The organism is Acinetobacter sp. 742879 (assembly GCF_000588535.1).
Classification (GTDB): domain Bacteria; phylum Pseudomonadota; class Gammaproteobacteria; order Pseudomonadales; family Moraxellaceae; genus Acinetobacter; species Acinetobacter pittii.
This window is the reverse complement of record NZ_JFYC01000008.1, coordinates 1-57,671: the sequence shown is the minus strand read 5'-3', so window position 1 is coordinate 57,671 and position 57,671 is coordinate 1. Positions and strand designations below refer to the sequence as shown.

The 57,671-nt window shown below is 38.6% G+C and carries 55 protein-coding genes, 1 pseudogene and 1 riboswitch (1 of these 57 running past the window's edge); of the genes and pseudogenes, 35 read left to right on the top strand and 21 right to left on the bottom strand.

Annotated features, from left to right (window positions below; translation table 11 throughout):
• The 3 genes in view from J690_RS15480 to J690_RS15470 are tightly spaced (at most 39 nt apart) and all read right to left on the bottom strand, a layout consistent with a single transcriptional unit that may run on beyond the window.
• Positions 1–1,031: the 5' portion of an HlyD family secretion protein gene (locus J690_RS15480; RefSeq protein WP_032036798.1), read on the bottom strand. Its footprint begins 88 nt before the window's first position; 1,031 of the gene's 1,119 nt are visible here — the first part of the coding sequence; its start codon is at positions 1,029–1,031; its stop codon lies beyond the left edge, outside the window.
• 39 nt (positions 1,032–1,070) lie between these two features.
• Positions 1,071–2,714, bottom strand: coding sequence for an MFS transporter (locus J690_RS15475; RefSeq protein WP_032036795.1), 1,644 nt, complete (start codon positions 2,712–2,714; stop codon positions 1,071–1,073).
• Positions 2,711–3,280 (bottom strand): TetR/AcrR family transcriptional regulator, encoded by a 570-nt coding sequence (locus J690_RS15470; RefSeq protein WP_032036792.1) that lies wholly within the window; start codon positions 3,278–3,280, stop codon positions 2,711–2,713. Before J690_RS15470 ends, J690_RS15475 begins: the two co-directional genes overlap by 4 nt.
• Before the next feature lie 179 nt (positions 3,281–3,459).
• Between J690_RS15470 and J690_RS15465 the strand changes: the two genes are divergently transcribed.
• The 3 genes from J690_RS15465 (at position 3,460) to J690_RS15460 (ending at position 4,750) form a co-directional block, all read left to right on the top strand.
• Positions 3,460–4,083: a LysE family translocator gene (locus J690_RS15465; RefSeq protein ID WP_032036789.1), complete on the top strand. Its 624-nt coding sequence runs from the start codon at positions 3,460–3,462 to the stop codon at positions 4,081–4,083.
• 162 nt (positions 4,084–4,245) lie between these two features.
• Positions 4,246–4,434, top strand: coding sequence for an NF038215 family lipoprotein (locus J690_RS0104525; RefSeq protein ID WP_032004289.1), 189 nt, complete (start codon positions 4,246–4,248; stop codon positions 4,432–4,434).
• Complete coding sequence (locus J690_RS15460; RefSeq protein ID WP_032004288.1) at positions 4,415–4,750, top strand: EF-hand domain-containing protein; 336 nt, start codon at positions 4,415–4,417, stop codon at positions 4,748–4,750. The genes J690_RS0104525 and J690_RS15460 overlap by 20 nt, the downstream gene beginning before the upstream one ends.
• An 82-nt stretch (positions 4,751–4,832) precedes the next feature.
• Here J690_RS15460 and metG read toward each other — a convergent pair whose 3' ends face one another.
• A complete protein-coding gene (gene metG, locus J690_RS15455) occupies positions 4,833–6,899 on the bottom strand; it encodes a methionine--tRNA ligase (RefSeq protein ID WP_032036786.1) in 2,067 nt (688 codons plus the stop codon).
• A 284-nt stretch (positions 6,900–7,183) separates the two neighbouring features.
• Between metG and J690_RS15450 the strand changes: the two genes are divergently transcribed.
• The 3 genes from J690_RS15450 (at position 7,184) to J690_RS15440 (ending at position 10,076) form a co-directional block, all read left to right on the top strand.
• On the top strand, positions 7,184–7,684 hold the full coding sequence (locus J690_RS15450; protein ID WP_032036785.1) for a hypothetical protein: 501 nt from the start codon (positions 7,184–7,186) through the stop codon (positions 7,682–7,684).
• A 145-nt stretch (positions 7,685–7,829) separates the two neighbouring features.
• A complete protein-coding gene (gene apbC, locus J690_RS15445; RefSeq protein WP_032036783.1) occupies positions 7,830–9,059 on the top strand; it encodes an iron-sulfur cluster carrier protein ApbC in 1,230 nt (409 codons plus the stop codon).
• Positions 9,060–9,203: 144 nt separating this feature from the next.
• The gene (locus J690_RS15440; protein WP_005803256.1) at positions 9,204–10,076 is read left to right on the top strand and encodes a 5'-methylthioadenosine/S-adenosylhomocysteine nucleosidase; all 873 of its coding nucleotides are present in this window, start codon (positions 9,204–9,206) and stop codon (positions 10,074–10,076) included.
• Between the two features lie 32 nt (positions 10,077–10,108).
• On the opposite strand, the gene J690_RS15435 is transcribed toward J690_RS15440, so the two are convergent.
• A complete protein-coding gene (locus J690_RS15435; RefSeq protein ID WP_016802582.1) occupies positions 10,109–10,675 on the bottom strand; it encodes a DUF2062 domain-containing protein in 567 nt (188 codons plus the stop codon).
• Between the two features lie 364 nt (positions 10,676–11,039).
• On the opposite strand from J690_RS15435, the gene J690_RS15430 reads away from it, so the two are divergent.
• The 7 genes from J690_RS15430 (at position 11,040) to J690_RS15400 (ending at position 20,590) form a co-directional block, all read left to right on the top strand.
• Positions 11,040–11,633 (top strand): LysE family translocator, encoded by a 594-nt coding sequence (locus J690_RS15430; protein WP_005071033.1) that lies wholly within the window; start codon positions 11,040–11,042, stop codon positions 11,631–11,633.
• Between the two features lie 114 nt (positions 11,634–11,747).
• On the top strand, positions 11,748–12,317 hold the full coding sequence (gene dcd, locus J690_RS15425) for a dCTP deaminase (RefSeq protein WP_002120290.1): 570 nt from the start codon (positions 11,748–11,750) through the stop codon (positions 12,315–12,317).
• 301 nt (positions 12,318–12,618) lie between these two features.
• The gene (locus J690_RS15420; protein ID WP_017387217.1) at positions 12,619–13,968 is read left to right on the top strand and encodes a hypothetical protein; all 1,350 of its coding nucleotides are present in this window, start codon (positions 12,619–12,621) and stop codon (positions 13,966–13,968) included.
• 228 nt (positions 13,969–14,196) lie between these two features.
• Positions 14,197–16,290 carry a hypothetical protein gene (locus J690_RS15415; RefSeq protein ID WP_032036781.1) on the top strand — a complete coding sequence of 698 codons (2,094 nt, stop codon included), beginning with the start codon at positions 14,197–14,199 and terminating at the stop codon, positions 16,288–16,290.
• A gap of 15 nt (positions 16,291–16,305) precedes the next feature.
• Complete coding sequence (locus J690_RS15410) at positions 16,306–17,031, top strand: DUF6160 family protein (protein WP_032036779.1); 726 nt, start codon at positions 16,306–16,308, stop codon at positions 17,029–17,031.
• Between the two features lie 32 nt (positions 17,032–17,063).
• Positions 17,064–19,475, top strand: coding sequence for a DUF6160 family protein (locus tag J690_RS15405; RefSeq protein ID WP_019767931.1), 2,412 nt, complete (start codon positions 17,064–17,066; stop codon positions 19,473–19,475).
• Positions 19,476–19,636: 161 nt separating this feature from the next.
• Positions 19,637–20,590 (top strand): DUF6160 family protein, encoded by a 954-nt coding sequence (locus J690_RS15400; RefSeq protein ID WP_032036777.1) that lies wholly within the window; start codon positions 19,637–19,639, stop codon positions 20,588–20,590.
• A gap of 83 nt (positions 20,591–20,673) precedes the next feature.
• Here J690_RS15400 and J690_RS15395 read toward each other — a convergent pair whose 3' ends face one another.
• Positions 20,674–21,618, bottom strand: coding sequence for a tRNA dihydrouridine synthase (locus tag J690_RS15395; protein WP_025464116.1), 945 nt, complete (start codon positions 21,616–21,618; stop codon positions 20,674–20,676).
• 84 nt (positions 21,619–21,702) lie between these two features.
• Complete coding sequence (locus J690_RS15390; RefSeq protein ID WP_002120294.1) at positions 21,703–22,512, bottom strand: cytochrome C assembly family protein; 810 nt, start codon at positions 22,510–22,512, stop codon at positions 21,703–21,705.
• 140 nt (positions 22,513–22,652) lie between these two features.
• Here J690_RS15390 and ffh point away from each other — a divergent pair, with 140 nt between their 5' ends.
• The gene (ffh, locus tag J690_RS15385) at positions 22,653–24,065 is read left to right on the top strand and encodes a signal recognition particle protein (RefSeq protein ID WP_002120334.1); all 1,413 of its coding nucleotides are present in this window, start codon (positions 22,653–22,655) and stop codon (positions 24,063–24,065) included.
• A gap of 49 nt (positions 24,066–24,114) precedes the next feature.
• On the opposite strand, the gene J690_RS15380 is transcribed toward ffh, so the two are convergent.
• Positions 24,115–24,849 carry a pantothenate kinase gene (locus J690_RS15380; protein WP_005803245.1) on the bottom strand — a complete coding sequence of 245 codons (735 nt, stop codon included), beginning with the start codon at positions 24,847–24,849 and terminating at the stop codon, positions 24,115–24,117.
• A 15-nt stretch (positions 24,850–24,864) separates the two neighbouring features.
• Positions 24,865–25,617, bottom strand: coding sequence for a biotin--[acetyl-CoA-carboxylase] ligase (locus tag J690_RS15375; RefSeq protein ID WP_019767930.1), 753 nt, complete (start codon positions 25,615–25,617; stop codon positions 24,865–24,867).
• Positions 25,618–25,647: 30 nt separating this feature from the next.
• On the opposite strand from J690_RS15375, the gene J690_RS15370 reads away from it, so the two are divergent.
• The 7 genes from J690_RS15370 (at position 25,648) to J690_RS15340 (ending at position 36,244) form a co-directional block, all read left to right on the top strand.
• Positions 25,648–26,451 (top strand): sulfite exporter TauE/SafE family protein, encoded by an 804-nt coding sequence (locus J690_RS15370; protein ID WP_014205929.1) that lies wholly within the window; start codon positions 25,648–25,650, stop codon positions 26,449–26,451.
• Between the two features lie 256 nt (positions 26,452–26,707).
• The gene (locus J690_RS15365; RefSeq protein WP_002120391.1) at positions 26,708–27,403 is read left to right on the top strand and encodes a GntR family transcriptional regulator; all 696 of its coding nucleotides are present in this window, start codon (positions 26,708–26,710) and stop codon (positions 27,401–27,403) included.
• Between the two features lie 10 nt (positions 27,404–27,413).
• Entirely contained in the window at positions 27,414–30,863 is a 3,450-nt protein-coding gene (gene smc, locus J690_RS15360; RefSeq protein WP_032036776.1) for a chromosome segregation protein SMC, read from the top strand.
• 1 nt (position 30,864) lies between these two features.
• Entirely contained in the window at positions 30,865–31,911 is a 1,047-nt protein-coding gene (locus J690_RS15355) for a cell division protein ZipA C-terminal FtsZ-binding domain-containing protein (RefSeq protein ID WP_032036775.1), read from the top strand.
• A gap of 94 nt (positions 31,912–32,005) precedes the next feature.
• Positions 32,006–34,045: an NAD-dependent DNA ligase LigA gene (ligA, locus tag J690_RS15350; RefSeq protein WP_032036774.1), complete on the top strand. Its 2,040-nt coding sequence runs from the start codon at positions 32,006–32,008 to the stop codon at positions 34,043–34,045.
• Positions 34,046–34,297: 252 nt separating this feature from the next.
• Positions 34,298–34,762 (top strand): heteropolymeric bacterioferritin subunit Ftn, encoded by a 465-nt coding sequence (gene ftn, locus J690_RS15345; protein ID WP_001214863.1) that lies wholly within the window; start codon positions 34,298–34,300, stop codon positions 34,760–34,762.
• Positions 34,763–35,050: 288 nt separating this feature from the next.
• Positions 35,051–36,244 (top strand): MFS transporter, encoded by a 1,194-nt coding sequence (locus J690_RS15340; RefSeq protein WP_081405194.1) that lies wholly within the window; start codon positions 35,051–35,053, stop codon positions 36,242–36,244.
• A 69-nt stretch (positions 36,245–36,313) separates the two neighbouring features.
• Here the strand turns inward: J690_RS15340 and J690_RS15335 are convergent, their stop codons facing one another.
• Positions 36,314–37,747, bottom strand: coding sequence for an alpha,alpha-trehalose-phosphate synthase (UDP-forming) (locus tag J690_RS15335; RefSeq protein WP_032036770.1), 1,434 nt, complete (start codon positions 37,745–37,747; stop codon positions 36,314–36,316).
• Positions 37,735–38,586 (bottom strand): trehalose-phosphatase, encoded by an 852-nt coding sequence (gene otsB, locus J690_RS15330; RefSeq protein ID WP_032036767.1) that lies wholly within the window; start codon positions 38,584–38,586, stop codon positions 37,735–37,737. The genes J690_RS15335 and otsB overlap by 13 nt, the downstream gene beginning before the upstream one ends.
• A 356-nt stretch (positions 38,587–38,942) precedes the next feature.
• On the opposite strand from otsB, the gene J690_RS15325 reads away from it, so the two are divergent.
• The 5 genes from J690_RS15325 to bioD all read left to right on the top strand — a co-directional run bounded on the left by J690_RS15325 (position 38,943) and on the right by bioD (position 43,598).
• Entirely contained in the window at positions 38,943–39,674 is a 732-nt protein-coding gene (locus J690_RS15325; protein ID WP_032036765.1) for an alpha/beta fold hydrolase, read from the top strand.
• Positions 39,675–39,767: 93 nt separating this feature from the next.
• Positions 39,768–41,048, top strand: coding sequence for an adenosylmethionine--8-amino-7-oxononanoate transaminase (gene bioA / locus J690_RS15320; protein ID WP_032036763.1), 1,281 nt, complete (start codon positions 39,768–39,770; stop codon positions 41,046–41,048).
• A 1-nt stretch (position 41,049) separates the two neighbouring features.
• On the top strand, positions 41,050–42,207 hold the full coding sequence (locus J690_RS15315) for an 8-amino-7-oxononanoate synthase (protein ID WP_032036762.1): 1,158 nt from the start codon (positions 41,050–41,052) through the stop codon (positions 42,205–42,207).
• Positions 42,204–42,953 carry a malonyl-ACP O-methyltransferase BioC gene (bioC, locus tag J690_RS15310; protein ID WP_032036761.1) on the top strand — a complete coding sequence of 250 codons (750 nt, stop codon included), beginning with the start codon at positions 42,204–42,206 and terminating at the stop codon, positions 42,951–42,953. Before J690_RS15315 ends, bioC begins: the two co-directional genes overlap by 4 nt.
• Positions 42,954–43,598, top strand: coding sequence for a dethiobiotin synthase (gene bioD / locus J690_RS15305; protein ID WP_032004264.1), 645 nt, complete (start codon positions 42,954–42,956; stop codon positions 43,596–43,598).
• Between the two features lie 60 nt (positions 43,599–43,658).
• Here bioD and rluB read toward each other — a convergent pair whose 3' ends face one another.
• From rluB to J690_RS15280, 5 genes are all read right to left on the bottom strand, one after another.
• Positions 43,659–44,582, bottom strand: coding sequence for a 23S rRNA pseudouridine(2605) synthase RluB (rluB, locus tag J690_RS15300; RefSeq protein WP_032036759.1), 924 nt, complete (start codon positions 44,580–44,582; stop codon positions 43,659–43,661).
• Positions 44,583–44,623: 41 nt separating this feature from the next.
• Complete coding sequence (gene scpB, locus J690_RS15295; protein WP_032036758.1) at positions 44,624–45,220, bottom strand: SMC-Scp complex subunit ScpB; 597 nt, start codon at positions 45,218–45,220, stop codon at positions 44,624–44,626.
• Complete coding sequence (locus tag J690_RS15290) at positions 45,217–46,008, bottom strand: segregation and condensation protein A (RefSeq protein ID WP_032036757.1); 792 nt, start codon at positions 46,006–46,008, stop codon at positions 45,217–45,219. The genes scpB and J690_RS15290 overlap by 4 nt, the downstream gene beginning before the upstream one ends.
• 223 nt (positions 46,009–46,231) lie before the next feature.
• Positions 46,232–46,849 carry an L-threonylcarbamoyladenylate synthase gene (locus tag J690_RS15285; RefSeq protein ID WP_002120255.1) on the bottom strand — a complete coding sequence of 206 codons (618 nt, stop codon included), beginning with the start codon at positions 46,847–46,849 and terminating at the stop codon, positions 46,232–46,234.
• A 90-nt stretch (positions 46,850–46,939) separates the two neighbouring features.
• Positions 46,940–47,602 carry an elongation factor P hydroxylase gene (locus J690_RS15280; RefSeq protein ID WP_032036756.1) on the bottom strand — a complete coding sequence of 221 codons (663 nt, stop codon included), beginning with the start codon at positions 47,600–47,602 and terminating at the stop codon, positions 46,940–46,942.
• A gap of 96 nt (positions 47,603–47,698) precedes the next feature.
• On the opposite strand from J690_RS15280, the gene J690_RS15275 reads away from it, so the two are divergent.
• From J690_RS15275 to lysM, 6 genes are all read left to right on the top strand, one after another.
• A complete protein-coding gene (locus tag J690_RS15275; protein ID WP_002120393.1) occupies positions 47,699–48,259 on the top strand; it encodes a YceD family protein in 561 nt (186 codons plus the stop codon).
• Between the two features lie 74 nt (positions 48,260–48,333).
• Complete coding sequence (gene rpmF, locus J690_RS15270) at positions 48,334–48,519, top strand: 50S ribosomal protein L32 (protein WP_000290730.1); 186 nt, start codon at positions 48,334–48,336, stop codon at positions 48,517–48,519.
• Between the two features lie 151 nt (positions 48,520–48,670).
• Positions 48,671–49,657: an ACP S-malonyltransferase gene (fabD, locus tag J690_RS15265; protein ID WP_032036755.1), complete on the top strand. Its 987-nt coding sequence runs from the start codon at positions 48,671–48,673 to the stop codon at positions 49,655–49,657.
• Positions 49,654–50,388, top strand: coding sequence for a 3-oxoacyl-ACP reductase FabG (gene fabG / locus J690_RS15260; protein WP_002120395.1), 735 nt, complete (start codon positions 49,654–49,656; stop codon positions 50,386–50,388). Before fabD ends, fabG begins: the two co-directional genes overlap by 4 nt.
• An 84-nt stretch (positions 50,389–50,472) precedes the next feature.
• Positions 50,473–50,709, top strand: coding sequence for an acyl carrier protein (gene acpP, locus J690_RS15255; RefSeq protein WP_001279871.1), 237 nt, complete (start codon positions 50,473–50,475; stop codon positions 50,707–50,709).
• Between the two features lie 186 nt (positions 50,710–50,895).
• Positions 50,896–51,369 carry a peptidoglycan-binding protein LysM gene (lysM, locus tag J690_RS15250; RefSeq protein WP_002120434.1) on the top strand — a complete coding sequence of 158 codons (474 nt, stop codon included), beginning with the start codon at positions 50,896–50,898 and terminating at the stop codon, positions 51,367–51,369.
• A gap of 45 nt (positions 51,370–51,414) precedes the next feature.
• Here the strand turns inward: lysM and J690_RS15245 are convergent, their stop codons facing one another.
• Positions 51,415–52,182, bottom strand: coding sequence for a hydroxymethylpyrimidine/phosphomethylpyrimidine kinase (locus J690_RS15245; RefSeq protein WP_004794208.1), 768 nt, complete (start codon positions 52,180–52,182; stop codon positions 51,415–51,417).
• Positions 52,183–52,279: 97 nt separating this feature from the next.
• Between J690_RS15245 and J690_RS15240 the strand changes: the two genes are divergently transcribed.
• Positions 52,280–52,954, top strand: a complete 675-nt coding sequence (locus tag J690_RS15240) for an HAD-IA family hydrolase (protein WP_002120346.1) — start codon at positions 52,280–52,282, stop codon at positions 52,952–52,954.
• Between the two features lie 58 nt (positions 52,955–53,012).
• Here the strand turns inward: J690_RS15240 and ribB are convergent, their stop codons facing one another.
• Positions 53,013–53,672, bottom strand: coding sequence for a 3,4-dihydroxy-2-butanone-4-phosphate synthase (ribB, locus tag J690_RS15235; RefSeq protein WP_005070969.1), 660 nt, complete (start codon positions 53,670–53,672; stop codon positions 53,013–53,015).
• Between the two features lie 91 nt (positions 53,673–53,763).
• Positions 53,764–53,914: riboswitch (FMN riboswitch) on the bottom strand.
• Between the two features lie 176 nt (positions 53,915–54,090).
• Between ribB and J690_RS15230 the strand changes: the two genes are divergently transcribed.
• Both J690_RS15230 and J690_RS15225 read left to right on the top strand, forming a co-directional pair.
• On the top strand, positions 54,091–55,875 hold the full coding sequence (locus J690_RS15230) for a DUF2157 domain-containing protein (RefSeq protein WP_032036754.1): 1,785 nt from the start codon (positions 54,091–54,093) through the stop codon (positions 55,873–55,875).
• Positions 55,872–56,432: a GDYXXLXY domain-containing protein gene (locus J690_RS15225; protein WP_032036753.1), complete on the top strand. Its 561-nt coding sequence runs from the start codon at positions 55,872–55,874 to the stop codon at positions 56,430–56,432. The genes J690_RS15230 and J690_RS15225 overlap by 4 nt, the downstream gene beginning before the upstream one ends.
• A 45-nt stretch (positions 56,433–56,477) precedes the next feature.
• Here the strand turns inward: J690_RS15225 and panD are convergent, their stop codons facing one another.
• The 3 genes and pseudogenes from panD to J690_RS0104520 all read right to left on the bottom strand — a co-directional run.
• On the bottom strand, positions 56,478–56,858 hold the full coding sequence (gene panD, locus J690_RS15220; RefSeq protein WP_002120296.1) for an aspartate 1-decarboxylase: 381 nt from the start codon (positions 56,856–56,858) through the stop codon (positions 56,478–56,480).
• Between the two features lie 131 nt (positions 56,859–56,989).
• Entirely contained in the window at positions 56,990–57,571 is a 582-nt protein-coding gene (gene pth / locus J690_RS15215; RefSeq protein WP_002120328.1) for an aminoacyl-tRNA hydrolase, read from the bottom strand.
• A 20-nt stretch (positions 57,572–57,591) separates the two neighbouring features.
• Positions 57,592–57,671 (bottom strand): annotated as a pseudogene (locus tag J690_RS0104520) (50S ribosomal protein L25); the annotation flags it as partial.

Sequence of the window (57,671 nt, the reverse complement as noted above, 5' to 3'; positions counted from 1 at the left end):
ACGGCAATTCTTTGAACTACTTTGGTAAAGTTTCCTGTTGCATTGTCAGGCTTTAACACACTGAACTCAGAACCCGCAGCAGGTGAGATCTGCTCAACATGTCCTGTAAATTTTTTGTGTTTCATGGCATCGACTGTGAACCATGCTTTTTGTCCAATTCGCATATTGGCAATTTGGGTTTCTTTAAAGTTAGCAATCACCCAAGTTTGTTGTGGAATTAAGTAGAGTAACTGTGAGCCTGCTGCTACATATTGCCCAACACGAGGGTTCACCTCACCAAGTTGTCCATCCATTGGAGCAACAATAACGCTATAGTCTTTGGTGGTTTGCGCTTGGTCTAACTGTGCTTTAGCACTGGAAACTTGTGCTTCTAATCCAGCTTCTGCCACTTGTGCTGTTTTAAGCGCTTCTTTGGCAACTAAAACATTGGCCTCTGCCTGCTTCAGTGCTGCAAGGTTATTTTCAGCATCTGCTGCGGCTTTATCTTGCTCAGATTTAGAAGCTGCTCCACTATTTCCTAACTGTTGATATCGTCTAAGCTGTGCTAAAGAAAGCTCATATTGAGCCCTAACTTGTTCAACTTTAGCCTGTGCAGCCACAATATCAGCTTGTTTTTGAGCAATAGACTGTGTCTGATTGGCTAAAGTATTTTTAGCTTGTTCAACTCCAGAAGCCGCTTGCGCTACTTTTTGGTCGTAAGTGGTTGCATCAATATGCATTAATACTTGACCCTTTTTAACGTGGTCAAAGTCCTTAACTAATACATCTTTAACATAGCCATTAATTTGCGACGATAAAATCGTTGTTTTACCTTTAACATAACTATTGTCAGTTTGCTGGACACTCGTTGCAAATGGCCCGATTCTCCATGCCCATAAAATCACTAAAATACCGACAATAAGAACACCTAACATCCATAACAGTGTTGAGCGTTTTGTCGGAATCAGTTTGCTCGCAGGTGCCGGTTCGTTAGATGGAGCGGGAGCTGCTTGAGGTGGAGCTTGTTCCGGTTTGTTTTGATCATCTGACATATATCAATCTCAATTTCTATTTCATCAATAAAGAAGCCGTTAAGGACGGCTAATTCCTCTACGTTGTAGATATTTACTTCGTGCAATATTAAATCCACCCCACAAGAGTAATGCGATAGCAAAAATACCATTTAATGCAATCACATCATTGTAGGCACGCACTTGTGCTTCACGAGTGACCACTTGATTAAGTGAGCGCATGGATTGAGCTGTTTGTAATGCTGGGTCATTTGTTGAGATGGCTGCACTACGCTGATAGGTAGAAAGCCTTTGAGCGACCAACGGGTCGGCTTGTTCTAAATCTTTTATGATCTCGACTTGATAGTTCTGCGTGCGGTGTTGTTGATAGGTCGAGAAGAATGAAGACCCCACAAGACCACCAAATGTTTGAGTTGCAGAGAACAGCACAATAAAAGTCACCACATACGAAGGACCTTTAGCCAAAGTTTGCGCAAAGCCGATCAGGAGCAATGGCCCAATAAATAAACCACCTGCAAAGCCTACTAAAAACTGACTTGCGAAGAAGTTCACAGGTCGGACATCACTGGTTAAGTGATAATCTAATCCACACGCGACTAAAATTAAAAATTCTGCAAAAAGTAAGTGGAAGATAATCCGTTCACGTGAAAAAGTCAGTGCACTAAAAAGTGTTCCGCTTAAAATCCCTACCAATATGACCACATAGAGTGGAACAAATTGGTCAGGACCCATTCCCATAGTTTTTAAGAAATTAACCGCTGCGTAGCTTTGTTCTGACATTAAAAGTCGAATAGCAAAAGCACCAAAAATGAAGCGTAGGGTCGAAGCGGCACCTAACCAACGTGTCATAATTAATGGATTGGCGCGATAGTGCTCATAGAGCAACCCCAAAACAACTAAAATAAAACCTGCAATTAAGACGTAAGCAAGCCATTCACTGTTAAACCACCATAAAATTGGACCTTGCGTGAGCACAATACATAAACAAGCAAAGCCGGGAGCGAGTAAAGCAAAGGTGAAAAAATCTTGCTTCTCAAAAACGTAAATTCTTAAGCTACGTGGTAACTTCAATGAAACGACCATGGCTAAACAACAAAGTGCTAAGCCGAGCTCAAACGTATATAGAACAGACCAACTGTCTGTATTTACGAGAAATGGAGAAATAATCCAGGCGAGGGGAACACCTAACTGCTGAAAACCAAAGGCAATATATATTCCTTTTGCCATGTCTGCCTTTTTAAAAGCTTGCATGGTGTAATACATACCTAGTGAGCTTAATGGCGCACCAGCTAAACCAGCTACAACCCGTGCAAATAAAGCCATTTCATAAGTATGCACAAAAATATGTAATACCAGAACTGCAATAAAAATCACGAGTCCTATTTCCGAAAATACTCTCAGGCCATACTGTTGCCGGGCTTTAAATAAAATCAGGTTTGAACTGACATTTGCCATGACATAAGCAGCAGGCAACCAAGCCGCTTCGGAAGGAGTTAGTCCATACTCACCTTGGATTAAAGGTAAATTTGCCGTAATAAAACCATTACTTAAGCTTGCCGAAAGGGCGATAAATAAACCAATAAAAAAGTAAATAAATCGCTTAGGTACAGAGTGTGCAATAGCTGCTGGTGAGCCAGGTAAAGTCGGTTGCTCTTCTGGGGTCCAGTCGGGGGGTGGTTCTAAGTAACGAGGCGGTTTACTCATTCTATTCCTCGCATTTTTTGTATTTGAATACCATGAAATAGTAATTCAATTGCTCGTTTTGCTAAGCGAGTCTGTTCTTCTGGCTCATGTCCTTGAAATGAAGAACCCAACATTGCTGTGACCATTGCATAGTCATCGGCGGTCAGATCAGCTCGGCACAATTTTTGTTCTATCGCATTTTCAATCAGTGGGTTAAGTGCATTATTTCGCCGTTCATAAATTTTTAACATAATTGGATCTTGTCGATCAATCACTCTCCAAAAATCTTGCAAAATTGCGAGCTTGGGAAGTTGCCCAATATGTCCTTCAATTAAACGAAATAAACCATCTTCGAATTGTTGAAAATGAGCTGCTTTTTGCTCTAGCTGTGTAATCGCACGTTCTAAAAGTGCACTAATTAAAGCTTTTCGATCACAAAAATTACGGTAGAAAGTCGCTCTGCCTACACCAGCGTGGTCAATCACAACTTGTAAGGGAACATTAATGCCATGAATACGAAAACATTCTTCGGCTGCATTGAGTAATTCATCCCGATTATGGGCAGCAATTTTTTGACGTTTACTCATGTCATCGGTTTGGGGAGTTCGAAAGGTTATATATTTAACGGACATTTTTGTCCGTTGTGAAGATCTAAATTGTAAAAACATGAAAATTCAATTTTCATTATTTATATCTTCGCCATTTTTATATGTGTCATAAAAAGCTGTTAGAATACCGCGCAATTGCGTGATGCTAGGTCAATACAATGTTTGAGTCCCTTATTCCTCTTTTTTCAATTGCGATGGCATTGATGCTTGGAGCAATAAGTCCTGGGCCAAGCTTTATTTATGTTGCACAAAATTCAATTTCTAAATCACGTAAACATGGGTTGTTTACCGCTTTAGGGACGGGGACAGGTGCAGCACTTTTTGGTCTATTAGCAGTTATGGGATTGCAAGCAGTTTTATTAGCGGTGCCTTCTGCTTATTTAATTTTAAAAATTGGTGGTGGGCTATATTTGCTTTGGCTGGCTTTTAAAATTATTAAACATGCTAAAGAACCAATTGCGATGGAAAACGATGGCAAATCGAAAATGACCTATAAACAGGCATATCGATATGGCTTAATTACCCAGTTAAGTAATCCAAAAATCGCAGTCGTGCTAGCGAGTGTATTTACGGCTTTACTGCCAAAAGAAATCCCTAATTATTACTATGTCGCATTACCAGTGATTTGTTTTATGATTGATGCTGGATGGTATTCATGTGTTGCGATGCTGTTATCTTCAGAGAAGCCCCGAACAATGTACTTAAAAGCAAAAACAGGGGTGGATCGAGTTGCTGGAAGTATTGTGACTTTATTGGGTTTAAAATTAATTTTCTTCAAATGATTACTCTTTAATTAAAATATCTACAAAATCCAAAGCCAGCTATTTATAGTCTGGCTTTATTTTTGAGTAAAATATATACAAATTGAAATATCTTTTTTAGCACTTAAATACCTTAAAAGTGGTAACTTAATAAATAAAACAAAAAGAAATGAGGATCACGTTATGAAAAAACTAATAGTGAGCATTTCTGTAGTTTTTCTCATCTTAACTACAGGATGTGAGATGAGAACGACGAGTAAACAACAATCGGCAAATGAGCGGACTATGAGTATTGTGGGTACTCCAGTTCACGAAAAGGATTATAAAATTTCCGATATACAAGTGAATAATCATGAGCAATCTAACTATTAGGTTACTTGCTGGATGTGCAACTTACTGTGTTTTGAATATGGTAAGTGCATGTGAGCCTGCTTCTTTAGATTGGGAGCTTTTTCAGGAAAAATATGATTTAAATCATGATGGCATGTATAGCCAAAAAGAATTTCAACGGGTTGAAGACTTTTATCCTTATAACTGGCCGAGTGATAAACGTTTTCAAGGTGAAAACAAGCAGACAGAGCTATTTCATTATTTAGATGAAAATAAGAATGGCTATTTAACAAATGAAGAGTTGGGAAATATACACGTTTTATTTAATAACCCTTGCGAAGGGTGGCCGTGGTCCTAATTTAGTAAGCCCCGTTTAAACCTATTCAAAGCCCTTAAAAATAAAAAAGCTCCCAATTTAGGGAGCTTTTTTTGAAAGCAGATTAAGAAACTTTATCGCCTGGTTTCGCACCGCTGTCTGGAGAAATAATGAAAATACCTTCACCATTTCCAGCAGCAAGTACCATGCCGTTTGAAATACCAAAACGCATTTTGCGTGGTGCAAGGTTAGCCACCATAACAACCAATTTACCTTTTAGGTCTTCTGGTGCGTATTGGCTACGAATGCCACTAAATACATTGCGTGGTTCAGCTTCACCAACGTCTAAAGTAAGTTGTAGTAATTTATCTGAACCTTCAACTGTACCAGCTTCAAGTACTTGAGCAACACGCAAGTCAACTTTTAAGAAATCTTCAATACCAATAATTTCAGCTTCACCTACTGCTGGAGCAGGGGCAGCTTTTTTCTCGGCAGCTTTGTCCTTTTTCGCCGTTGCTTTAGTTGCTTCTGGAGCAGGAGCAACTAAAGACTCTTTAGAAGCATCAACCATAGCTGCAACAGCTTTTGGATCAACACGCTGCATAAGCGGTTGGAACTGCGCAATCTCATGGCTTACAAGAATTTGTTTGCGTGACTCGAAATCGAAGCTTTCAAGTTTTAAGAAATCTTGAACTTGTTGAGCTAAAGTTGGCAGAACTGGAGCTAAGTACACCGCGAGTTGACGGAATAAGTTGATACCCACGGAACATACATCAAGAACTTGTTGCTCTTGACCTTCTTGTTTAGCAAGAGCCCAAGGTTTTTTCTCATCAATATATTGGTTTGCACGGTCAGCTAGCGCCATGATTTCACGGATCGCCGTAGAGAATTCCCGTGCTTCATATGCAGCAGCGATTGAATCGCCAGCATCAATAAAACTTTGTACTAAATCAGTTTCTGCACATTGAGCAGATAACGTATTGTTAAAGCTGCTGTTGATGAATTTCGCACAACGGCTGGCAATATTAACGACTTTACCGACTAAGTCTGAATTTACTTTTTGAACAAAGTCATCAAGATTTAAGTCAGAGTCTTCAACTTTATCTGAAAGCTTAGATGCAAAGTAATAACGTAAATATTCTGGGTTTAAATGCTGTAAATACGTCTCGGCCTTAATGAAAGTACCACGTGACTTAGACATTTTTTGTCCATTTACAGTCAAGAAACCATTTACAAAAAGACCAGTTGGAGTGCGATAGTTCGCACCTTCAAGCATTGCAGGCCAGAATAAAGCATGGAAATAAACAATGTCTTTCCCAATAAAATGATAAACATCGTTTTGGCTGTCTTTTTTCCAGAAATCATCAAAGTTTAAATCTGGGCGTTTAGTTTTGATGTAGTTTTCAAAACTAGACATATAACCAATTGGGGCATCTACCCATACGTAGAAATATTTATTTGGTGCGTCTGGAATTTCAAAGCCAAAATATGGTGCATCACGAGAAATATCCCAGTCTGCTAAACCAGCTTCAAACCATTCATCTAACTTGTTCGCAATTGAAAGAGGTAAACGTCCTTCATCACGCGTCCATTTTTGTAAATATTCAGAGAAGTTTGGAAGCTTGAAGAAATAGTGATCTGATGATTTTTCAACTGGTGTTGCACCACTTAAAGTCGAACGCGGGTTAAGTAACTCAGTTGCATTGTAAGTTGTACCGCACACCTCACATGAGTCGCCGTATTGATCTTCTGATTTACATTTTGGGCATGTACCCTTAATGAAACGGTCAGACAAGAACATCCCTTTTTCTGGGTCAAATAATTGAGTTACAGGACGAACTGCAATATTTCCAGCTTCACGGTTTTTAATATAGATATCTGTTGAACGTGCTTTGTTTGCATCGCTATGCGTTGAATCGTAATGATCGAAATGTACACCAAAACCGTCAAAATCACGGATGTGTTCTTTTTGGACATTCGCAATTTGCTCTTCTGGGCTAATACCATTTGCTTCGGCACGTAGCATAATTGCTGTACCGTGAGCATCATCCGCACATACATAAGTCACATCATGACCCATTGCTCGCATGGCACGAACCCAGATATCTGCCTGGATGTAACCGAGTAAATGACCCATATGAATTGGACCATTAGCATAAGGGAGGGCATTAGTGACTAAAATTTTACGCACGGATTTCATTCTCTCATTCGTATTTATAAGGTGGAAGATTTTAACTGATGCAGGGAGATAAGCAAAGATTAATAATCTCCAGCTTGGCATAAGCGATTTCTATTAAAATGGATTTTGGTCAGGCATGGTTTCTCTTTAGAACAGATAAACAAATCAAAAAATATTTGAATCTTCCTGTATTGTCTTTGTTTCAAATTGCAGTTACGGTCAGAAAATAAGCCATAACGATGTATAACTAATAACTTATTCAGGTAATTTTTTAATTAACTATGAGGATAACAACGATGACTACAGAAAATAAATTAGATGAATTAAAGGCAAAAGCGGCTGATGCAAAAGTACAAGGTGAAAAAGCTTTGGACGATTTAAAGGAAAATGTAAAAGAGAAGCAAGCTGCTGGTAAAGAAGCAGTTGAAGATAAGGTAGACCAATTAAAGGCAAAAGCAGCTGATGCGAAAGTACAAGGCGAAAAAGCTTTGGAAGATTTAAAGGAAAATGTAAAAGAAAAACAAGCTGCTGCAAAAGAGGCAGTTGAAGATAAAGCTAATGATTTAAAAGGCAAACTTGATGATGCTCAGCATAGCCTGCAAGACAAGTTTGACCATTTACGTACTGAAGCAGCGCATAAATTTGATGATGCTAAAGCCAAAGCTGCAGAATTAAAGGAAGAGGCGGCTACAAAATTTGATGAGTTAAAAACTCAAGCAACTGCAAAATTTGATGAGTTGAAGAAAACAGCTACCGAAAAACTTAATAAATTGAAAAATCATGATTCTGCTGAATAAGCTGATTTAAACTAAAATCCGTACTCCTTACCTAAAAGATGAGTTCTGAAGTTAGTAATTATTCATCCCAAGGTGAGCGAGTGCGGAGCAATACTGTTACACTATCTCCATTAAGCTGTAATGATCTGTTTTTGGAGTAAACAATATGTCTTGGCTTTCTTCATTAAAATCCGTTTTTTCACCCGCACAAGAAGTGAAAGAAGAGGAAATCCAAACCGTACTCCAAAATTATTTATTGCCAGATTCAAAAGATGCTTTAAAAGAGCGCATTAGTCAGCTTCAAGTGCAAGGTCGTGTTTTACAACTCACCATTAATACTTTCCCAGACGAAAAAGAATACTTGCAGCAAATTCATGATGATTTAGCTGGCGCTTTGCAAAAGTGCGGTATTGAAGAACTTAATTTACATGTAGTTCAACAAAAGCGCCCTACACAAGAGAGTTCGGGTCAAGGTTGTTCATCTAAAGCACCGAAAGAGAATTCGAATTTACCTCCTGTGCTTGATGCTTCACCTAAGTCTGAACCGGACCCAAATAACCCACCAATTCAGAAAGCAGCGCCGCAACAAAGAGATGTGCCACTTCATCCTCGGATCAAGAATGTTATTTTAGTTTCATCAGGTAAAGGTGGTGTTGGTAAATCGACAACAACGGTCAATTTGGCGCTTGCCTTACAAAAAATGGGACTTAAGGTTGGGGTATTAGATGCTGATATCTATGGACCAAGTATCCCGACCATGCTAGGTAATGCTGGTAAAACTCCTCTAATTGAAAGTGAAAATTTTGTACCTTTAGATGCTTATGGTATGGCTGTGCTTTCTATTGGACATTTAACTGGTGATAACAACACACCTGTTGCATGGCGTGGACCAAAGGCAACAGGCGCTCTAATGCAATTGTTTAATCAAACACTTTGGCCTGATTTAGATGTACTCATGATTGATATGCCACCAGGTACTGGTGATATTCAGCTTACGCTTGCACAGCGTATTCCGGTTACAGGCTCAATCATTGTGACTACTCCACAAAATGTTGCCTTGCTTGATGCCACCAAAGGAATTGAGTTATTTAATAAAGTTGGTATTCCAGTATTAGGTGTTGTCGAAAACATGTCGACTCATATTTGTTCAAACTGTGGTCATGAAGAGCAAATTTTTGGTATCGGTGGTGGTGATAAGCTTTCCGAGCAATACCATATTCCATTGTTAGGCCGTTTGCCTCTAAATGCTCAAATACGTGAACATGCTGATCAGGGTAAACCGAGCGTTGTGGCAATGGATGATGCGGCTGATAGTTATATTGAGATTGCTAAAGCAGTCTGGCAGCAGATTGAAAAAATCCCTCAACGCACACGTGATGATAAGCGTATTTTCTAATTTATTAAAACCCGGCTTTAAGTCGGGTTTTTTTATCATCTGATTAAAATAAAAAATTAAATTACTGAATCCTAATAACAAAGCTGAACTTGAAATTGGCATGTAGATTGCTACCTTACACTTTTTAAAAAGAAAGGTTAAAAAATGCAATTTAAGTATAGTTTGGGCGTAATCAGTTTATGTAGCGCTTTATTTTTAGTTGGATGTAACGATGACAACTCATCTGCTTCACAAACACCAACAGTTCAGGAACAAAAACAGAAGTTACAGCCGATCATTATTCAGGGTGCTTTGCCAGTAGAATCGGAAAAAATGGCTTCAAAATTAGAGAATAAGACTATTGAAGAAATTGGTGGGTGGAAATTCTGGAAGGGTACCTATAACGGTTATCCAATGATTATTTCTAAAACTCGCATGGGTATGAGTAACTCTGCTGCAGCAACTGCTCTAGCGATTGAGCGTTATAAACCGATTGCGATCATTAATCAGGGAACTTCAGGTGGACATGATCCTGATTTGCACGTTTACGATATTGTTTTAGGAAAATATACAACCAATATTGGTGCATTTAGAACACCTAAACAGCCAGTGGGCGGTGGTTCAGACTCACTCACATGGGTTGAAGCTTTTGATGTTTTGCCAACTCAAGAATCAAATCCAGAACCGATTGCAATACGCAAATTTGAAGGTGACCAAGAGTTGTTAATGGCAGCACATAAAGTCCGTTATGATAAAGGTGATGTGGTTGAAGGAACGATTGGTTCAGCAGATGTCTGGAATAATGAGCTAGATCGTATTCAATTTTTCCATCAACGTTATGGTACTTCTGTTGAAGAAATGGAAGCGGCTTCTGTTGCACAAATTGCAAGCCAGTTTAATGTTCCTTTCCTAGGCATTCGAATCTTATCTAATAATATTACCAATAACGGAGCTTATGACCCTGGTACAGGAGAGGCTTGCCAAGAATATGTGCTTAATGTGGCCGAAGAATATATGAAATCAAAACTACCGAAATAATGATTTAAACTTATGCAAGAAGAGTGAAGCTTTTATAAAACCTCTTCTTGCTTCTTTTGATGATGTCTACTTTTCCAGTTTTTAACAACCATCCAGCGCCAGAAAATTTCTGTGCATATATATAAAATAACCGCAAATACAAAAGCTTCTACAACAAGTCCAGTCATCAAGATTTTTGCAAGACTAAAATCAATGTGGCCATGGCCGAAATGAGTAATCCAACGAGAAATCTGATGCAATACACCTAGCAGCATTTCTTTGTTAATCATATGCACATGAAAAATATGAGCGCCAAACCAAAATCCAATATATAGAATAGGAACTAATGTAAGCGGGTTACTTAACCAAGCGAGCATCAAGCTAATTGGTAAATTTACTTCAAATAGTAATACCGCCATCACAATAAATACGCTGTGAAAAGGAATAGGCAGTAAACCAAAAAAAGTTCCAACAAAAACAGCTCGGGTGATTGATTTTCGATTGACATACCAAAGCACAGGATTAAGGGTCTTTTTACCAAAAATCCTTAGAAATTTCATATTTGAAACTTTCTCGGGGGAGGGAAGCCAAGATTGAAAAAAATGCTTTGCCATAATCATTAAGGGTAGTAAAGCGCGATGCTCTATATAAAAAAATCAGAAACAATATATGAATTGAAACTTATTAAAAGCTTAAAATTTAAACTTACCATTGCTATATATTTTTTATTATAAAGACTTTTGATGGAAAAATAGACTTAAAATAAAAATACTTATGTTACTTAACTCATAATCTATTTGAAATAGTATAACAACTGACCGTAAAGTTTTCTTCTCGACTTTATGTGATTTTTGTATAAATAATTGTTTTTATATACTTTATTTTTGTTTTAAAAATAATTTGAAATACTTTGTCTTACAATTACCTTTTGCCTTGTGACAGGATATCTATTAATCTGAGATGACTATATTGTGAGGTCATTCAATGATTTCATGGCTTTTTATTGGCTTAGTAGCCACAATTTTACTTACTCCTGGTCCAACCAATACTCTGCTCGCTTCTTCTGGGGTACAAGTGGGCTTAAGGAAGTCAGTAAAACTTATTCCAGCAGAAGTTTTGGGTTATGTCATCTCTATTTCTGCATGGGGAATGCTGATTGGAAAAGTGTCTAGCACACTACCAATGCTGCCGCCTATTCTAAAGCTATTGAGCGCTTGCTATATTATTTTCTTAGCCATCAAGTTATGGCATACAGCAAATCAAGAAGTTGAATTAAATCAGCCAACGATTCGTGCTCGTGAGTTATTCTGCGCCACTTTATTAAACCCAAAAGCATTACTGTTTGCCTCAGCAATTTTCCCAGTAGCTGCATGGAGTAATTTTCATATTTATTTAATTCATATGATGGCTTACTTGGCACTTATTACCCCAATTGCATTGTTCTGGATTTTTTTGGGATCGGTTTTAGCATCTAAGAAAGTGGGTTGGTTAAATCAAACTAACTTGCAAAAAACTGCCTCGCTTGTTTTGGTCAGCTTTTCAATTCCAATTAGTTATTCTGCTTTACTGAACCTTTAAATGTACCGCTGAGCTATTCTTATTTGTTTGAGTAGCTTTGTGTTGTTTTCATAATTGGTTTTTTAAGTTAAAGTACGTCGAAATCAATGAATTTACCTTTTGGATAGAAAATACATGGCCATTAAGTCTGATCGTTGGATTCGCGAAATGAGCGAAAAACACGGCATGATTGAACCTTATGCAGAGAATCAAGTCCGTTTTGATAAAAATGGTGAAAAGTTGATTTCCTACGGGGTCTCTAGCTATGGTTATGATGTACGCTGTGCCCGTGAATTCAAGGTTTTTACAAACGTACATTCTGCAATTGTCGATCCAAAGAATTTTGATGACAAAAGTTTTATCGATATTGAGTCTGACGTTTGTATTATTCCGCCAAACTCATTTGCTCTAGCGCGTACAATTGAATATTTCCGTATACCTCGCAATGTGTTAACAGTGTGCTTAGGTAAATCGACCTACGCTCGTTGCGGTATTATTGTAAATGTGACTCCATTAGAACCTGAATGGGAAGGTCACGTTACGTTAGAATTTTCAAATACGACAAATTTACCTGCACGTATTTATGCTGGGGAAGGCGTAGCACAAATGCTATTCTTTGAAAGTGATGAAGTATGTGAAACCTCTTATAAAGATCGTGGTGGTAAATACCAAGGTCAAACAGGTGTTACGCTTCCCAAAACCTAATGTTTCCTCGATGAAAAGATTTTAAAAATAATGGGTCACTGAGGTGGCCCAATTTTATAAATAAAATTTTTATGAGAAGCGTTTATCGGAATTATGATAAACGACAGTTTCCTTTTGTAAAAAATGATATAAAATGATCAATAATTGATTTGTTTTTTTGTTCTGCATCACAGAATTTAAAAGCAAATGTGGTTGATATAGGCTCTCTTTGATAATTTTTAGTTAAATATTTATCAAACGTAGATAGCCAAATAAAAAGAAATTAAACAGGATTATGCCCCCACGGATATGGAGGTCGGCTATGCGACAGTTTACGTCTCTTCGAGTAGCACTTTTGACACTCGGAAGCTTATGTTTTTCTTCAGCTTACGCTGCTTCTACACTAGTCCCTATGTCAGATTCGGAACTATCAGCAACTCGGGGCCAAGCCTTGATGAGTATGTCTTATATTGCACCTAATGATTCGGCAAATCTGGAAAAATTGCGTGATAGCAGTAGTAATGTAGGATTTTATAAATTAGGTTTAGAGGCCGAGTTAGAAATTAATGCCAATATTCGTAAACTGCAGTTAGGTTGTGGTGGGGTAAATGGTGCAGGCGGCTGTGATATTGATTTTGATAATGTTAGTTTAAGTGGTGTAGCAGATACACGCGAGGGCCGGGTAGCAAGCGATGCTAAACTGACAAACCCTTTTTTCGAATTGGCAATAAAGAACCCAAATAGTGCATCAACTCGTGAAGTAGCTGGTATTCGCTTGAGTGCTGAAGCAGTTGAAGGGCTTTTAACTATTGGCACAGAAAACTCAGCTACACCAAATGGTATTAATAGTTTAAGTGGTTATATGGTAGTAGCACCCCAAGTAGGTGCGGCGACTGTTGAGGCTGCACGCATCACGCAAACAGGTAGCCCTGCTTGTGGCGTATATCCATCTCCTTCGGGTTGTGGTGTTAACCAAGCAATTACAGGTAAAGCTAGAGGTGAAATTGCATTAGGAGCAGGATTTAATCTTGATTTCCAGACTAAGTCTTATGATATAACACTGTCCCCTACCCAAAAAGCACAGTTATCATTACCACAATCAATTGTATCCGGACACCGGATGAGCAGTGTAAATTTATTAGCCTCTGCTATAGTCAATGGTATTGATTTGTCGGGTACACTGGCAGCTGATGTTGATATCCTTGGGGGAATTACGTTAAATGGTAATCTTCGTGGGACCATTAATAATTTACCTGTAACAGTACCGTTGTTAGAAAATTTAGGTTATATCCATAAAATTGATTTGAGTGGTAGTCCATTATCATTATCGATGCAGGGACAAGATATACGTTGGCCTGGAACAGTATCAACAGCAATGCGTGGTTGGTGGCTAGAGTTATCAAATCCAATAGATATTGGTCGAATTGACCCGACTAATAGTGTCGTTATTAAAACAGATACTATTAGAGATGCACTTACTGAAGTGAGTAAAGAATTAACCCAGAATCCATTAAACTGTGGTTTCTTGGCTGTAAATTGTATTGGTGGTGATTTTAATGTTGGGACAAGGGATTTATCAAACGCGAGACCAGCAGTACTAGAATTACAGAATTTACAATTAGCTAATCAGTCTTTTGCTCCAAACTGCTACGGAAGTTTAAAATTCTGCTAAGTATGAATGCATAGTTTTAAATTTTACATTCATCGGAAAAGTAAGTTTTTAAGCTCTTTTTTTTGCATTCGTGCAAATATTGCGCATAATGGAAATGTGGAAGGGTTGGCAATATCTATTTGGATTTGCCTTCTAGTCTAGGGAGAAAAGGAAAAATTCACCTAGCATCAAGGATTGTTAAAGAAAAATAAATATGGTGCGCGGCATCGTATAAACAGGAAGGTCAAGATGACTACACTTAATTATACGGTAAGGTTTCAAAAAACCGTTCTGGCAAGTTTAATTGGCTTTTGTATAAGTCAGCCAAGTTTTGCTCTTGAAGAACTTTCTGATGCAGGTTTAAGTGAAACCACTGGTGAAGGTATTGCTATCTTGCCACAGAATACTTATATGGTATTTCGTGGAGCCGGAGCGAATGAAACTACAAACCAAATTTTAACTGACCGCACTAAAGATACGGGTTATATCAATTATGTACCCGTAGGTCCATTAAGTATGACTTCGGCAGACACCAATAAAAACGGTTCGGTTGATTCAGGTGACCGTGCAGTGGGTAAAGCTGATATTTATCTTTATGGCCTTGCTTTATCCAAATCTGATAATAATACTAATACACGTATAGCTTCTACTGAGGCAGCAGCAGCAATATCAAGCTGGGGTACAGCTGTTAACCCTTGGATATTTAAAGTTGCAACTGAAAATTCAGTACCGAATTTTAGTGCAAATAATTGTACAGGTGCGACTGATCCTACTTGTCAATTAACCTATCTAGCTTTGGAAGCACCTTTATATGAGGTTGGAACAAAAGATACGGCTGGTATAGATGCTTATAAGTTGAAACTAGGTCTATGGTCCGATATCTTCGTTCGAAATCCGAATAAAATAAATGGGACAGCAGATCAATTTAATTATGGCGACTCAAATGGTTTAATTGGTACAAGTACTGATGCAACTCGTGCAAACCGTCTTCGTTTACAAGGAGTGTGGAATAACTTTAGCTTAAATGGCAGCCGTTTACAGCTTTTCCAAACATTAGGCGGAGCAACATCTGCTGGTGGAATGAGCCCTTTTTATAATAATACTTTGGGTGTTGCCGGAGTTATACGTTTGAATAGCGGAGACAGCAAGGATGTTAAGGCTATTACTACAAGTTCTCTAACTGAGGGATCTACTACTACTCCGTGGACTCTTATTCATGCAGGTGCTAATTCAACATTAAGTACAAGCACAACAGGTGATTGTAATAATGGAGGAACAGGAAGTTTTGGTACCTCAGCGGGATGCCGCTATTATGTAGAAAAACGTACACGTACAGATAGTAAAACTGCCACAAAAACGTGGGATGCTTCAGGTTTATCGAATGCTGGAGTTTTACGTTTGAGTACACGTGAAACGAGCGATAGTGGAAACCTTATCACACCTGCAATTAATGGTGGCGTAGCACCCACTTTTGATGCTAACGAGGGAGTTTACCTTTATAACCCAAATATAAATCTTGTATTAGGTACTTTGTACCAGCCTTTGATTTTAGGTTCTGATGGTAAAAACTTTAGTTTAGAAATTGCCCGTATTGCGAATAAACCAGAAATTTATAAACAAATTTATACTGACTATAGCGGTGTGGATACCTCTTATAAAGGCTCAACTTGTAACGTTTATCAATGTGGTAACCAACTAACTTTAGGCGGTAAAAATTATCAAGGCTATAATGCAACACACAGTAGTATTACCATTGGTACTGCCTTTAGTGAGGATGGCGGAAAAACTCTAAGAGCTTCAACCGATGAAGGAGCAGTAGGTATTTCGTTTGGTAAGTTAAATTCAGGTACGGTTTCACGAACAACTTATTCAAATCAGATGACTGAAGTACATTATAAACAACGTGGAGTAAATACTCAGACGTGGGTTCAGTCTTATAGTTGTACTCTATTTATTTGTGGTGCTGGTACAACAGGATATTTATATCAGTGGGAATATAATAATGGCTCAACACCTTGGGCAATTTTAGCTCCAACAACAAAGCCTGCTGATGCTACATGTTCTCCAACTATTGGTTGTAGTAGCACTTCTGGAACTACACCTATGTATGGTTCAATTGCAAACCGTGTTTGGGCAAACTCATCAGCTGTTTGGTTAACTGCAGCAAATAATGAAGTAAATAATTTAATTGGCGCTAATAATGGAATGACAGGTACAACTTTTCCAACATTAAATCAGGCGCCCACACCTGTTATAAATTCTAGCCCAATAAATAACCTGGGGTCTGCTGTCATTGATGGTGTTTTAATCCAACACTTGAAACTGACAACTAAAGGTCTATAAGAGGTGGGTAACGCGATGAAAAAAATAACTGCTTTACTCCTTGCTCTTTGTGCAACAGTGACTCATGCAGAGCTACAAACTTTAGATAATGAAGCATTACAGGCGATTAATGGTCAAGCTGGTGCTGATTTATCTTTAATGCTCAATTTAAACCAAACAGCTAACGGTGTATTTGACAATGGTAGTGGTGGTGTCTGTGAGAACGTAGAGTTTTGCCATCTTGGCTTGGCAATTAATAAGCGTTTTGTACAAGCAGATGCGAGTAAACCAAGTGGTTGGGCCGAAAATAGTGATAGTGGTAATAAACTTTGGCTCGTATTTAAAGGCGTACAAGGTACTTTAAATATTCAAAAGATGGGTTTGGATGGCGCTGATTTAAAGTATTTGGATAAAAATAATACTGAAATGATTAAGCCTGCTATTCAGCTTAGTTTTAGTGCGGCACAGCCAATTTTAATTCGTAACTTTGGTTTTAATGCTTTATCAATTGAGCAAGATAACTTTACCAGCTCAACAACAGCGCAAGGGTCGAGTGCAAATATGTATGATTATGCATATTTCAAAAAGCCAACTTATGCCGCTACTGCTAATAGTGCAAACCAGCAAGTTGCTACTGCAACACCATCGGCGTATGACCATGGACGTGAAACTGGTTTTATGGGCTTGATGATGAATGGGAATTTGGCTATCCAAGGAAAAGTCATGGTCTTTAGCTGTGATGGCAGCCATCCTCGTTGTTAAGGGGTAATGTAGATTTCAAAGGAACTGAAGTGATGAAAAAAAATAAAGAAAATCACAGCTCAAAGTTTATTTTAAACGCATTAACAACCAGCATGTTGTTAGTGAGCGGACATGTTTTTGCGTTAGAAGCTTTAACAGATGCTGACTTGAGTGCTGTTAATGGACAAGATGGGATTTCGATTCAAACGACGTTTAATGAAATCAATATTGATAATGCTTACTGGGATGACCATGCAGGTACACCTAGTAGTGCAGATCAGGTCTTAAGAGCTCAAGCGAGCGGGATAAAAGTTCAAAAAAGTAATGCATCTAGTCAGCCTTTAAGTACAAATTACCGTTTAGATGTAGGGAGTAACCCAACTACGGGTAAAACTGGACTCGACTTTTCTATGCAAAGCAGTCCATCACTTATTACCGTAAATAGCGTTAAAGTATGTAATACCTCTGCTACTTGTTCACCAACAATGGGCCAGCTGGCTATTCAAACAACTTCCCCACTAAATTTGGCACTTACAACCCAAGATGGCTTATTTAATGCAAATAGCCAGTCAAGCATGACACTTGGTATTAATAATGCCAATATTTATCTAGGGCAATTGGATGCTCGCAGCCAGTTAAATCAATTAATTTTAAGAAATTTTAACTTTAATTTTGTTGGTAAAGGAGCCATGTTGATTGACCCAACTCGTGGCTTGGTTTTACAGACAAATACTGGAACTAATGTTGCTGGTGTAGGACAAACTCCGAATACTACCTATGGCTATGTTGATTTTAACCGTGTAGCAGATTCAGCTTCTGGTTTAACTGCGGGTACTTATGTTGACAGTAGTGGCAAAGTAACCAATTCAGGCCTGAATATTGAGGTGATGCTCAGTTCGAATGTAGATAAAACTAATCCTTATGCTTTAGATGCAACTAATAGCCCACAGAATGCAAAAGGTTTGATTCGTTTAGGTGCTAGCGGACGTATGGTAAATAGTTATTTACAAGTCCGTGGTATGGATGGTACGGCGGATACCACCACTTTAGGCACTGCAAATACCGCTACGGGTACGGGCTCAAGTAATAGTATTTTAGGTAATTCTGGAATTGCCTTTCGTATGAAAGGTGAATTCACTAAAGACAATGACTCAATGCTAGGCTCAGATGGCAAAGCAACCACTTTAGAAATTGGTGGAGCAGGTCTGAATGCCTATGGTTTCGAATTTGGTAATTTAACAGGTCTTAACTCAGCTACACGCGGTTATTTTGACAGCGGAAATATTTATTTAAATCTTGCTGATACAAAAACATTATTAATGCCAAACAACGCGACTTTAAATGCAATTCGTTTAGGGTCGGGTACTTTAACAACAGCTGCTGATTATCAGCATAATATTCACCGTGATACGGTGACTAATCCGTTTAGCTTAATTCTTGCGATGCGTGGAGCAGAGTTTCAAGCATTTTCAAGACGCGGTCGTTTTACTACAAGTGCAAATGTTGCTGCTGCCAATCAGTTTGCAGATAATGGTGCAAATAACCAGTGGGGCTTAGCCTTACCTTTTTATAATTTAAATGCTAACGCTGCTGTATATGGTTTAGATGCACCGGCAAATAGTGCTTATTACTATACAAAAGATGCAAATGGTAAGCCTATTCGAAATGCTGTAGCTGCATCTGGAACGACTTCGCGTTTAGGTTTTGGTATTGCTGCTGGAACTACGGGACGTGATGCGACTGGAACTAAAACAACCTCAATTTTATTAATTGATGGTTCTCCAAATGCTAATAATGGTGGTAGTCCTACTGATTATTACATGGGCTTACGTAATATTGATATGTTCCTCAAAGGTAATGGAAGTATTGGTTTAGAAAATGGCAGTCTTAATATTAGTTTAAAAGAGATGCTACTTGCTTTATCAACAGAAATTGCAGCTGGTTATTTACCAGGGGCTAAATATAAAACTTGTCCAGCGACGGGTTCATGTTCTTCACCTATTGATAATTTTGCCAAAAATAATGATGTCTTATTTGGTCTAAAACTCCGTTTAGGTGGCGATCTTAACTTATCAATTGTGCCAAATAGTTCAATTGCAGATGGTAGTGCTTTAACTGTACTCGGCGATTTCACAGTGCCTGCGACAGCAACTGGAAATACGGTTCAAATTAGTGATCCGATTGATGGTTCTGCAATTGGTTTTGACAATATTACAGGAAAGCTAGCGTTTAATACCGCTTTGGTTGTGGGTAAAGATACAACAAGTGGTTTAGGTAAAGTTGGGGTAAATACAGCGGTTTATTTCAACCCTGATAAGAGTATTGACGGCGCGTTACGTGTTAAAGATATTAATTTCTATCCGCCTTCAACAGGAGCGGGAGCACGTTTAGGTGAGCTTGCAATTACGGGTGGACGTTTAAATAGTAGCTTTAGTATTGTGCCTAGAAATGGGGCCTTTAACTAATATAAAAAAGTGACGATTATCGTCACTTTTTTATATAAATTTTATTTTAGTGTGATTGGATTTGCATTCGTCGGGTTATAGAGATAATTGCTTTGTACTTGAATATTATTCTGATAGTCTGAACAAATAATAAGCGTTTGTCTCTTAAGGATTAGAGCGACATGAAGAATAAAAATATAGGATTTTGGCTGCTACTTGTCAGTAGTTCAAGTGTTTTTGCAATGCAACCTTTGGATGATCAAAGCCTTGCAGCAACGACGGGCCAAAATGGTTTAACTTTAGGAATTCAGGCCGATAAAGTTAAATTTAATCAAGTCGCACTCATTGATACTAACGGTATTGCTTCAACTTCTTATAACAGCAAGGCTGGTTTTGTTATTGCTGGAAACTCTACTAATCCAGTTCCTGGTATAGAGTTTATTAAAGCCGCTGTATCGGGTAATCCTTCTTTTAATATTGCAATGGATACCGATGCTGGGGGGGGAAATCCTTTTTTAAATTTAGCTATATCTATGGGGAATGATGTAAACGGAATTCGACTTCTACCTTTTTCAGTTTATTTAGCCCCAAGTACATCTTTATCTAGCCCATCCGATTATGCATTAACAAGTTATGCACCAAAATCAATTTTTAGTTCGGGAACGACAGTAAATACGGGTGTAAAAGAAATCATTCGCTCTACTGGAAATCTAGATATTAACTTTGTACAAGCCAATAAACCTCGTTTAAATATTCAACTGGGCCATGCTGCGCAGTCCGTCATGGTTAAATTTGGTGGGGCAATTCAATCTATTTGTTCTGCTGCTACGGGTTGTCCAATTACTTTAGTGTCCGATAATACGGGTGCTACATTTGGGTTTAAGTTTGCAGGAACAAATACCTCAACTGGTTTTGTATTAGATGGTTTTTATGCAGGAGTTGATCCAACTGGATTAACTTTTGGGAATACAGGCGCATCTAGTAAATTTGATGCTTCACTTAATAATGTCACTTTAGGGAATATGGGTACTCAAAATACAACAACGTTTAATAATTTACCTAATGGTTCTATGGGGAGTTTTGGTGTCACTGGCGTTTCTGTAACTGACTTTAAAATGAAAGTAAGCGGCTTTTAAAAAAGAATAATAGCTTAACCTGAAATACGAAAGAGGGCAGTTGTGAAAACAATCGCCCTCTTTTTTTTAAAGGCTATGCCGAGTTAAATAGTATCTGATCTGGTGTGTTCTAATTGTTGAACAATTTCATCTAAAGCTTTAATACGTTTCACCTGATCCCATAATTCTTTCGCTTGAGGATAGGCTTTGGTCATCATGCCTAACCACTGCTTATAACGACCAACCATCCCAATTTCTGTTTTTGCTTGACCGTTTAAAAAGCGAATTTGTAAGTCAACGAGTTGTTCCCAACTAAATAATGCTTCATCCATATTTTGGCGAATGCATTGGGTTAAATCTGGAGTCGTTACCGCACCACGGCCAATCATTAAGTCTTCACAGCCAGATTGTTGCTGACAGGCTCTAGCATCAGCATTGGTCCAGATTTCACCGTTAGCAATGACATTAATTTTTAAAGCTTCTTTAATAGGTAGAATTTTTTCCCAATAAGCTGGTGGTGTATAGCCATCTGCTTTAGTTCGAGCGTGTACAGTTAACCAGCTTGCACCTGCATCTTCGACAGCGTGGGCATTTTCCATTGTATGGTTTTCATCGAGGTAACCTAAACGCATTTTTGCTGAAACAGGAATATGAGCAGGTACAGCATCTCTCACTGCTTTAATCAGCAGATGTACCACGTCTGGTTCATCAAGAAGGACTGAACCACCACGATGTCGATTAACGGTTTTTGCAGGACAACCGAAATTAAGGTCGATTGCAGGTGCACCCAATTCAACAACTTTTGCTGCATTTGCTGCCAGCATATCTGGATTATTACCTAGGAACTGAACATGAACAGGGGTACCGGCTGCTGTTTTACCATCATTTTTTAGTTCAGGACAAAAACTATAATAGATGTGGTCTGGCAAAATACTGTCTGTAACGCGAATAAATTCGGTCACACACCAGTCGAAATCACCAACAGATGTGAGTGTATCCCGCATGATCGGGTCAGTTAAACCTTCCATTGGAGCGAGTATGAGTTTCACAGTCTGTGTCACCTGAGTAAAACGAAAACAGCGTTATACGGGATATGCATAACGCTGTCTAGTATCGATTAAATTATAATTTCTCTAGCGCCCTAAAATCATCTCAAGTACAAATTTACTGCCGATAAATCCAATCGCTAAAAGTACAAAACCCATTAAGGTAAAACGAATTGCTTTTTGGCCTCTCCAGCCAAGTTTGTAATGGCCGATCAGTAATGAGCCATAGATAAACCAAGAAATAATACTAAATACGGTTTTATGAGCGAGATGCTGAGCAAAGAAGCTATCAATTGTTAAAAAACCAAATGTAAGCGCAATCGTTAATAAAATGAAACCTGTAATGATTAGGTCAAATAATAAAGATTCCATCGCTTGAATTGGCGGGAGTAAGTTGACCCAGAAACGTTTTTTTTGTTTCTTTTTGAGTTCACGATTTTGGAACCACATCAAGATCGCATGTATGGTTGCCATCAGTAAAACTGCATAGGCAGAAAGCGAAAGAATGATATGAGTATCAAGTCCTAACGAATGCTGTTCAATAAATTGATCTGGTCGACTAAAGGCAAACCCTAAAATAAGACCAATAGCTGCGACAGGAATGCCTAACAAATTTAATGGCAGAATAGGGCGAAAAGTACTAAAAATTAAGCTTAACAATAACATAAGCCCTGATGTAAAAGACATCAGGTTAAATACATCGTAGTTAATTCCTGCTGGTGTAAGCATGGCATCGCATAAAACTGTGCCGTGCAGTACTAATGCCAAGATAGTAACAAAAGCAAATAACCATGAGTTTGGTTCACGTTTTGACATTAAACGAATAAACAGATACCAGAAAGAAGTGGTATATGCGATGAGTGCCAAAATTGTATAAACCAAGGGGAGGCTAATCATGTCAAACCTTTTTCAGGATTAATTCATCTATATAAGATATAAATTCGCTGCGAACTAAAGTATCCTATAGCATTCTATGCATAAATTTTCTATTTCGAGAAAGATTTTTTTGCAACTAGCCATTTTAAGCGGATTTTGCAATGTTTGATACCTTAACAGAACGACTCACACAGAGTTTAAGAAATGTTACTGGCTCAGGGCAGCTGACCGAAGACAATATTAAAGATACCTTACGTGAAGTACGTATGGCACTTCTTGAAGCCGATGTCGCGTTACCTGTAACTCGTGAATTTATCGCGAAAGTTAAGGAAGAGGCATTGGGCCAAGAAGTGATGACTCAGTTATCACCAGGCCAGGCATTTGTAAAAATTGTTTATGACGAACTCACCAAGATGATGGGTGAGGCGAATGAAACACTTGATTTAAGTGCGAAACCTCCTGTTGTAGTATTACTTGCTGGTTTACAAGGTGCAGGTAAAACCACAACTGCTGCCAAGCTGGCACGTTTCTTAAAAGAACGTCAAAAGAAAAAAGTAATGACTGTCTCTGCCGACGTTTACCGTCCGGCAGCGATTAAACAGTTAGAAACTGTTTCAAATGAAGTTGGTGCAGGCTTTATTCCTTCAGATCCTTCTGAAAAGCCAATTGATATTGTTAATCGTGCAATTGAACAGGCAAAAATCCAGTTTGCTGATGTATTGATTGTCGATACGGCAGGCCGTCTACATGTCGATGCAGACATGATGGATGAAATTAAAGAATTGCATGCAGCAGTTAAGCCGACTGAAACTTTGTTTGTGGTTGATGCCATGACAGGTCAGGATGCTGCAAATACAGCAAAAGCATTTAATGATGCTTTAGCACTTACCGGTGTGATTCTTACTAAAACTGATGGTGATGCACGTGGTGGTGCAGCGCTTTCTGTGCGTGCCATTACTGGTAAGCCAATCAAGTTCTTGGGTATGGGTGAGAAGCTTGACGCTTTAGAACCATTCCATCCAGACCGTGTTGCTCAACGTATTTTAGGCATGGGTGACGTACTTTCTTTAGTCGAAGAAGTTGAACGTAAAATCGACAAAGAAAAAGCCGAAAAAATGGCGAAAAAATTGCAAAAAGGCGGTAGCTTCAACTTTGAAGATATGCTGATGCAATTTGAGCAAATGAAAAAAATGGGCGGTATGATGGGCTTCTTAGACAAGTTGCCTGGCATGAGCGGTGCAGGAATTCAGCAAGCGATTGAGCAAGCGAACCCTGAAAAACAAGTCAAGAAGATGGAAGCGATTATCCAGTCAATGACTGTTAAAGAGCGCCGTAACCCAGACTTGATGAACCCAAGTCGTAAAAAGCGTATCGCGGCAGGTTGTGGTATGGATGTTGCTGAAGTGAATAAACTTATCAAGCAACAAGCACAAATGGCCAAAATGATGAAGAAGTTTGCCAATCCATCTGGTATGAGCAAAATGATGCGTTCATTAGGCAATATGCAAAAGCAATTTGGCGGTGGCGGTGGCGGAATGGGTCCACTGTTTGGTAACAACGACCAAAAGAAATAAATCCATAAAATAAAAGGCGCATATAGCGCCTTTTATTTTGTTGTGTATTTTAGTCTTTAGGATAATGAGCAATATATTGCTGTAGTCCTTTGAGTAAAAGGTCGGTTTCCACCACAGGCTCATATTTTTGTAAGAACTTGGCAAATAGTTTTGCATCACCACCAGTCAGCAGCAGCTTTTTAGGTGATTGCTGCATAATATTTTCAATGGTACTAATCAGGCCTAATAAAATACCGTGATGTACTGCATCTACAGTGTTATTACCCGGATTTAGATTGTCAAAAGCGGAGTCTGGAATTTTAATACCCTTGGTATTTTGAATAAGAGCATCTCGCTGCAAATACAAATTAGGCAGGATGTAACCTCCTAAATGCTGTTTACCTTGAGTTAGGTCAATTGTGAGCGCTGTTCCGCAACCAATAATGCAATAGTTTTCATCTGCTTGAGCTACAGCGAGTACTTGTAACCAGCGGTCAATTCCGAGCTGACTCGGGACTTCATAACCACACTGTAAACCTGCATATTCAGAATGAACTTTGGCAAAAATTACTGGAATTTCAAGCCATTTTAAAATCTGCTGAATACGTTGGTTATTTTCGGTATCGAGTACCGAAGAAATCCCGATTCGATGCAGGCCTTGATGCTTAAAGTGTTGAATTAAACCAAGTAATAAATCGGCAGGGGACTGTAAATGTAGCTCAGCTGCATGTTCAATAATTTGCTGATTTTCAGTAATCCAGTATTTTAAACGGGTGTTTCCGATATCAAGCCATAAACTTTTCATGGGGGAAATACCTGATTACTGAGTTGTTTGTGGTCTTAGGCGACCTTGATAAAACTGCTGTGGTTCTGGAGTTTCAAGAATTACTGCACCTTCATTGGAGATTCCAACGAAACGGCCATGTACCAGTCCCTGACTATGTTCAAACTGAACTAGCTGATTAATCCATGCCGCATGATGGTTAAAACGTCCCGCTAAATTGTAGCAGCCATGATCAAACCAGCGAGCAGCATTTTGAATGGCAACATAGAGCTCTGAAATTAACTCAAGACGACCCATTTGCTCTAGACCTAAATCCTCTAAAGAGGTAATTGGCTGATCACTATCAGTCACTGGTGGTGTTTTTAAATTAATACCTACACCTACAATAGCCTGATGCTGAGACAGTGGTTCGACTAAAATTCCACCCCATTTGCCCTGAGCACTATATAAATCGTTTGGCCATTTCACTTGCAAATTCAGCGCTTGTAACTGGGGGATTTGCAAAATATTCAGAGCAACTTCAAGTGCTAAGCGACCATCTAAGGGTGTTCGAGTTTGCACCAATGTGCTTAAATAAATGTTTCCTTCAGGTGAAATCCATTGCCGTTGATGTTGACCTCGCCCTTGAGTTTGTTGAGCACTGCAAACCAAGCCCGTTGTAATGCCTTTTTGGGCAATTTCACGAATATCATCATTGGTCGAAGTTGTGGTTGCTTTTAATAAAACCACTTCTGGAAGCTGGTTTTTTGCGCTTAAAAGTTGTTGTAGTTGGCGAGTCTCTAAATCCATGTTGAATATGAGCAGAGTGGTAAAACATTTATGGAGTTAATCATATATTTACTCATTGGTGCAATTGCTGGTTTTACTGCCGGATTGTTTGGAGTTGGTGGTGGACTAATTATTGTACCAATCCTCTATGTCGTTTTTACCCAGTTACACTATGATCCAGCGGTAATCATGCATATTGCAGTCGGAACATCGCTTGCAACCATTATTGTGACGTCTTTTAGTTCTGTTTCAGCTCATCATAAAAAGGGTGCAGTACTTTGGCCTGTTTTTCGTAATTTAGCTCCTGGACTGGTGTTGGGTTCATTTTTAGGGGCGGGGATTGCTGACCTGATGTCTGGCCAGCATTTGCAACTTCTTATTGGTATTTTTGCGGTTGTGATGGCCTATAGGATGTTTAAAGGAGCACATGTAGTTGTTGATCCAACGCGTCAGCTCCCTTCAACCCCTATGCAATTCATGGCGGGTGGAGGCATTGGTATTGCCTCTGCAATTTTTGGAATTGGGGGAGGAAGTTTAACCGTTCCATACTTAAACCGTCATGGCGTGGTCATGCAAAAAGCAGTCGCGACTTCTGCCGCTTGCGGTTTACCAATTGCGGTTGCTGGAGCGATTGGCTTTATGTGGTTTGGTGCAAAAGAACAAATCTCAGTGCCTAACACGATTGGTTATGTACATATCTATGCGTTTATTGGCATTAGTGTCATGAGTTTTGTCACAGCGAAGTTTGGAGCAAAGGTTGCTCATGCGTTGTCGCCGCAGATGTTAAAAAAATGTTTTGCTTGCCTGTTAGTGGTGGTAGGTAGTTACTTTATTTATAAAGGGATTATGCACTAGAGAGTAAAATATTAATCTCACTAGAACTACGATTTAAGAGCTTGAGTTTTTAGAAATTCGAGCTTTTTTTATTCAGTAAAATAAGAACATTTGGGGCTTTTATTCATCTGATTTTGGTGTTGTTTTTAAATGAGTTGGCTTAAAATGCAATAAAATTGTCAGACAATGACATAGTTTTTAATCGATGGGATCAGTTAAAAACAAGGATGCGAAAGAAAAGCATGGATTAATGCATATAAAAAGTAGCGGGTGATTTATGAATCTCGAAGACACAGAAAGTCTTTCTGAGCAAATTGTCAAATATATTAGCGAACAGATCATTAGTGGCGAGCTAGTAGAAGGCGAACGTATTCAAGAACTACGTATTGCCAAAGAACTTGACGTTAGCCGAGGATCAGTTCGTGAAGCATTGTTATTATTAGAGCGTACTCATTTAATTGAGATTTTTCCACGCCGTGGGGCAATTGTTTCAGAAATGTCTGCACAACAAGTTAAAGCGTTGTTTGATACAAATATGATGTTATTGGGGCATATTGTACAACGCATGAGTGAAACATGGCGTGCGCATGAAGCAGATCAATTACAGTTGCTATTAGAGCAACTTCTTGAGCATGTCAAAGCAGGTGATATCGAAAAATTTTATGATGGAGTCTTCCAATATTTAGCTGAACAGCAAGATATGGTGGGGAATCCTTATCTAATGAAATTTTATAAAGAGTTACTACCTTCATTACGTCGTAGTTATTTTTTGACCTTAAATACCTCTAAGCGGGAACTACAAGAAGCATTTGCATTATTTAAACTCGTGACTGATGCAATTTTAATCCGAAAATCACAACAAGCCGCTTTATTTATGGAAGATTTTTGTCGACACTTACGTAACCTTGTGTTGGAATCGCTGACACGAATGAAACAGATTGAATTGGCTTGGGCAAGACGCTCACGCCGCTAGTTAGGGCATTATGCGTTTAAGCAGTTTAAAACTTTCCGGCTTTAAATCTTTTGCAGATAGTACAACCTTAAATTTTAAGGCTAACCGCACAGCAGTGGTTGGTCCAAATGGTTGTGGCAAATCCAATGTAATTGATGCGATCCGCTGGGTGATGGGTGAGTCAAACGCTCGTCAGCTCCGTGGTGGTAGCATGCAAGATGTTATTTTTACGGGGACTTCCAAACGTAAGCCCGTTGGTGTGGCCAGTGTTGAGCTACGCTTTGATAATACTTATGGAAAGTTGGGCGGATCGTATAATGCTTATAATGAATTAGCTGTTCGCCGTCAGGTCACGCGTGAGGGTAAGTCAGAATATTTCTTAAATGGTACACGTTGTCGCCGCCGTGATATTACCGATATTTTCTTGGGAACAGGCTTAGGACCACGCTCTTATGCGGTCATTGAGCAAGGCATGATTAACCGCTTGGTTGATGCCAAGCCTGAAGAAATGCGTGTGTTCATTGAGGAAGCCGCGGGTGTTTCTCGTTATCAGGCTCGTCGTCGTGAAACTTTGCAGCATCTTGAACATACAGAGCAAAACCTTTCGCGCTTAGACGATATTGCACTAGAGTTAAAATCGCAGCTTAAAACGCTTAAGCGTCAGTCGGAAGCAGCGGTTCAATATAAAACTTTAGAAAGCCAGATCCGTACGCTCAAAATTGAAATTTTGTCTTTTCAGGCAGAGAAAAGTGTACGTCTACAAGAAGAATATACTGTTCAAATGAATGAATTGGGTGAAACCTTTAAATTGGTTCGCTCAGAGTTAAGCACGATTGAACATGATTTAGAAGCAACCAGTGCTTTGTTTCAGCGACTTATTCAGCAATCTTCACCGCTACAACAAGAATGGCAACAAGCTGAAAAGAAACTATCTGAACTTAAAATGACTCTTGAACAAAAACAGAGTCTATACCAGCAAAATAGTACGACTCTCGTTCAGTTAGAGCAGCAAAGATTCCAAACTAAAGAACGTTTACAGCTTTCTGAATTGCAACTTGAAACACTGAATAATCAGCTAGAAGAACAAACAGAAGCTTTAGCGGGAGTTGAGCATACAGCGACGGAGGCTGAACAAAACTTTGCTGATTTACAATCTCAGCAAAAACAAGCACAACAACAGTTTGAACAAATAAAAGCTCAGGTTGAAAAACAACAGCAGCAAAAAATGCAGATGTCAGCTCAAATTGAACAGTTGGGTAAAAATGTTCAGCGCATTGAGCAGCAAAAAGAAACGCTGCAACATCAAGCAAACCAAATTCAATCGCATGTTCATGAAGATGAGCAGGGCGAGCTTGAGCAACTGCAACAGAAATTACTTGGCGAAATCGCGTCGCTTGAAACTGAAATTGAGCAACAATTACTGCATTTAGAGCAATCTCAACAGCAACATCAATCAAGTAAAAATCAGCAGCAAACTCTGAAAACAGAAATCCAAGTTTTATTATCAGAGCAGAAAAACCTAAGCCAGCTTGTTGCTAAACAAAGTTCAAAGCAGAACCAAGATACGCTACGTTTAATGCAGACTCTAGAGTTAACTGAGCAAGGTAAACCACATGCGCAGATTGTTGAGAAGTTTTTAGCAAAATGGTTACAAGCTCATATTCTTGAGACTGAACAAGTCTTTCAAGAAGGGGTTGCTCGCCAGCTAAAACCTTCAGAGCAAACAAGTAAATTTAAAGGTAACTTGGCTTGTTTGAATGAGTGGATTGCATCGCCACAGCTATCAATCTTTTCAAATGTAGCGATTGCACAAGATTTGACTCAAGCTTTAAATGAGCAAAAGCAGTTGCAACATGGTCAGTCTGTTTTGACTTTAGATGGCTATCATGTCGGGCAGGATTGGGTGATTGCCCTTATGTATGATGACGAAAGTCAAAGTGCACAAGGTATGCTGAGCCACCGTATTCGTCTAGATGAAATTGAACAAGCTCTTGAAAAGCAACAACCTCAATTACAAACACTAGATCAAATTGTAGTTCAACAAAAAGATGAGCTAGGGCAGTTACAAGTTGATCTACAGCAAAAACAACAAGTCATTAAACAAAAACAAAAAGACTTGCAACAACTTGATGTGCAAATTGCCAAGCAACAAACCGCAGCACAAGCATTTTTACTGCAAAAACAGCAATTAAAAGATCAACTTGGTCAGTTAGACATGCAGCTTGAAGAAGATGCAATGCAAAAAGATGATCTTGAAATTGATTTGCATGCATTAGCAATTAAGCTCGAAACCATTTTACCTGACTATAAAACTTTGCAATTTCGGGTAGAAGAATTAACAGAGCAGTTAGACGAGCAGCAACAAGCCTTGCAACATCAGCAACAAGAACGTGAAATTTTACGCCGTAATAGCACGCAGACAACTCAACAGATTGAGTTGCTTGAAAAAGATATCTCATTCTTGCAAAGCCAATATCACCAAATTAATGTTCAAATGGAGCAAGCGAAAAAGTTTGTTGACCCTATTCAATTAGAGCTACCAAATCTTGAGTCAGAGTTTCAGCAACAATTTGCTCAAACTGAAAAGTTGCAAAAGAACTGGAATGAATGGCAGATTGAACTCAATAGTGTGCAGGAAAAACAGCAGACTTTGACCGATCAGCGTCATCAATATCAACAAAAAGATGAGCAGCTTAGAGAACAACTTGAAGCGAAACGGTTGGCATGGCAAGCAGCCAAGTCAGATCGTGAACATTACCAAGAGCAGCTTAAAGAGCTAAATGCCGAGTTTCAAAAAGGCTTACAAATAGATTTAGCCGAGCACCAGCAAAAACTGGAAAAAGTACAGAAACAGTTTGAAAAAATTGGAGCGGTTAACCTTGCCGCTTCACAAGAGTTTGAAGAAGTTTCTCAGCGTTTTGATGAGCTGAGTCACCAGATTCAAGATTTGGAAAATACAGTAACTCAATTAAAAGATGCGATGAAAAGCATTGACCAAGAAACTCGTAAGCTGTTTATGACAACTTTTGATCAGATCAATCAGGAGTTGCAAAACCTGTTTCCAAAGGTTTTTAATGGTGGTGAGGCGAGTTTAAGTCTTGAAGATGACTGGCAATCTGGTGTTAAACTGATGGCAAGGCCACCGGGTAAGAAAAATAGTTCTCTAGCATTACTTTCCGGTGGAGAAAAGGCTTTAACAGCGTTAGCATTAGTATTTGCGATTTTTAGATTAAATCCGGCACCGTTTTGTGTACTAGATGAAGTGGACGCACCACTTGATGATGCGAATGTTCAGAGATATTGTAATTTGGTAAAAGAGCTTTCTGAACATGTACAATTCATTTACATTACACATAATAAGCTGGCGATGACCATGGCAACTGATTTGTTGGGTGTGACCATGCCTGAACCGGGTACATCAAAATTAGTCACTGTCGATCTAGAACAGGCAAAAGAATACGGGTTAGTTTCGGAGTCATAGAATGGAAATCAATACGATTATTGGCATCGTTGTTGCCATTATAATTATGCTAATTGGCTTAAAAATGATTTTAAAAAAGCCAAACCATGCTGAACCCTCATTAGACAGTGATTTGCATATTAATCCTGATAGCAATCAACCAGTTATACCTAGGTACGTGAGAGACCAGCTTGAGAAAACTGAAGCAGAATCTGTAGCGGTGACTAGTGCAGAGCGAGTAGAACCGACTTTAAGCGAAGCTGCGCCGTCACAAGTACCTAAAACAAAACAGTCAGAAATTGAGACCGTAGAACCCGCTAAAGCAATTCAAGCCGAACAAACTCAATCAGTTGTTGAAAACGCTTCTGTAGAAGAAATTAAATCTCAAGAAACAGTACCAAGCTCTGCCATTCATAAAGATGGTTCAGTTGAGTTGGTTGATACAGCTTCTGTTAAACCGGAAGCTGAAGCTTTAGCAAAAGAAAACCTGGAAGCTGAAAGCGAAAAAACTGAGCCTGAGTTGAGTTTGAACCCGAATATAGAAACCGCCGAAATTGCTGAGTTTGAAGGCGAGAGTAATATTCTGGATGTGCATTTACATGAACAGCAACGCTATGATGATGAAAGTTCATTAGCGATGGCTGAACAGATTATTGCGCTAAATGTTTATCCAAACCCTCGTCGAGCATTGTCTGGCGATAAAGCGCTTAAAGTGCTGTTAAAATATGGTTTACGCTATGGTGAAATGTCGTGCTTCCACCGTTATGAAAATACCGATGAGCCGAGCGTACTCATGTTCTCTGTATTGCGTATGACAGACAATGGACCAGCTGGGTTTGATCTTGAAACTTTATCTACTGAACAAGTTCAAGGGTTAGCATTTTTCCTTGCCCTTCCAAACAGTAAAGCCGTGACTGGTTTTGACATGATGGCGAGTATTGCAGGTTTAATTGCTCGCGAAATTGATGGCAAAGTTTACGATGAGAATAATCTTGAATTTACGCCACAGTTAAAAGAGCACTGGCGTCATCATGTGATTGATTATCGTCCGGCACAGGCGACTGCCTAGTTTTAATTTTTTACGTTCGTTGCGATAATTGCAACATATCTAGTCGCAGCTCAGGGTGGAGAAATTTCCACCCTTTTTTATGGTGAATAACATAATGGCAACAACTTCCGTGATCGAACAGATGCGTCAGCTTATTCAACTGATTGCAAAGCATAACCATGCCTACTATGTCATGGATCAGCCGACAATCTCGGACAGTGAATATGATCATTTATTTCACCAGTTAAAAGCTTTAGAAGAGCAATATCCTGATCTTGTTCAATCAGATTCGCCAACAACAAAAGTAGGTGGACAAGCTCTCTCTAAATTTCAAAGTGTGACTCATGTAGTTCCGATGCTTTCTTTGGGGAACGTTTTTAATCAGGAAGACTTGTTTGCATTTGCACGTCGTGTGGAAGAGCGTTTGCCTAAGCAAAAAGTACAATATGAAGTTGAACTAAAACTAGATGGTCTTGCGATTTCTCTCTGGTATGAAAATGGTGTGTTAATACGTGGCGTTACTCGTGGTGACGGAGAAACTGGGGAAGACATTACCCAGAACGTTAAAACGATACGTAATTTGCCTAAAGTGTTACATTCAGATCACTTTGAAATTCCACGTTTGCTGGAAGTTCGTGGTGAAGTACTTATGCCAAAGTCCGGTTTTGAAAAACTCAATGCCGAACAGGAAGCCAAAGGTGATAAAACATTTGCGAATCCGCGTAATGCAGCAGCTGGTAGTTTAAGACAGCTCGATCCTAATATTGCTGCGGCTCGACCGTTAGCATTTTATGCTTACGGCATTGCTCAATGTGAACCTAATCATGGCTTAACTACCATGCATGACAGTCTGCAATGGCTCACAAAACTTGGATTTGAAATTGCTGAACGTCAATATCTGTGTAATTCGATTCAAGAAGTGCAGCAGCGATATGAGCAAATTCAGCAAGAACGTTCAGATTTACAAGTTGAAATTGACGGGATGGTTGTAAAGGTTGATGACTTAAAGCAACAACAACAACTTGGTTTTTTAAGTCGTGAACCACGCTGGGCAACTGCTTATAAATTCCCTGCACAAGCTGCATTAACTACGGTTGATCAGATTGATTGGCAAGTAGGGCGTACAGGTACTTTGACTCCAGTAGCGCGTTTAAACCCTGTATTTGTAGGGGGAGTTACGGTTTCCAATGTAACTTTACACAACATTGGTGAGATCCATCGCCTAGATGTACGTGTTGGTGATACGGTGAGTGTTTATCGTACAGGCGATGTTATTCCTAAAGTAGAAAAAGTTTGGCCAGAATTCCGTCCTGTTGATGCCGAAGTTGTACATTTACCAGATAACTGTCCTGTTTGTGCCTCACCAGTGGTAATGCCTGAAGGGGAAGCTTTAGCACGTTGTTCTGGTGGACTGTACTGTGCTGCACAGCGTATTGAAGCGATTCGTCACTTCGTATCACGTAAAGCTCTGGATATTGAAGGTCTAGGCGATCGTTGGGTAGAGTCTTTATTACATCTCGATTTGCTCAAAGATGTTGCTGATATTTACCATTTGCACGAACACCGAGAAACTTTACTCGGGATTGAAAAAATGGGCGAGAAATCGGTACAAAATCTGATTGATGCCATTGAAGCCAGTAAGAAGACAACGCTTGCGCGTTTTATTTATGCTTTAGGAATTCGTGGGGTAGGTGAAACAACAGCTAGAATGTTAGCCAATACTTTCCAAACTTTGGAAGCGCTTAAAGCTGCTGATGTTGAAGCTTTAAAGAAAACACCAGATGTTGGTGATATTACTGCCGAGTGGATTGCTGACTTTTTCTTGGCACCGCACAACATTGAAGTGCTTGATCGCTTAATTGTCGCAGGAATTCATTGGGATGCACCGACTGCACCAACACGACAGCCATTAAATGGCGAAAGCTGGGTGTTAACGGGCACATTAGAGCAAATGACCCGTGATCAGGCAACACAAATGCTACAAGCATTAGGTGCGCGTGTAAGCGGTAGTGTATCGAGTAAAACCAAATGTGTTGTTGCGGGTGAGAAGGCTGGTTCGAAATTAGAAAAAGCAGCAAAACTAGGTATTGCTGTTATGAATGAGACTGATTTCTTATCACTCATGGCGAGCTACGGGCAGACTTTAAGCGAATAGATCTACCGAAATAAGAACCATTGATTTTAGTTACAAATTTATAAATTGATGGTTTGAGCCATATTTTAACGCTTGTCTGAACTTATAAATTGGACAAGCGTTTCTTTTTGCAGAGGAAATTTAAATAACTTAAACTGCAAATGCGTATGTTTCTCATTTTAATTTGATAAAAATCATAAACTTAACCATTTTTTGTTTTGCAATCACTTTTAAGATTGCCCATAATAGTTCTCATACGATAGGAGATTTATTATGCGTGGCAATCCAGAAGTCATAGACTATTTAAATATGCTCATTGGCGGAGAATTGGCTGCCCGTGATCAATATCTAATCCATTCTCGTATGTATGAAGATTGGGGTTTAAATAAAATTTATGAACGTATTGATCATGAGATGCAAGAAGAAGCTTCTCATGCTGATGCGATTATTCGCCGTGTATTATTTTTAGGTGCTAAACCAAACATGCATCGTGAAGATATCAATGTTGGTACAGACGTTGTATCGTGTTTAAAAGCTGATTTGGCGCTTGAATATCATGTTCGTGAAAAATTAGCGACAGGTATCAAACTTTGTGAAGAGAAGGGCGATTACATTAGCCGTGATATGTTGCGTCAACAATTATCAGATACTGAAGAAGACCATACATACTGGTTAGAAAAGCAATTACGTTTAATTGAGTTGATTGGCTTGCAAAACTATATTCAATCTCAAATTTAATAAAAAACCCAGCTAAGGCTGGGTTTTTTATTGGCTCATTTTAATAAAATGAAGTCTTAACTTGGATGTTGATTTTGTCAAATTGAACATATTCAAAGCCTTACTATATAAGGCTTTGGCAGTTACAAAAAAGTCAGAAAAATTGTATCACACCCCCTGTTTTTTTTATGAAATTGTTTATAATTTCGCCAACAAAACCCTTGCCTAGAAATTTAATGAGGCAAGGGTTTTTCTATGGAAAATCGGTTGGTATGGATCGCCAATGATTTTATGGTGAGTTCGCGAAATATGTTATTTACCAAACCTGCTGTTTTAGATACAGCTACTCTCCTAAGCACACAGCGTCTTGCAACACGACTAAGCTTTTTTAGCTTAGGTTTTGCGACTGCAGCTTGGGCACCTCTTATTCCTTTTGCACAGCAGCGTTTAAACCTAAATCATGCCGATTTTGGTTTACTTTTGCTGTGTATGGGTATCGGGTCAATGATTGCTATGCCTGCGACTGGTGCTTTAGTAAAGCGCTGGGGATGTCGTCCGTTAATTGCTTTGGCATTGATGTTGTTAATGGTTTTATTGCCTAGCCTTACGATGTGGAGCAGCATTGTGACGATGGCTGTAGCATTGTTTATTTTTGGATCGGCAGCAGGATGTCTTGGAGTAGCTATCAATTTACAAGCAGTAGTTGTTGAAAAACATAGTGTGCGAGCTCTTATGTCTAGCTTCCATGGAATGTGCAGTCTTGGTGGTTTAACAGGCGCTATGCTTGTGACAGCATTATTGGCAGTAGGGCTTTCACCCTTAATGAGTACGTTATCAGTCGTTATGATTTTACTTGTTATTGGTGGCGTTGCGATTCCATCTTGTTTAACGTCTTTTGAACAGGAAGAAAAGCCACATGAAGATACCACTCAAGCGCCCAAAAAACTTTATCGTCCTGATGGCATTATTCTGCTTATTGGTATGATGTGTTTTATCGCCTTTTTATCAGAAGGTGCAGCAATGGACTGGGGTGGTATTTATTTAACAAGTAAATATCAGCTTAATCCTGCTTTTGCTGGTTTAGCTTACACTTTCTTTGCGCTTAGCATGACGACTGGTCGTTTTGCAGGTCATATCTTGCTTAAGCAATGGGGTGAAAAAAATATTGTGACTTATAGTGCAATTGGAGCCGCTATTGGTATGGCTGTTATTGTAACTGCACCAGTGTGGCAAGTGGTTGTATTAGGTTATGCACTATTAGGATTAGGTTGTTCTAATATTGTACCAGTGATGTTTTCTCGTGTTGGTCGACAAAACAATATGCCTAAAGCAGCAGCACTTTCTTTAGTATCAACAATTGCCTATACAGGTTCATTAAGTGGACCAGCTTTAATCGGTTTAATTGGGGAATGGACTGGTTTAAGTACGGTTTTAACAGGCGTCGCTGTATTACTATTTATTATTGCTTTACTTAACCGCTTTACATTAGTAAAGACAAATTAATTTATAAATAATAATCACCAAATAGCGAACATCGAGAAATTAAATTTCTCGATGTTCTTTTATTTAGATTTATAAAACCTGATAAATAGATTGATAATTATCTTGTAATAATCGCTGAGGCTTCATTAGTAAAGTTGGTGTCTTTTCTAAATCATCCAAGAAATTATTTCGCCAATGGGTAAGATCAGATGATGTTAATCCCTCTATCAATTGTTGATAACGATTAATACGCTCAGCTTTAGACATTTCTAAAGCCATTTTTAAAGCATCCATCATTGCCGCTCTATCTTGCGGGTCAACAATCAAGGCTTGAGACATTTGCTCAGCAGCACCAGCATATTTAGATAAAATGAGCACACCTGGATTTTCTGGGTCTTGTGCCGCAATATATTCTTTAGCCACTAGATTCATCCCATCACGTAGTGAACTGATCCAGCAAATATCTGAATGACGATAAATGTGCATGAGATTATGGTGCTGTACCGTGTCATAGCAGCAATCTACAGGTCTCCAGTCTTCATGCGCAAACTCTTCGTTAATTAACTCTAGCTTGGTTTTAAAACGTTGGTATAAGCGTTGATAAGCTGGAATATCGGTACGAGAAGGAATCGCCACTTGAAGATGTCGAACTAGGCCATGATATTCGGGGCTGGTTTCCAAAAAGGTTGCAAATGCATTAAATCTTTCAAGTAAACCTTTTGAATAATCAATACGATCAACTCCAATAATAGTTTTTTGACGTGGAATTTCTTCAAAATTAAATACCGAAGAGGTCGCCAAATCTTGTTGTGCTTGTTTTTGTATAAGTTCAGGCTGAACACCAATTGGGTATGATTTAATTAATATTTGACGTTTTTTATAGCTAATACTGTTGCTTTGAATTTTTTGAGCTTCGAGTAAATTCAGGCAAGTCTGCATGCAGGCATTTTGGTCAATCTGAGTTTGTAAGCCAATAACATCATATTGGCTCAAGTCTTGAATTAACTCACGGGCTACCGGAATTTTGTGCCAGATATTCAGACTGGCAAAAGGAATATGTAAGAAGAAACCAATTTTGTTTTGCATGCCTAATTCACGGCAATAGCGAGCCACACTAAAAAAGTGGTAATCGTGCACCCAAATAAGATCTTCAGGCTGAGCAAGCTGTTTTAGCTTTTGAGCAAATAAGCGATTAACCTTTTGATAGGTATTGTACTCTTCTGCATCATATTCAATCAGATCATCTCTATGATGCATTGCTGGCCACAAAACTTTGTTAGCAAAACCACAATAATATTGGGCATATTGCTGATGAGTGAGGGGGCAGGTAATGTAGTCAATTCCTTGAGAATAAGCCTGCTCAAATTCTGGCGCTTCGCTATCGGTAATTTGCTGCCCATTCCAGCCTAACCAGATGCCATTACTATCATTTAGTGCATCTTGTACAGCTACAGCAAGACCACCTGCTGAAGCTTTACCTGATGGCATACTTATTCTGTTCGATAATACGATTAATTTAGACATAATTTTTCTCCATTCTGATTTTGGCTATTTTTGACATATAAGCTTTTTATTCTGTTTTGAAATAAAAGAAGAAAATCCGCGACATTATCAATATCTTTTAATCTATATTTTGCTTGTGTTTCGCCTGGACCTACTTTAATACTAAGGCCAGCTTGCTGATTAATGTAAGTGAAACCAGATTCATCTGTTAAATCATCACCTATAAAAATAGGTAATACTGCATGTAAATCAAGATGATTTAATATGGTTTCAATTGCTCTACCTTTATCAGCTTGGTTTGGAATTAATTCAACAACAAATTTTCCTCTATTTATTTTTAATTGAGGATAATTGAGATTAATTTTCTGCATAATATTAATGGCATTATTTTCTAAATTAGGATTTTTACGATAATGTAAGGCAATAGAATATCCTTTATCCTCAATTAATAATTCAGGATATTTATCACAATTTTTGGTAATATCTTGTTTTAAATTTTTGAAATTAATACTGCTTAAATCTGGTCGAATATAATTTCCTGAATCAAAATAAATATCTAAACCATGTAAACCAGCAATTGGAACTTCAATAGGATGTAGTAGTTTGCTTGCTGTATCTACATCACGACCTGTTATAGCAATAACAGGTATATTTAATTTAGTAATTTTTTTTATAACTTCTAATGTAGTTTGTGGAATAAAACTATGCTCAGGATTAATTTGAAAGGGTGCTAATGTGCCATCAATATCCAAAAACATGCAGTAATTTTTATCTAAAGATAAGTTATTTATAACATCATTGGGTGTAACAAAAGATGTATTTTTTTTTCTCCCATCAGATATTGTGCTTTGACTGTTCATATTAGCCTTCCTAATACTTTTTGATCAATAATTAATCTTCTAGCATTAAAATGAATTGGTGAGTCATTTTTTTTAATAAAAAAACATAAGTATTAACATTAATTACATTGCATAATGGATTTATAGGCGAAGTGTGGAGTATGTTGTTTTTTGATTGGCTTCAATGTTTAGATAATTAAATTTTTGTATATTTACTATGAATAATGCGGGTCTTACTTATCAATATATTTCAGAATATTAACTCATTATAAATGTTTAATTTTATGCTCTAAAATTTACCATTTATATTGATTTTAAAAGATATTTTAAATCGATATTATTATATAATCCTTATAAAATCGGCTTTGGACAGGCATATGAAGTTACAAAATAAAATTTTATTAATTACAGGTTGGGGAGTAGGAGAGGAGCCTTTGCAATCTCTAAAATTGCATTTGGACAAAAAGGGTTTTGAAACTCAACTTATTAATATTTTTGATGTTTTAGATCGTAACTTTCAAGCACAGCTTGATTTAGTTGCTGAGGTTGATGTAGTAATAGGTTGGTCTTTAGGTGGACAGTTAGCAACTCAACTGGTTGATATTTTTTACAAGCAAACAGGGCAAACTAAAACGTTAATTACGCTCGCTTCAAATCCATGTTTTGTTACCAACGATAATTGGCAAACTGCTATGCCTGCTGATGTGTTTAGTCAATTTAAGACTTCTTTTTTACAAACCCCGCAAGCCACTTTAAAGCGTTTTTATTACTTAATTACACTCGGTTCATCTCAGGCTAAACAAGATTGGGTAAGCATACAAAACATAGCAAATCCGCCTTCAATTGAATTGCTATCAGAAGGTTTGCAAATGCTTGAGCAACTAAATTTGGTAAATAACTTAAAAAACTATCTAGGTCCGCAGCTTCATGTGTTTGCCGAGCAAGATAATGTCATTCCTTGCAAAATTATTGAAAATTTCAAGGATATCGCGACAGAAAACATGACTTATAAAGTATTAGAAGGCGCTACTCATGCTTTTCCATACTTAGAAGTAGATCGAACAATTGAAGAAATCTGCCAATTTTTAACAATTCATCAGCAAAGTTAATAAGCTTTGGTTGATCTCGCAATTTTCTTTCATTCTTAACAGGTTTAACATGTGCTAAATGAAAGATTTAATTGCTGTAAAAGGGTATAGAGGATGACCGATAATTTTGATTTGGAACATATTTGGCATCCATATACCTCAATGACTCAACCTTTACCAACATTTAAAGTTAAACGTGCCTATGGGGCAACGATTGAACTAGATGATGGTAAGACTTTAATTGATGGGATGTCGTCATGGTGGTGTGCAATTCACGGTTATAACCACCCTGAACTCAATCAGGCAGTGACAGATCAATTACAGAACATGTCGCATATCATGTTTGGTGGTTTAACTCATGATCCTGCAATTGAACTTGGAAAAATTCTTTTAAAAATTACGCCGCCAAGTCTCGATAAAATTTTCTATGCAGATTCAGGTTCGGTTGCCGTTGAAGTTGCTTTGAAAATGGCTGTGCAATTCTGGACAGCACAAGGCCAACCACAAAAAACAAATTTTATTACTACACGTTCTGGTTATCACGGTGATACATGGAATGCGATGTCTGTTTGTGATCCGGTTACAGGCATGCATCAAATTTTTGGTACAAGTTTACCGAACCGTCTTTTTGTAGCAGCTCCGCAAACCAAATTTCATGAAGAGTGGAATCAAGAGGATATTGCTGAGCTAGAGCAAGCTATTCAGCAAAATCATGAAAACCTTGCTGCACTGATTATTGAGCCGATTGTTCAAGGTGCAGGGGGGATGCGTTTTTATCATCCTGAATATTTACGTCAGGCGAAAGCACTTTGTGAACAATATAATCTGTTATTAATTTTTGATGAAATTGCGACTGGTTTTGGCCGCACGGGTAAGCTTTTTGCTTGGGAACATGCACAAGTTGAGCCAGACATTATGTGCATAGGTAAAGGGTTAACAGGCGGCTACATGACGTTATCTGCTACCTTAACGACAAAGCATGTTGCAGAAACCATTAGTCGGGGTGAGGCTGGGGTGTTTATGCACGGCCCAACCTTTATGGCTAATCCACTTGCTTGCGCGGTCGCTTTAAAAAGTACCCAATTATTAATTGAGCAAGATTGGCAGGCTAATATTGAGCGAATTGAACAACAGCTTAGCCAATATTTAACGCCTTTAAGTCAGCTTGATTATGTTGCCGACGTGCGAGTGCTGGGTGCAATTGGTGTAGTAGAACTCACCTTTAATGTTGATATGAAAACCTTACAGCAACAATTTGTAGACCGCGGAATCTGGATCCGTCCTTTTGGAAAATTGGTTTATGTGATGCCACCATATGTCATCACGCATCAAGAGTTAAGCGATTTGCTCGAACAATTAGTTGAAGTTGTTCAAACGATGGGGGGAGCGAATTAAGATGTCATTGCTTGATCATTTTTCTGCCGAATTGGATGAGTTAAAGCAACAAGGTAACTTTAGACAATTTACCCAAAATGTGCAGCACGGACGTTTTATTTCGATCCAAAATAAAACGATGCTCAACTTAGCTTCAAATGATTATCTTGGGTTGGCTGCTGATATCAATTTTCGTCAAGAGTTTTTAGATAGCTTTCCAATCGAGCGTAGCTATTTTAGTTCATCATCTTCACGTCTATTAACGGGCAATTTTGATGAATATGAACAATTAGAAAATAGCCTAAGCCAAGCATTTGGTGGTCGCGCGGCACTATTATTTAATAGTGGCTACCATATGAATATTGGTATTTTGCCAGCTGTTGCTGATAGTAAAACTTTAATATTGGCGGATAAGTTAGTTCATGCCAGTATGATTGACGGTATACGTTTATCTGGTGCTCAGTATGTGCGTTATCGACATAACGATTTACAACACTTGGAACAACTCCTCCAAAAATATCATGAGGATGACAAGATTGAACGAATCATTGTGGTCACAGAAAGTATTTTTAGTATGGACGGTGATGAGACGGATTTAGCCGCTTTAGTTCAGCTAAAAAAACGGTTTGCTAAAACTATGTTATATGTTGATGAAGCGCATTCAATTGGCGTTCGTGGTCAGCAAGGCTTAGGATGTGCTGAACAATATAATGTGATTCAGGAAATTGATTTTCTGGTCGGTACATTAGGCAAAGCATTAGCAGCAGTCGGTGGTTACATTATTTGTGATCCAATTATTAAAGATTATCTCATTAATAAAATGCGCCCACTTATTTTTAGTACTGCACAGCCTCCGATTGTTATGGCATGGGCAAACTTTATTTTTCAGAAAGTATTAGTCTCTCAATCTCAACGTGAACACTTAAAAAATATTAGCCAATATCTTCAACAAGCTGTTGTGCAAAAGGGTTATGTAAGCCCATCGCCCAGCCATATTATTCCAGTCATTGTTGGAGAAAGTCAGGCTGCGATCGATAAAGCGAAATACGTTCAGGAAAGTGGTTTTTATGCTATGCCTGTGCGTCCACCAACAGTACCTAAAAACAGTTCGCGTTTGCGTATTTCTTTAACGTCAATGGTGCAGCAACATGAACTTGAAGAATTGGTGAGTTTTCTGTGAATTTGAATAAAAACTTAGTTGCCCAGCGTTTTGCCAAAGCAGGGCAAAGCTATTCAGAGCATGCAATTGTTCAAAAACAGATTTGCCAAAATTTAACAGGTTTAGTTCAGCAGTTCTGCCCGACTACGATGTCGCGTGTCTTTGAAATTGGTTGTGGTTCTGGCAATTTAACTCGTCTTCTTGCTACATATTTTAAGTTTGAAGAGTTAATTTTGAATGATCTATATGCAGATGTGCAGCAGCACTTTAGTCATCAAGAAAATTTAAAATGGTTGATTGGGGATATTGAAACTTTAGATTTCCCTCAGCAGCTGGATATGATTGTTTCAGGTTCAGCTTTACAGTGGATACAAGATTTACCGCATTTGCTCGAACGTTGTAATGAGGCTTTAGTCGATCAAGGTTGGTTGTGCTTCTCAACATTCGGTTCTAAAAACTTATTAGAGATTAAAGAATTAACAGGACAGGGTTTAAGTTACTGGTCAGTTGAAAATTGGAGTAGTGCCTTAACTCAGGCTGGTTTTGAGATTTTGCATTTGTCAGAATTAGAAACTCAACTCTATTTCGATTCACCTAAAGCTGTGTTGCAACATTTAAAAGCAACAGGTGTAACCGCAACGGCTCAGCATCGTTGGACTAAACAAACTTTACAACAGTTTTATCAAGATTATGATCGGTTTAAGTATGCCGAAGGATATTCCCTAACATATCATCCGATTTATTGTATTTCCCGGAGAATAAAGTAAATGAGTGGTCAGATCTATTTTGTGAGTGGGATTGATACCGAAATTGGTAAAACCTACGCGACAGGTTTCTTAGCAAAATTATGGACTGAGCAGGGTAAAAAAGTGATTACCCAAAAACTCATTCAAACAGGTAACGCTGATATTTCTGAGGATATTGAAAAGCATCGTGAAATTATGGGGCAGGGCTGGTTCCAAGAAGATCATGACAAGCTAACCATGCCTGAAATCTTTAGTTATCCTGCTTCACCTCATCTTGCAACACGTCTTGATAACCGAGAAATTGATTTTCAAAAAATTGAAGATGCGACCCAAACATTGGCTGAGCGTTTTGAAATCGTATTGCTGGAAGGTGCGGGAGGTTTAATGGTGCCATTAACCACTAGTCTGCTTACCATTGATTATGTCGCTCAGCATCAGTTTCCTGTTATTTTAGTAACATCGGGCCGTTTAGGAAGTATTAACCATACTTTGCTTAGTCTTGAAGCACTTAAGTCTCGTGGGCTGAAGTTGCATGCCTTGGTTTATAATCTAAAAGATGAATCAAAAGATCCATTAATTTCTCAAGATACTTCAAATTTTTTGAAAGATTATTTAGCTATTCATTTTCCTGAAGCTGAATGGATCGAATTGGCGAAAATGAATTAAGTTAAACAGGCTATAAAAAACCGCTCAAATTTGAGCGGTTTTTTTACATCTTATGAATGTTTAGAATTTCTTTGAACCACGGTTAAAACCAGTCGCTTTACGTTGGTTGCCCGTGTTAGTTGGCGCTTCTTTTTCATCATCACGACGTTGTTGACGTAAGTAACCGCCACGACGTGCTGCCATTGGTTTTTCAGTCATACGATCAGTACGGCGTTTCGCCATACCAAATAAACCTGTACCTTGACGTGGTTTTAACTCAACTGATTTTGCTAAGTTGTCGATGTCAGTTTTGTCGAGTTCCATCCAACGACCAGTACGTAGTTCGCGCGGTAAAATAACTGTGCCGTAGCGTGTACGTAATAAACGGCTTACTTTAAGATCTTGCGATTCAAAAATACGACGTACTTCGCGGTTACGACCTTCTTTTACTACAACTTGGTACCAGCGGTTAATACCTTCACCACCAATTTCAGAGAATGATTCGAATTTGGCAGGGCCATCTTCGAGCTCTACTCCGTTGACCATGTTTTGGCGTAGTTTTGGCGTTACTTCACCCATTACTCGAACAGCATATTCACGTTCGATTTCATTAGATGGGTGCATTAAGCGGTTAGCAAGTTCACCATCATTTGTGAATAGTAATAAACCAGTACTGTTAATATCCAGACGACCTACCATTACCCAGCGGTCATTGGCAATTTGTGGTAAATGATCAAATACGGTTGGGCGTTTTTCAGGATCATTACGTGAACAGATTTCACCCTCAGGTTTATAATAAATCAGTACGCGACGACGAATTTCGTCTTCAATCTGAAACTGAACTTTACGGCCATCAATGCGTAATTCATCGCCTGGTTCAATGCGCTCACCCACTTGGGCAACACGACCGTTTACACTCACGCGTCCTGCGGCAATAACCTCTTCCATATATCGGCGGGAACCTAATCCGATTCGCGCTAATACTTTTTGCAATTTTTCACTCATGACAGCACAACCTTAGACATAATGATCAACAGTCCACCTCTTTATGATTTCGGTGCATTTGCATCGAGAGCCATAAAGGCTTCCTTGGCGTTCTGTAGGGGAGGCAATTGGCCTAGAGAGGCTAGACCAAAAGCATTCAGAAACTGAGGCGTTGTAATTAGCAACGCAGGTCTTCCGGGTAAATCTCTAAAACCGGCTTCTTTAATCCAGTTCCAGTCAAATAGTGTTCTAAGAATCTGACTATTATTAGATACACCACGAATTTGTTCAATATCAGCTCGGGTAACCGGTTGATGATAAGCAATGACAGCCAGGGTTTCTAGTAATGAAGGCGACAGTTTTGTTGGTCGCTCTGGCCAAATTTGCGCAATAATACTACGATATTTAGATCTTACCTGAAAGCGAAACCCTTGCGCTGTTTCAATCAGCTCAATAGAGCGGCCATGCTGTAATAACGCGAGCTGTTGTAAAAGCTGACGAAGCTGTTGTTTATTATACTGATTATTAAATACTTCTTTTAAACGGGCAATTGAAACAGGCGCATCACTGGCAAAAATAATTGCTTCAAGTTGTAATAAAACTTCGTGATGTATGTCCGCTAATGACAAATCACTATTATTTTGTTCAAAACTACTCATAGTGAAGACCCTTGAATTGCTAACGGGGCTTCAATACCAGTGGCAATAATTTTAATTTTCTGTTGGCGAGTCAATTCTAAAACTGCCATAAATGTAACAACCATTCCCATACGACCTTGCTGGGGATTGAGTAATTCTTTAAAACTTAACACGTCACCAGACTCTAATTTCTCTTCAATATATGCAATACGTTCTTCGAGTAAAACAGGTTCTTGAGCGACAACATGGGTAATAGGTTCGGGGCGATTAAATACACAGAACAACGCATCATGTAGCGCAGAAATATCGTAACCTTCATAAACAGGAGAGATATGTCCCAAGCTTACATTGGCACTAAATGTATCGCGCTCAAGAATTGGCATTTGACCTAAACGCTCAGCTGCTTGCTTAATGCGTAGATAGGTTTCAAGACGATCAATAAGCTCCTGCTTAGGATCTTTTTCAATACTTATAATTGTAGGTTTTGGTAGAAGTAGGCGAGACTTCAAGTCAGCCAATAAAGCAGCCATCACCATATAATCTGCTGTCAACTCGATATTTAAAGATTTCATGCTATCCATATAGGCCAAATATTGAGTCGCTATAGGAGCAATATCGAGTTGAATTAAATCGAAACCGTTTTTCTGAATCAGATAAATTAAAAAATCTAATGGACCTTCAAACCGCTCGAGCAAAATCTCAAATGCAGCTGGAGGTATATAGAGATCTTCTGGAATTTTGTCATGCCACTCATCTAAAACACGGATGTGTGGAGCGTCTTCCATGGATTGATGAAGTGATTGATTCATTACGATTATAAGCCACGCGAATTTTCAAAAGCATGAGACTTGTTATTCAAGTCCTAGACAGCTGTAAGTAGAAGAACAGCAGATAGTGAAAATCATTCTAAATGAATTGTGTCTTTTAATAAATTACTTAACGACTAAAGTGTAAAAAAAATCCAAAATAAATAAAGAGTATTTTTTTAAGTGATAATACTTTTTTTTAAACTATTGGTGAAAAAGTAAGTGCTTATTCAAAAGCACTTACATCGCCAACACCACGGCGGATAATTTCAGGATGTTCGCCCGATAAATCAACGATACTTGTACTGGTCAAGGTACCAAAACCTCCGTCAATAAATACATCAATTCGTTTATCTAACTGATTTTCAATATCGTAAGGGTCATCTAGAGGGTCTTCTTGGCCTGGTAAAATTAATGTACTGGTGAGTAGGGGCTCGCCAAGTTCTTGTAATAAAGCCTGACAAATTGGATTACTCGGAATACGTAAGCCAATTGTTTTCTTCTTAGGGTGCATCAATCTACGAGGAACTTCACTTGTTGCAGGTAAAATGAATGTAGTAATAGCTGGTGTATTCGCTTTCAATAAACGATATGTCGCATTATCAACTTTTGCATAAGTTGCAATATCAGATAAGTCACAGCACATAATGGCATATTGATGTTTAGGCCCTAAGCCACGAATCTGTGCAATACGTTCCATGGCATTTTTATTACCGATTTGACACCCAATTGCATAGGCAGCATCGGTAGGGTAGACCACAACATCTCCTGCTCGGATACGTTCAACCGCTTGGGCAATGAGGCGTTGCTGTGGATTTTCAGGATGTACATGTAAATGCATCATATTTTAGAGACTCCATCACGCCAGTGTTAAAAATAATTATTAGGCTTTTTAAATGGCCTAGGCAAGCAATTAACGTAGCTTTTTTGTCAATTAATCAAGGAGTTCACGTTTAAATTCATTTAATTGTAAAGGTGTACCCGAACGTGTACATTGGCAAATAAAACCAATAAATGCTGCTGCATCACGTGGCAACTTAGCTTCACCCGAAAAGTAACGTTGCACTTGAGCATAAACGTTATCTTTAAATAGTTCGCCATCACCGCTATCACCTGTAAGGTTATCGAGTGAAACTCTAAATTTCCGGCCAAAAGATTGTGCAAATAACCATTCAATTGCTTGAGGCTTAATTTCTACTTGTTCAAATAAACTTTGCTGTTCTTGGGTGCGACCATCAGGTGCATACCAATAACCTAAATCTGGTAATAGACGTCTTTTTTCACCTGCAATAGACCAATGACTAATTTCATGCAAAGCACTATTAAAGAAACCGTGAGCAAATTGGATCTTGGCTGGTTCTTTATTTGTCGCTGGGAAATATTCAGGTTCAAAATCACCACGAACTAATGTCACATTATGGTGGGAAAACCAGTGATTAAAGTGTAAAATAAGCCAATCAACTTGCTCAGACTCCGATTTTGAGCTTGACCATGGTGAGAGTTGCACTAGGTCAGGTACAAGAGTGTTCTGATGAGTTGAATGGGTGCAAACGAGTAATGAAGTGTTAACTTCAGGTTGCGGCTGCAACAGGTGCATTGCTTAATTTACCCCGAGTTCTGTCTAAAGAAGTGCAAAATTGTATCTTAATCTTTGACAGAGTACCGATGAATTTGTAGAATTGCCGCCTTAATTATGTCAGCAAATACCTTTCCGGCACAGATTGAGCCGTTTAAATGGGCTGAACAAGGCTTTACATGGTCAGGTCAACTGCCCTTGTCTCGCTTTGCTCGTATCGCTCGTGAAGCTGTTGGATCAATTGATAACCAATTGATCAACATAGACTGTAAGCTATCAATGGATGCATATCATCGCATTGTGTGGATGGACGGTCACATGGACACGAAAGTTCCAATGGAGTGCCAACGTTGTTTGGAACCTGTTGAAATGCCTCTTGTCTTAGACTTCCATATTGCATTAGTGGATGATGAGTCACTGATAGAGCGCTTGGATGAGGATGCTGATTTCATCGTTTTAGGTGAAAGTGAGTCTTCGACGAAAGGCGATTATGATACGCCTGCCTCGATTAACTTACTCGCATTACTAGAAGATGAACTGTTATTGTTGATGCCTTTATCTCCCAAGCATGATGCTTGTGAACATAAACATCAACCTACCATTCAGAATGTTGTCGAAGAAAAACGGGATAATCCGTTTGATGTTTTGGCAGGTTTGAAGGGTAAACTTAACTCATAATTTGTGTTATAATTGTGAGATAAGACAACTGAATTTGTTCTGATCCATTTTTTCGATCTTTGTAAGGAGCCATCATGGCCGTTCAGCAAAACCGTAAAAGTCGCTCTCGCCGTGACATGCGCCGTTCACATGACGCTTTAACCGAGAATGCATTAACAGTAGACCAAGCAACTGGTGAAACTCATCGTCGTCACCACGTGACTAAAGACGGTTTCTACCGTGGTCGTCAATTATTCGCTAAAGCAGCTGATGCTGAATAATTGCATGATATGCATTAAGCGTGATGCTTAAGTATAGAAAAAATGGGAGCGAAAGCTCCCTTTTTTTGTTGTTTTTCGCAATTATAAATATATAAATAACATGTTAAATTTCCGCTCCAGAAATGAGTGAAAACCCAAAAAAGGATTTCTTATGTCTGCTAAACGTCTTGAACAAGTAGCTTTAGCCACAAAAACTGCATTTGTGTTTCCTGGTCAAGGTTCACAAAAAGTCGGTATGCTTGCTGAACTAGCAGAACAGTTTAGTGGGGTCGGGCAAACTTTTGCAGAAGCTTCAGATGCTCTTGGATTTGATCTTTGGCATATTGCGCAAAGTGGCGAAAGTCTCGACCAAACAGAAAATACCCAACCTGTGTTATTAACTGCCAGTATCGCTTTATGGCGTGTATGGCTTGATTTAGGGGGTCTGGCACCTAAATACCTTGCAGGACATTCACTAGGTGAATACAGTGCATTGGTAGCTGCAGGCTCTATGAGCTTGGCGGATGCAGTTAAATTAGTTAACTTGCGTGGCAAGCTCATGCAAAGTGCTGTACCTCAGGGTCAAGGGGCTATGGCTGCAATCCTTGGTTTGGCTGATGAAAAAGTGGTTGAACTTTGTCAAACCGTGAGTGCGTCAGGTAAAGGTTCTGTAGAAGCTGCAAACTATAATTCACAAGGTCAAGTTGTGATTGCAGGAAGTACTGCTTCTGTACAAGAAGTCATGGCTTTGGCAAAAGAGCAGTCAGCTAAAGCAATTGCTTTACCAGTGTCAGTTCCTTCTCATTGTTCGTTGATGAAACCTGCCGCTGAGAAATTTGCAGAAGCTTTGGAACAAACTGCCATTGAGCTACCTACCATTCCTGTAATACAAAATGTCAACGCGGGAATAGCTACCGATGTTGCTCAATTGCGTCAGGCATTAACTGCACAATTGTACCAATCAGTACAATGGACACGTACCATGCAGTCTCTACAAGACCAAGGTATTCAATACATTGTTGAGTGTGGTCCAGGTACAGTATTGAGTAACCTCGCAAAGCGTTTACCAAATATTGAAAAAGCTTTTTCTATTGATAGTAAGAGCAAAATGGAAGATGCCCTAAATGCTGTTTTAGTGGCAGAAGGAAAAATTGCATGACACAAGAACGCAAAGTTGCATTAGTAACGGGCGCGAGTCGGGGTATTGGCGCTGCCATTGCCCAGCAACTTATTCAAGACGGTTATTTTGTTGTAGGTACTGCGACTTCTGAATCTGGTGCACAAAAGTTAAGTGATAGCTTTGGTGAACAAGGTGCAGGTTTGGCACTCGACGTGCGTAATCTCGATGAGATTGAAGCAGTCGTTTCTCATATTGAACAGAACTATGGTCCTGTACTTGTTCTAGTTAACAATGCAGGTATTACGAAAGACAATTTGTTGCTTCGTATGTCTGAAGATGATTGGGATGACATTCTCAACATTCACCTTAAAGCAGTTTATCGTTTATCTAAACGTGTGCTTAAGGGTATGACGAAGGCACGTTTTGGTCGAATTATTAATATCAGTTCTGTTGTAGCTCACTTTGCAAACCCAGGCCAAGCGAACTATTCTGCTGCTAAAGCAGGTATTGAAGCATTCAGCCGTAGCCTTGCAAAAGAGATGGGTAGCCGCCAAATTACTGTAAACAGTGTGGCGCCAGGCTTTATTGCAACAGAAATGACAGATGCACTTAGTGAAGACATTCGCAAAAAAATGAGTGATCAAGTGGCTTTAAATCGCTTAGGTGAGCCACAAGATATCGCAAATGCGGTGAGTTTCCTTGCAAGTGATAAAGCAGGTTACATTACCGGTACGGTATTACATGTAAATGGTGGTTTATACATGGCCTAACGCCGATGTATAAACTTTTAAAAATTTTTATATTCAATTAAACTAGTGGCAAATTAAACGCCACAAGCAATGAGGAGAATTCCTGTGAGCGATATCGAACAACGCGTTAAACAAGCGGTTGCAGAACAACTTGGTCTTAAAGCTGAAGAGATTAAAAACGAAGCATCTTTTATGGATGACTTAGGTGCTGACTCTTTAGATTTAGTTGAACTTGTTATGTCTTTCGAAAACGACTTCGACATCACTATCCCTGATGAAGATTCTAACGAAATCACTACAGTTCAATCTGCAATTGACTATGTAACTAAAAAACTTGGTTAATTCGCATATTGCTGAATAAAAAGAAGGCCACCGTAAGGTGGCTTTTTTTATTTTAGAAAAAATTTAAGAGATACATATTTTTACAAGATCAACCTCAATTGATAGCAGAGGTATAACTTTTTTGAAGTATAACAATAAAGGTCAGTTTAATGACTTTACTATAAACAATAATATGAGGACTAAAAGATGGGTCTTTTTGATTTTGTAAAAGGTATTGGCAAGAAAAATACCGCACCAGCAGAACCACAACCAGCTCCAGCAACACCAGCAGAACCTTCTGCACAAGAAGTTGCAAATAAATTATTAGGTTTAATTAAAAGTTTGGGCTTAGGGGTAGAAGGCTTATCTGTAACCTATAACGGTACTACTGATACTGCAATTATTAAAGGGCAGGTAAAAAGCCAAGCAGATAAAGAGAAAATTATTCTTATTGTTGGAAACATTGATCATGTGGCTCAAGTAGATGACCAGATGACAGTGGCAACTCCTGAACCAGAAAGTAAATTTTATACAGTGAAATCTGGTGATAACCTTTCAAAAATTGCGAAAGAAGTTTACGGTGATGCAAATCAATATCCAAAAATCTTTGAAGCAAATAAACCAATGTTAAAAGATCCTGATGAGATTTTCCCGGGGCAAGTTTTACGTATTCCTCAATAATCGAGGTTAATAAAAAAAGGCGCTTTAAGCGCCTTTTTTGTGCTTTTAAAAACGCTTTGGAATCTTTTGTCCGTTTGGTACAGGGGTATCTGCATTTTTTAAAACACCGAATAACCATGTTTCAGCATGCTGTACTGCAATTTTTAAAGAATCACCTAAAGCTAAACGGCCAGCGATAAAGCTAGCTAAAGAACAACCTGAGCCGTGATATTCACCTTCAAGGCGAGGACAGCTACTACTCGCTACTAGTTCACCATCGATATATAAACTATTTTTAATATGATCTGGTGTATCTTCGTGTCCACCTTTCACTAGAACAGCTTTAGCACCCATTTCAAAAAGCTTTTGAGTGGCTTGATCTAAATCAGTAATACCTGTTAGAGCACGTAATTCAACGGTATTTGGAGTAATAATTGTGGCTAGAGGAATAAGTTCAACGAACGCTTTAACGAGAGTTGCCTGATCCCCTAAAGAGCCGCCACTATTTGCGACTAAAACAGGATCAAGTACATACTGATAGTCAGGATGAGCACGTAAAAATTCAGCTAGTGCCGCAATATTATCTGTTGTGCCAAGCATGCCTGACTTAACACATTTAATGGGTAAGTCACCTACAACTGCATTTGCTTGTGCTAATAAGAGTTCTTTTGAGGTTGCTTCGAAGCCAAATACTTGTTGTGAGTTCTGAATGGTGAGGGCAGTACATGCAATTGCTGCATGGGCACCACTTTGTCCAATTGCTTCGATATCGGCTTGTAAACCTGCACCACCTGAAGGGTCTAAACCCGAGAAACAAAGTACGGTTGGACGCACGGTTATTTCCTTTTCAATTTAAATTTACGTTAGTATAAGAGAGTTTGATTAAACTCTCGACCAATTGAATTAAATACTTTACTGGGTTAGTGATTGAATGGCTATAAAACATATTTTGATTGATTTAGATGGAACCTTAACAGACCCAAAAGTTGGAATCCATACTTCAATTCGCTATGCAATGGAGAAATTAGGCTATCCATTGGCTGCCGATTTAGATATTGACTGGACAATTGGCCCACCACTAAAGCCATCACTCGCAAAATTATTAGCTACTCAAGATGATGCTTTAGCTGAACAAGCTTTACTTGCTTATCGCGAGCGTTTTTCGGTGGTTGGCCTGTTCGAAAATGAAGTATATCCATCTGTTGCAAAAACGCTTAGCGCTTTAAAAAAAGAAGGATATCGTTTATTTGTCGCAACTGCTAAACCAACGATTTATGCAAAACGTATCTTGGACCATTTTGAATTAAGTCAATACTTTGTACATATCTATGGGAGTGAGTTAACGGGTGAGCGGACTAATAAAGCTGACCTTATCCATTATATTCTTGAGCATGAGCAATTAAACCCAGAAGAGTGTTTAATGGTCGGTGACCGCCAATATGACGTTTTGGGTGCTCGTCATAACGGTATCGAGGCGGTAGCGGTGACTTATGGTTATGGAACAGCAGAGGAACTTGCTCAAGCACAGCCTAAAGCAATGATTAAGCAATTCTCTGAACTTTTGGACTATGTTGAAGAACTGGCAGCACAAAAGAAAGTTTCTTAAATATTATTAAATTTTAATTTGAAGGTTTGGCTTTGATCTAAAGCCAAACCTTTTTTATTTAAATACCGTGTTGCTGGCGGTATTGAACAAGTTCTTCAATCGTAATCACCGTTAAGTGATGAGTTTGAGCGTATGCTAAAACTTGAATGCCCGATGCCATCGTGCCATCTGGATTGGTTAATTCACATAACACACCAGCAGGTTTTAAACCGGCTAATCTTGCTAGATCAATTGTTCCTTCAGTATGACCACGTCGAGTAAGCACGCCACCATTACGTGCACGTAATGGGAAAACGTGACCCGGACGATTTAAGTCACTTGCAACAGCACCATCTTTAATAGCAGTTTGAATAGTTGTTACACGGTCTTTAGCAGAAACACCAGTGGTAACGCCTTGAGCTGCCTCAATGGTCACTGTAAAAGCGGTATGAAACTGACTCGAGTTTTGAGAAACCATTGGAGGGAGTTCTAGATGATCTGCTAGCTCTTCTGTAAGGCATAAACATACAATCCCTGAACCATCACGAATCATACGTGCCATTGTTTCTACCGTTAAAGTTTCGGCTGCAACAATTAAATCTGCTTCATTTTCGCGATCAAAGTCGTCCATAACCAAGACAGGCTTGCCTTGACGGATATCTTCTAATGCTTGTTGAATGCGTTGCTCAGCAGGAGAGAGGGCTGAGAAAAAAAGTTCTGGTTGAATTAAGCTAGACATAATGAAACGCTCTCGTAAAAAATACGGTTGAACATTTCAGGACTGATGTAAAAACAGGCTGGCACTGAAATAAAACGGATTTATCCCAGTTCGTCGTCTTCTTTCATCCGGACTATACCGTCGGCTTTGGAGTTTCACCAAATCTGCTCAAATTACACAATTTAAGCTCGTGGGCTTGTTAATCTATTTATAAAAATTAACTTTACCACCGGTGGGGAATTACACCCCGCCCTGAAGCGATGGGTTTTATTATAGCGCGCTTGATAGAATTGGCTAGATGCTTTTATAGAATGCTAAGTTTCTTTATGAATAAGCATTTTCATAAATCGAAATAGGCTTTTTAACAAGAGCTTACTTGTTGATATGAAAATGGAATGCTATGTTTTTTATAGAAAATTATAAATAAAATAGGTGTTTCATGCAGATAAGAGACTATTATCCTCTAACCAATAGCTCATTTATTCAGCATCTCCATATTTTCAGTTATGTATTTATGGCAGTAAGTATCCTTTATTTAATTGCTGCCAACTGGTTTATGCTTCCAGACAGTATTCAACTCGCTATCCCGCCCGTTATATTACTTGTGTCAGCATGGTTCAGCACAAAAGATACTTTAAGTGATGGGGTTAGGCAGACCTTACATAGCGTTTGTGGTTTGATGATAGGCTTAAGCTTGGCCGTTATTGGACAGGTTTATCAAACAGGTGCAGACAGTTATTTGCTTTTTTTAATTTGGACATTGCTTTTACTGCCGTGGTTATATCGGCCGAATATTGGAATCTTTGCTTTAATTTGTATTACCAGCCAACTTACACTTTTTTTATTTTTTAAACAGACTTTCTGGTCAGAAAAATTTCCTTATGTATATCTATTTGCTCTGAATTTATTAAGCCTTATTGAATTTTGGGTGTGTATAAAGAAATATCGTGCTTTACGATTTGTCTTTATCGCTTGGTTCGCCGTTATTTCGATTATTGGAATGATTCAATATTTATCGAATGAGAATATTCCTTATCTAATTTCTGCTTTCTTTTCGGGAATAATCGCTTTTTATTATTTCTTCAAAAAAGATGATCAGCTATGTGCTAGTTTGATGGCAGCTGTTTTGGGTGTGACTGCAACCATATGGCTTGTAGATGGGATTAATAACTTATTTAAAGACTCTAATGAGTTCATATTTTTATTGATTGCAGGCATTATTTTTATTTGGTTCGCGCTGATTAGCTATCTTTTAATAAAAATTTTTCGTCAAAGCCGCTTTTATGTCATTCCATTGGCAATTGGTGCTTGGCTTGCTGGCTTGGCACTTGCAGCTTTTACGCTGGGGTTTTGGGAAGCTATTTCTTTAGTTATTGGAGTTGTTTTTGTTGGATTGGCGTTTATTCTTTTAAAGAAATCACAAAGCTATTTCTTTCGGCAATTTGCCTATTGTTTGTTTATCAGTGGGCAGACCGCTTTCTTGTTTCATCTTGGTTCAGAAACAGATCAAATTCTATGGGTTTTAATTGCACAGATTTTTATTCTATGTATTAGTTATTTTCTTAAACCTCATTGGTTCTTCATTTTAATTCAAATGCTTGCTACGTATGGCATAGCTTTTATCTATTTGCTACAACTGGACCATTCATTGTGGTCACAACATTCTACTCAGACTTATTTAAATTTAACTTTGCTCAGTTACTTGGTTTTTAGTTTAGTGCTCTTACCTAAGAGAAAATCAATAGCTCTATATGAGCGTAGTATTTTTTTATGTGTGCTGGTCGTAATAGTAGTAGCTTCATTTTTTGATACTTTTATGGGGTGGGTACCAGAAAATTCGATAGATCAGCAGTTATGGGTTTTATATTTGCTACCTGCTGTCTGGTTATTTTGCTTTAGTATTTTTCATTCATATCGACAACTTAAGGCACTCACTTTTTTCGCCTTTTTAATATTTGGTGGGTTACTTATTGTGTTGGGATATTTTGAAATTTTCATCCTGCTTATTATTTTAACGTGGGCATTAAAAAAGAAAGATTATATTGTGTATGGAGTGAGCTTAACTGTATTCGTTTTTGTGTTCTGGCAGCTTTATTACAACCTACAAATAACTTTTCTAGCTAAGAGTGCATCTATTTTTATTTCGGGCATTGTTTTGTTGGCTCTGTCTTGGTTGCTTCAATGTGAAAATAAAAATGATCTTGTTAAAGGAGAGAAAGAATGAAAAAGTATTTTTCTCTTATTCTTGCCTTTATTACACTATTATTTTTTGCAGGTTTAGTGGCGAAAAACGAATGGCATTTGCACCATAGTAAAAGTATTTTCATTGAGCTTAAGCCAGTTGATCCTCGTTCAATTTTACAAGGTGACTATATGGCACTGGCTTATGAATTACATTTACAATCTCTTAAAGCTCTTGCAGGAAGTGAAGGTGAGGCTCTGGAACAGGTGATTTTTAATCGCTCTTCCGTTCCCGCAAAAGTTATTTTGGATTCACAAAATCGCGTAGTTCGTACCATTTTAGATATCAATAATTCATTTGCTGGGCAGAGGTTAATTTTAAAAAATCCTGAAAATCGTTTGCAGGCTTTATATCCTGCCTCTCGCAGTTTCTTGTTTGCAGAAGGCTTGGCCCAATGTTATGAAAAAGCCAAATATGCTGAATTTAAGGTAAATTCTAAAGGAGAGGCGATATTGTTCGAATTACGAGGAGAGCAGCTTCAACCATTAAATTGTGAAAAACAAAAGAACTGGTGGGAAGGAACTATTAAGGATTTATAAAATAATAAAAGCCCGTCAATGCGGGCTTTTTATTCTTAAAATAAATTAGGCAACTTGAACAGGAATGCAATTCGCTGTGTGGTTGACTGTATTATTTGGATTAGCATATACCAAACGTGGTTTATGAATATTTGCTTCAGCTTCAGTAAAATCACCAAATGTAGCAATAATTACTAAATCGCCAACGTCTGCTTGATGTGCAGCACCGCCGTTTACTGAAATAATTCCAGAGTTATCTTCACCACGAATCGCATAAGTTGTGAAGCGTTTGCCATTGGTTACATTCCAAACATGAATTTCTTCATATTCACGAATACCAGCTAAGTCCATCAATACGCCATCAATTGCACAAGAACCTTCATAGTGAAGTTCAGCATGGGTTACAACTGCACGGTGAATTTTGCATTTTAATAAACGAGATAGCATGGCTAGCGTCTCCTGAGTAGACCTAAGATGTAGATCTTATGGTGAAATCTTTAGCTTTTGCGGTTGGCAAAGTGGCTGATGCGCATTTTGCTCCTAAAAAAGCAAGATAGCAAGCATGATTGTTCAACAATTTAAGTGGGTTTATATGCATTAATTTGATTCATGGCCTGTGGAACTTGTCCTTGAACAAGTAGCTTCACTTTAGAAAGGGCATGATCAATTGCTGCATCCATCAGACTTTGTTCACTACTTGGTGCTTTTCCAAGTACGTGACCTGAAACTTTCTCTTTCGAGCCAGGATGTCCGATACCAATACGTAAACGGTGAAAATTTGGACCAATATGAGGGACAATGTCACGTAAACCGTTATGACCACCGTGTCCACCGCCTGTTTTAAGACGAATTACACCTGGGTTCATATCAAGTTCATCATGAGCAATCAAAATTGCTTCGGGAGCAATTTGATAAAATTTTGCAAATGGAACTACACTTTGTCCAGAACGGTTCATAAATGTAGTGGGTAGAAGTAGACGGACATCGTGTCCTTCTATATTACCACGTCCACTGATTCCGTGAAATTTTGGATCATTTTTTAATGTAATGCCATATTTGTCTGCAAGCTGTTCAATGAACCAAAAACCTGCATTATGGCGGGTTTGGGCATATTCTGAACCAGGATTGCCCAAACCAACAATTAGCGAAATATTTGACACTAATCTACGCCTTTAAACACTTATGCGCGTTTGAAGTCAGCGTGCATAGGAGTGTTTTTAGATGGGTGACGTTGTAACGCTTGGATTTTAACGTTTTCAA

Coding starts and splice junctions, on each gene's coding strand:
- J690_RS15475 (WP_032036795.1), bottom strand. CDS start 2,714: ATGAGTAAACCGCCTCGTTACTTAGAACCACCCCCCGACTGGACCCCA.
- J690_RS15470 (WP_032036792.1), bottom strand. CDS start 3,280: ATGAGTAAACGTCAAAAAATTGCTGCCCATAATCGGGATGAATTACTC.
- J690_RS15465 (WP_032036789.1), top strand. CDS start 3,460: ATGTTTGAGTCCCTTATTCCTCTTTTTTCAATTGCGATGGCATTGATG.
- J690_RS0104525 (WP_032004289.1), top strand. CDS start 4,246: ATGAAAAAACTAATAGTGAGCATTTCTGTAGTTTTTCTCATCTTAACT.
- J690_RS15460 (WP_032004288.1), top strand. CDS start 4,415: ATGAGCAATCTAACTATTAGGTTACTTGCTGGATGTGCAACTTACTGT.
- J690_RS15450 (WP_032036785.1), top strand. CDS start 7,184: ATGACTACAGAAAATAAATTAGATGAATTAAAGGCAAAAGCGGCTGAT.
- apbC (WP_032036783.1), top strand. CDS start 7,830: ATGTCTTGGCTTTCTTCATTAAAATCCGTTTTTTCACCCGCACAAGAA.
- J690_RS15440 (WP_005803256.1), top strand. CDS start 9,204: ATGCAATTTAAGTATAGTTTGGGCGTAATCAGTTTATGTAGCGCTTTA.
- J690_RS15435 (WP_016802582.1), bottom strand. CDS start 10,675: ATGATTATGGCAAAGCATTTTTTTCAATCTTGGCTTCCCTCCCCCGAG.
- J690_RS15430 (WP_005071033.1), top strand. CDS start 11,040: ATGATTTCATGGCTTTTTATTGGCTTAGTAGCCACAATTTTACTTACT.
- dcd (WP_002120290.1), top strand. CDS start 11,748: ATGGCCATTAAGTCTGATCGTTGGATTCGCGAAATGAGCGAAAAACAC.
- J690_RS15420 (WP_017387217.1), top strand. CDS start 12,619: ATGCGACAGTTTACGTCTCTTCGAGTAGCACTTTTGACACTCGGAAGC.
- J690_RS15415 (WP_032036781.1), top strand. CDS start 14,197: ATGACTACACTTAATTATACGGTAAGGTTTCAAAAAACCGTTCTGGCA.
- J690_RS15410 (WP_032036779.1), top strand. CDS start 16,306: ATGAAAAAAATAACTGCTTTACTCCTTGCTCTTTGTGCAACAGTGACT.
- J690_RS15405 (WP_019767931.1), top strand. CDS start 17,064: ATGAAAAAAAATAAAGAAAATCACAGCTCAAAGTTTATTTTAAACGCA.
- J690_RS15400 (WP_032036777.1), top strand. CDS start 19,637: ATGAAGAATAAAAATATAGGATTTTGGCTGCTACTTGTCAGTAGTTCA.
- J690_RS15390 (WP_002120294.1), bottom strand. CDS start 22,512: ATGATTAGCCTCCCCTTGGTTTATACAATTTTGGCACTCATCGCATAT.
- ffh (WP_002120334.1), top strand. CDS start 22,653: ATGTTTGATACCTTAACAGAACGACTCACACAGAGTTTAAGAAATGTT.
- J690_RS15380 (WP_005803245.1), bottom strand. CDS start 24,849: ATGAAAAGTTTATGGCTTGATATCGGAAACACCCGTTTAAAATACTGG.
- J690_RS15375 (WP_019767930.1), bottom strand. CDS start 25,617: ATGGATTTAGAGACTCGCCAACTACAACAACTTTTAAGCGCAAAAAAC.
- J690_RS15370 (WP_014205929.1), top strand. CDS start 25,648: ATGGAGTTAATCATATATTTACTCATTGGTGCAATTGCTGGTTTTACT.
- J690_RS15365 (WP_002120391.1), top strand. CDS start 26,708: ATGAATCTCGAAGACACAGAAAGTCTTTCTGAGCAAATTGTCAAATAT.
- smc (WP_032036776.1), top strand. CDS start 27,414: ATGCGTTTAAGCAGTTTAAAACTTTCCGGCTTTAAATCTTTTGCAGAT.
- J690_RS15355 (WP_032036775.1), top strand. CDS start 30,865: ATGGAAATCAATACGATTATTGGCATCGTTGTTGCCATTATAATTATG.
- ligA (WP_032036774.1), top strand. CDS start 32,006: ATGGCAACAACTTCCGTGATCGAACAGATGCGTCAGCTTATTCAACTG.
- ftn (WP_001214863.1), top strand. CDS start 34,298: ATGCGTGGCAATCCAGAAGTCATAGACTATTTAAATATGCTCATTGGC.
- J690_RS15340 (WP_081405194.1), top strand. CDS start 35,051: ATGTTATTTACCAAACCTGCTGTTTTAGATACAGCTACTCTCCTAAGC.
- J690_RS15335 (WP_032036770.1), bottom strand. CDS start 37,747: ATGTCTAAATTAATCGTATTATCGAACAGAATAAGTATGCCATCAGGT.
- otsB (WP_032036767.1), bottom strand. CDS start 38,586: ATGAACAGTCAAAGCACAATATCTGATGGGAGAAAAAAAAATACATCT.
- J690_RS15325 (WP_032036765.1), top strand. CDS start 38,943: ATGAAGTTACAAAATAAAATTTTATTAATTACAGGTTGGGGAGTAGGA.
- bioA (WP_032036763.1), top strand. CDS start 39,768: ATGACCGATAATTTTGATTTGGAACATATTTGGCATCCATATACCTCA.
- J690_RS15315 (WP_032036762.1), top strand. CDS start 41,050: ATGTCATTGCTTGATCATTTTTCTGCCGAATTGGATGAGTTAAAGCAA.
- bioD (WP_032004264.1), top strand. CDS start 42,954: ATGAGTGGTCAGATCTATTTTGTGAGTGGGATTGATACCGAAATTGGT.
- rluB (WP_032036759.1), bottom strand. CDS start 44,582: ATGAGTGAAAAATTGCAAAAAGTATTAGCGCGAATCGGATTAGGTTCC.
- scpB (WP_032036758.1), bottom strand. CDS start 45,220: ATGAGTAGTTTTGAACAAAATAATAGTGATTTGTCATTAGCGGACATA.
- J690_RS15290 (WP_032036757.1), bottom strand. CDS start 46,008: ATGAATCAATCACTTCATCAATCCATGGAAGACGCTCCACACATCCGT.
- J690_RS15285 (WP_002120255.1), bottom strand. CDS start 46,849: ATGATGCATTTACATGTACATCCTGAAAATCCACAGCAACGCCTCATT.
- J690_RS15280 (WP_032036756.1), bottom strand. CDS start 47,602: ATGCACCTGTTGCAGCCGCAACCTGAAGTTAACACTTCATTACTCGTT.
- J690_RS15275 (WP_002120393.1), top strand. CDS start 47,699: ATGTCAGCAAATACCTTTCCGGCACAGATTGAGCCGTTTAAATGGGCT.
- rpmF (WP_000290730.1), top strand. CDS start 48,334: ATGGCCGTTCAGCAAAACCGTAAAAGTCGCTCTCGCCGTGACATGCGC.
- fabD (WP_032036755.1), top strand. CDS start 48,671: ATGTCTGCTAAACGTCTTGAACAAGTAGCTTTAGCCACAAAAACTGCA.
- fabG (WP_002120395.1), top strand. CDS start 49,654: ATGACACAAGAACGCAAAGTTGCATTAGTAACGGGCGCGAGTCGGGGT.
- lysM (WP_002120434.1), top strand. CDS start 50,896: ATGGGTCTTTTTGATTTTGTAAAAGGTATTGGCAAGAAAAATACCGCA.
- J690_RS15240 (WP_002120346.1), top strand. CDS start 52,280: ATGGCTATAAAACATATTTTGATTGATTTAGATGGAACCTTAACAGAC.
- ribB (WP_005070969.1), bottom strand. CDS start 53,672: ATGTCTAGCTTAATTCAACCAGAACTTTTTTTCTCAGCCCTCTCTCCT.
- J690_RS15230 (WP_032036754.1), top strand. CDS start 54,091: ATGCAGATAAGAGACTATTATCCTCTAACCAATAGCTCATTTATTCAG.
- J690_RS15225 (WP_032036753.1), top strand. CDS start 55,872: ATGAAAAAGTATTTTTCTCTTATTCTTGCCTTTATTACACTATTATTT.
- panD (WP_002120296.1), bottom strand. CDS start 56,858: ATGCTATCTCGTTTATTAAAATGCAAAATTCACCGTGCAGTTGTAACC.